Raw genomic sequence first — 43,915 nt, 5'->3', positions numbered from 1 at the left:
GTGACACTATCCCCAACGTCACCGCTGACACATCACCATCAATGTCGCTGACCAGTCACCGACGATGTCGCGCTACACCAAACCGTCATCCCGGGCTTGACCCGGGATCCCGCTTCCTTGGTTCACAGGAAGCGCAGAAGAAAAGTGGGGCCCCGGGTCAAGCCCGGGGCGACGGTAGGTTTGGAGAATGTCTGGTGTGTGCTCAGAACAGGTCCAACTGGCCGTTGGGGCTGGGCTTTCTGAACTGCGCGCAGTCCAGATCGATGTGGGCCCTGCCGATGCCGTGCTTGCGACAGGCGACGCGGAAGCGGGTCCGGATGAGGTCGGCCCAGATGCCATTCGGCTTCATGCGGGTGAAGAACTGCGCGTCGTTGTCCTTGCCGCCGCGAACCGACTGGACGATCCCCATGACTTTCGATGCGCGATCCGGGAAGTGCGTGTCGAGCCATTCGCGGAACAGCGGGGCGACTTCGTGTGGAAGGCGCAGCATGATCCAACTGGCCGACCGCACGCCACGGTCTGCGGCGGCCTCAAGGATGCCTTCCATGAACTGGTCGGTGATCGAAGGAATGACCGGGGCGACCGAAACATGGGTGGGGATGCCGGCGGCAACAAGCTTTCCAAGGGCTTCCAATCGCTTGGCAGGACTGCTTGCACGCGGTTCGAGAAGGCCGGACAGGCGCGGGTCGAGGCTGGTGACCGAAATGCCGACCGCGGTCAGATTGCTGCGGGCGAGTTCGGCCAGCAGGTCCAGATCATCCAGTACGCGCGCGGACTTTGTGGTGATGGTGACCGGGTGGCGCAATTCGAGGCAGAGTTCGAGAACCTGGCGGGTGATGCGGTAACGGCTTTCGATCGGCTGGTAGGGATCGGTATTTGTGCCCATGGCAATGGGAGCGGGCATGTAGCCGGGTTTGGCCAGGGTTTCACGCAGCAGCTTTGCCGCATCGGGCTTGGCAAAGAGCTTCGTTTCGAAATCGAGGCCGGGCGAGAGATCGTGCCAGGCGTGGGTGGGCCGAGCGTAGCAGTACACGCAGCCATGCTCGCACCCCCTGTAGGCGTTTACCGAACGATCAAAGGGGATGTCGGGCGAGCGGTTAAAGGTGAGGATCGAGCGGGAATGTTCTTCGGTGACCGTCGTGCGCAGCTTGGGACCGGGACCGTCGATATCCTCGCGAGCGTCGAGCCAGTCGCCGTCAACCTCGCGCGTGGCGAGGCCGAAGCGTGTCGGGACATTTGCGGATTGTGCGCCTCTGCCATGGACTGCCATGGCTGGATTGGAACATAAGTGGAACGAAAATGCAATAGCGATTGGAAAGACTTACTTTTCCAGCAGCCTCGGCATCAGTTCGACAAAGTTGCAGGGCCGGTTGCGGCTGTCGAGCTGTTCGTCGAGGATGCCGTCCCAGCCGTCCTTCACCGCGCCATTCGAGCCGGGCAGGGCGAAGATATAGGTGCCGCGCGCGACGACGGCGCAGGCGCGTGACTGAATCGTGCTGGTGCCGATGGTCTTGTAGGACAGCCAGCGGAACAGTTCGCCAAAGCCCGGGATGTCGCGCGTCTTGACGCGGTCGAGCGCTTCGGGCGTCACGTCGCGGCCGGTGAGACCGGTGCCGCCGGTGATGACGACGGCATCGACGGTGCGATCGTCGATCCAGTTGTTGAGGCGGCTGGCGATGCGGTCGGCATCGTCCTTTTCCATGGCGCGGGCAGCGAGCTTGTGGCCCTTGGCCTTGATGCGTTCGGCGAGGATATCGCCCGAGGTATCCTCGGCCGGGCCGCGAGTGTCGGAAACGGTCAGCAGGGCAATGTTGATCGGCTTGAATTCGCGCGAAGTATCAATTGCCACGCGATGCGATCCTCACATTATCTGCGCCTGAAAGGCCGGGGAACTTGGGCCACATGCCCTGGACAAGGCCCATGCGGCTTTCCGACGGGCCGCCGGCCTGCTTTTCGTACATCCAGTAATTGCGCATGACGATGGAAACGTAGCCGCGCGTTTCCCAGTAGGGGATCGATTCCATCCACAGCAGCGGATCGCTGCCGCCGCGGATTTCCGTGTTCCAGCGGCTGATCGGAAGGGGGCCGGCATTGTAGGCGGCCATGACCTTGGGCAGGAGGCCCTGCGTCGCATCGGAATCGCGCAACTGCTGGAGGTACTGCTGGCCGAAGGCAAGGTTGACGTCAGGCAGGTCGAGCTGGCGATCGCGCCCGGCCATTGCCGGCTCTACGCGGGCCATGTCCTTGGCCGTGCCGGGGCGGACCTGCATCAGACCCTTGGCCCCGGCCGGGCTGGTGACGGCCGTGCGGAAGTTCGATTCCTGCAGCGAATGGGCAAAGAGCAGCGCGGGATCGACCTTCCAGCCCGTGGCCGGCGTCCACTTCGGCGCAGGGAAGCGCGCGGATTCATCGGGACGGGCCCCTGCCGGGGCATTGTAGGCCATCCACAGCTGGGTGGAGGGGAGGCCCAGATCGCGGGCAAGGCGCGAGAGCGGGGCATATTGCCCGGGCGCGCCGATGCGGGCCTGATGGCGCAGGACTTCGTCGGCAAGGCCGTCTTCGCCGATTTCGGCAAGCTGCACGGCGGTGCGGATGTTCGGAACGTCGCGAAGCTGCTGCCAGTCATTCTGCGAGAAGTCCGGCGCCACCGGCGGCGTGCTTTCGCGCATGCCCAGCGCTTCGGACGCCATCATGCCATAGAGCGTTTCGCGGAACCGGGCAGCGTTGCGCAGAGAGGCCGACACTTTTTCCGGCTTGCGGCAGCGCAGCCAGGCGCGGCTGGCCCAGTAGTGTGCGGCGGACGCCAGTTCGTCGTTCTGGGCTGATCCTGCGGTCTTTTCAAAGGCGTCAGCGGCGGCGAGGCAGTCGCTCAGGCGCCAGCTGGCAAGGCCTGCGGTCCAGTAGGCTTCCGCGACCCACGGGCCGGTGCCTTCGGCGGCGGTGAGCGAAAGAGCGCGGGCGGTGGCGTCGTCGTTCTCGATATAGAAGGCCCAGCCGACCTTCTGCCGCCATTCGGCGCGAGCAGCGGGCGAGAGCGTGGCATCGACCCCATCGAGCAGGACGCGGGCACCGACGGGATCGTCAAACTTGATGCGGTCCTGAATCGCGGCAGCGACGCCGGCCGGCATCGTACCGTCATCGATCGGGCGCGGCTTGATGCGCTTGGAGACGGTGGGAAGGCTGACAAGACGCTGTGCCTGCGGCAGGGCGGGCATGCCGGTGGCGCCGCGCTTCAGGGCGAGGCGACCGAGCTGCTCCGCCCACGGCAAGTCCGGAGCCTTGGTCAGCACTTCAGTGATCGGGGCGAGCTCTGCCTTGGGCGAGGTTGCGGCCAGCATGTACTGGGCGCGGGCTACCGTATGCAGAGGCCCATCGGTCCGCTGGGCGAACAGCGTCTGCACCTGCGTCCAATCCTCGCGCTCGATCGCGGAGAACAGGCTCTTGTAATAGGAGCGATCGTCGGCGCTCAGCAGCGAGGGGACGGCGGTGCGATCGGCGCGGCCACGGAAATAGTCGACCGCGGCGCTGTTGGCGTGAGCCGGGACAGCCGAAAGCCCAAGCGACGAGGCCGCGAGCGCGAGCAGCGTGAACGTCTTGGCGCGAGCCAGCTTCAAATCGTTTCGGTCCCCGTCCATTCGAGCCAGCGGCTCCACAGACCTGCCTTGAGGGCAGGGCGCTGCAGCATGGCTTCGAGATCCCACGCCGGCAGCGCGGGAAGTGGTGGCCCTTCTTGATTAATTGCCCGTAAACTTTGAGCCAAATTCGGCGGGTCGTTGCCGAGAAGCGCCGAAATGCCTGATGCGCCCAGGATCAGCAGTCGTTTCGGAGCGGCAAGAGTGATGTGGTGGAGGAGAACTTCGCCGAGGCCCGACTCCTTGTGGAGGTGCCAATCGGGCATCGGCACGTGGGCTGGAAGGGCAGAGGCGATGTAGGTTCGGGACCGGTCAAGGCCGAACGCGGCCAGCATGGCATCGAGCAATCGGCCTGCACGCCCGGAGAGAAGGGTATCGCCATCGTCTGCCGAGGGCATCGGCACCAGGATCATCAGGTCCGCACCTTGCGCGCCGACCGGAGGCAGGCGATGCAACCCGGCGGGCGCGAGGGCGGGTTCGGCCAACCACCAAGGGGCGAAGGCTTCAAAGGTCTGCGGCCAATCAGCCTTGGCGCTAACCTTGGCCACCTTGGGCGAATCATCGCGCTCTGCCGTGAGTTCGCGCAGCGGCTTCATCGGGGCCGGTGGTGCAGCTTCCCTTGGCTTGCGCGCTTCGGACAGCCAGTCTTGAGGATCGTCAACGAAGGCATGGTCTACGCCCGCATCGCGCCACCAATCGAGCGCGGCCGTAACGGCATCGCGCCACTGATGATTTTCTGCGTTAGCGATATCGGGCAACCTGTCTTTCCTTCCAGTCCAATTTGCGGTCTTGACCTTGCCTGTGCCCTCTTTCAAGGCACATTCGAAATTCAATCGTGCGTTTAGCAGCAGTCGGGAGATATCGGGGCATGAGCGAACGGGAATCGATGCCGTATGACGTCGTCATCGTTGGCGGAGGGCCTGCGGGCCTGGCTGCTTCGATCCGGCTTAAGCAGGTGAACCCGGAAATTTCGGTCTGCATCCTGGAAAAGGGTTCGGAAATCGGCGCGCACATCCTTTCGGGCGCGGTGGTAGACCCGAAAGCGCTCGACGAACTGCTTCCGCAATGGCGCGAACAGGGCTGCCCGATGGCCGAAGTGCCGGTGACCGACAATTGGCACTGGGTGCTGTCGAAGAAGGGCAAGGTCTCGATCCCGCACTGGCCGATGCCGCCGTTCATGTCGAACGATGGCAATTATACCGGCAGCCTTGGCAACCTGTGCCGCTGGCTTTCGGAACAGGCGATGGAACTGGGCGTCGAGATCTTCCCCGGCTTCCCCGCGGCGGAGATCCTGTTCGACGAGAATGGCGCGGTCATGGGCGTCGCGACCGGCGACATGGGCATTGCCAAGGACGGTTCGAAGAAGCCCGATTATCAGCCGGGCATGGAACTGCACGCCAAGTACACGCTGTTTGCCGAAGGCGCGCGCGGGCACCTGACCAAGCGGCTCAAGGCGCATTTCGACCTCGAGCGCGATTGCGAGCCGCAGGTCTATGGCATCGGCATCAAGGAGCTCTGGGACATCGATCCCGAGAAGCACGTTCCGGGCCGGGTGATCCACACGCAGGGCTGGCCGCTTTCGGAATCGAATTCGTGGGGCGGCGGGTTCCTCTACCACCAGGCCAACAACCAGGTGGCATTGGGCTTCGTTACCGCGCTCGATTACGCCAATCCCTATGTCTATCCGTTCGAGGAATTCCAGCGCTGGAAGCAGCACCCGGAAATCCGCGCGATCCTGGAAGGCGGACGCCGCGTGTCTTACGGCGCGCGTGCGATCAATGAAGGCGGCTGGCAATCGGTGCCGCGCCTGTCGTTCCCGGGTGGCGCGCTGATCGGCTGCTCGGCCGGCTTCGTCAACGTGCCGCGCATCAAGGGCAGCCACACCGCGATGAAGAGCGGGATGCTGGCCGCGGAGTCCATCGCGGCGGCGATGGCAGCTGGCCGCGAGAAGGACGACATGGTCGAGTACGATGCGGCCGTGCGCGAAAGCTGGATCGCCAAGGAGTTGAAGAAGGTCCAGAACGCGCAGCCGCTGGTGGCCAAGTTCGGCGGCGAGCTGGGTACGGTGCTGGCTGGCGCGGACATGTGGCTGCGCACGATCGGCGGCTTTGGCATCTGGAAGCCGATGAAGCACCACCGCGACAGCGAGGCGACGCAGCGCGCCGACCTGTACAAGCCGATCGCGTACCCCAAGCCTGATGGCGTCATCACCTTCGACCGCCTGACCAGCGTCTCGTTCTCGTACACCAATCACGAGGAAGACCAGCCGAGCCACCTCGTGCTGAAAGACCCGACGGTGCCGACGCGGATCAACCTGCCGCTCTATGCGGGCCCCGAGCAGCGCTACTGCCCGGCGGGCGTCTATGAGTACGTCGGCGTGGAGGAAGGCAACCCGCGCCTGCAGATCAACGCCCAGAACTGCGTCCACTGCAAGACTTGCGACATCAAGGACATGACCCAGAACATCGAATGGGTCACGCCTGAGGGCGGCGGCGGGCCGAACTATCCGAATATGTGAGGTTGAGTTCCTCCCCGGCACGGGGAGGGCACACTGACTCTGGTCAGCATACATGAAGTCATGAGCTTGCGAACATCGCATCGACATTGGTAAACCGAGGCTGGAGGCGCCTGTTTATGGCCTACTCGCTGTTGGTGATGCTGTTTTCAGCTGCGCTTGCTTGGATGCTTGATTTGTATGGCAGGATGCCTTGGGGAAATGTCCGCCCTTCGAAGACTGACTTGAAGCATGTCTCGACGGCAAGCCCGGTGACCAAGCTTTCATTGAAATATCGAACCGCCTCGAGATGGGGAGGTATCGTTGGTTTCTGGTCAATTTTTATTTCAGTTTGGCTTTTTGGATCCACAATGAACGTCTGGGGGTGGTTGAGCTTGGGACTCCTCGGGGCGGTTTCCGTTGCAGAGGCGGTTTTTTCGCATTGGTGGCTTATCTCTTGCCGCACCCTTAGGCCAAAGAGATGAAAGAAACCGCTTACGCCAAGATCAACCTTGCGCTGCATGTGCGGCGGCGCAGGGAGGATGGGTATCATGAGCTTGAGACGCTGTTTGCCTTCGTGGATGCGGGGGATGTGCTGAGCGCTTCGTCTGCGCAGGCGGATTCGCTGCGCGTTGTCGGCGAGTTTGGAGGCGCTTTGGACGATCCGTTTGGCAACATCGTGGCCAAAGCCTTGCAATCCCTGCCGCATGGGCCGGGCTGGGCGGTGACGCTGGAGAAGAATCTGCCGGTGGCGGCCGGGCTGGGTGGCGGATCAGCCGATGCCGGGGCGATATTCCGGATGGTTCGGGACAGCCATGGTTTGCCGGAGGACTGGCATGCGCGGGCGGCGAAGCTGGGGGCGGACGTGCCGGCTTGCGTCGAGAGCGTGGCGTGCATCGGACGCGGAACCGGAACCGAACTGGAGCCGATTGCCAACGATCTGGCGGGGACGCCTGTGCTGCTGGTCAATCCGCGCATTCCCCTTGCCACCGCGCCGGTGTTCAAGGCCTGGGATGGCGTTGATCGCGGGCCGATGGAAGGTGACAACCTCAGGGAAATGGCGCTTGCGGGCCGCAATGATCTGGAAGCTCCGGCACTGACGCTCGTGTCAGAAATTGGCGATGTGCTGAGAGCCCTGGAACAGACGGGCGCGTGGTTGACGCGTATGTCAGGATCAGGCGCGACGTGCTTTGCGCTCTATGATAGGCCTGAGCTGCGCGATGCCGCCAAGGCGGCGATGCCGGCGGGGTGGTGGACCTTGGCGGGGGCCCTGCGATGAGCGAGGCCTTTGCCATCCTTGGTCAGCCGCGCTTCGGGGGCATTCTGGTGGTGTCGGATCATGCTTCCAACCGCGTGCCTGATAACATCGACCTTGGCATCGCTCCCGAACTGCTGAACCAGCATATCGCGGTGGACATCGGCGTAGCCGAAGTCGGCTCGTTGATGGCTCAGCGGCCCGGCATTGCGGCGTTTCAGGGCGGGGTGAGCCGTCTGGTCTGCGATTTCAACCGTGACGAGCATCTGCCGACCGTGGTGCCGATTGCCAGCGATGGCCATGCGATCCCCGGCAACGCGCTCGATCATGCAGGCCATGAGGCGCGGCTGGCGCGGTTCTTCCGGCCCTATCACGATGCGCTGGCCGACCTTCTGGCCGATGTGCCGCAAGCGCTGATCCTGTCCTTGCACAGCTTCACGCCGCAACTCGCCTCGAGCGATGAGCCTCGGCCCTGGCACGTGGGCGTGCTCTACAACGAGGATGATCGCGCAGCGCGGATCGCCATTCCAATGCTTGAGGCCGAAGGGCTCTGCGTCGGGGATCAGCTGCCCTATTCGGGCAGGCTGCTTAATGCGACAATGAACCGCCATGCCGAGGCGGATGGAAGGCCCTACCTGGGCATCGAGGTGCGGCAAGACCTGATCAGCGATGCTAAGGGCCAAGCTGAATGGGCCGAGCGGCTGGCGCGGATTGCCAATCAGGTTGCGGTCGCAATCAGTTAGGTTTTCTGCCACTTTTGGCTGACATAGTTGTAATTAATACTTTCGACAGCGGCTGATTCCGTGGGCTAGGGAACGATCCCAAGTCGCTCGTAAAAACTGATTCCCTGTCCGGAGTTCGCACAATGCCCCCCTATCGTTCACGCACCACCACCCATGGCCGCAACATGGCGGGCGCGCGCGGACTTTGGCGCGCAACGGGCATGAAGGACGAGGACTTCGGCAAACCGATCATCGCGGTGGTCAATTCGTTCACGCAGTTCGTGCCGGGCCATGTCCACCTCAAGGACCTCGGCCAGATGGTGGCGCGCGAGATCGAGGCGGCTGGCGGCGTTGCCAAGGAATTCAATACCATCGCGGTCGATGACGGGATCGCCATGGGCCACGACGGCATGCTCTATTCATTGCCGAGCCGTGACCTGATCGCCGACAGCGTGGAATACATGGTCAACGCCCATTGCGCCGACGCGATGGTCTGCATTTCCAACTGCGACAAGATCACGCCAGGCATGCTGATGGCGGCAATGCGGATCAACATTCCGGTCGTGTTCGTCTCGGGCGGGCCGATGGAAGCGGGCAAGGTAATCCTCAAGGGGAAGGAGCACGCGCTCGATCTGGTCGACGCTATGGTGGCCGCGGCCGACGACACGATGACCGACGAGGAAGTGACTGCGATCGAGCGGTCGGCCTGCCCGACCTGCGGTTCGTGCTCGGGCATGTTCACGGCCAATTCGATGAACTGCCTGACCGAGGCGCTGGGTCTTTCGCTGCCGGGCAATGGCTCGACGCTGGCTACCCACGCTGATCGCAAGCGCCTGTTCCTCGAAGCGGGGCGCCTCGCCGTGGACCTGTGCAAGCGCTACTACGAGGAGGACGATGCCAGCGTCCTGCCGCGCTCGATTGCCAGTTTCGATGCGTTCGAGAATGCGGTTTGCCTCGATATCGCGATGGGCGGTTCGACCAACACGGTGCTGCACCTGCTGGCGGCGGCGCACGAAGCGGGCGTGAACTTCACGATGTCGGACATCGATCGGCTGAGCCGTCGGGTGCCGTGCCTGTCGAAGGTCGCGCCGGCCAAGAACGACGTGCATATGGAGGACGTCCACCGGGCGGGTGGCATCTACGCCATTCTTGGAGAGCTGGATCGTGCGGGCCTGATCCACACGCACCTGCCGACCGTGCACAGCCGCACGCTGGCCGAAGCGCTGGATCGCTGGGACATCAAGCGCACCAATTCGCCAAGCGTGCAGGAATTCTTCAAGGCGGCGCCGGGCGGCGTGCCGACGCAGGTGGCGTTCTCGCAGGACCGTCGCTGGAAGGAACTGGACCTTGACCGCGAGACCGGCGTGATCCGTTCGGCCGAACACGCCTTCAGCAAGGACGGCGGGCTTGCCGTGCTCTATGGCAACATCGCGCGCGATGGCTGCATCGTGAAGACGGCGGGCGTTGACGAGAAGATCCACAAGTTCTCGGGGCCGGCCAAGGTCTATGAAAGCCAGGACGCGGCGGTGACGGCGATCCTGACCGGGCAGGTCGTGGCAGGGGACGTGGTGGTGATCCGCTATGAAGGGCCGAAGGGCGGCCCGGGCATGCAGGAAATGCTCTATCCCACCAGCTACCTCAAGTCGAAGGGGCTGGGCGCGGCGTGCGCACTGCTGACCGACGGGCGCTTTTCGGGCGGGACTTCGGGCCTTTCCATCGGCCATGCCTCGCCGGAAGCGGCCGAGGGTGGCGAGATCGGGTTGGTCCAGAACGGCGACATGATCGAGATCGACATCCCAAACCGCACCATCCATCTGGCGGTGAGCGACGAGGAATTGTCGCACCGTCGTGCGGCCCAGGACGCCAAGGGCTGGAAGCCGGCGCAGGAGCGGCCGCGCCAGATCTCGACGGCGCTCAAGGCCTATGCCGCGATGACCACCAGCGCGGCGCGCGGTGCGGTGCGCGACCTCAAGCAGCTGGGCATCGACTGATGCGCAAGGGGCTGCCAGCGCTGCTGATCTGCGGGGTGCTGGCTGCCTGCTCAAAGGCCGAGGACGCGCCGAAGGGGCGGGTGATCGATTGCGCAGTGGGCGGATCGGCGAAGTTCCTGCCGGAATGCTTTGTCGAGGACTCGCGCGTGGGTGGCAAGCGCTTCCTGACCGTGCGGCACAAGGCCGGGGGTTTTCGCCGGTTTGAGATGGTGAACGACGGGCGCGGCGTGGTATCGGCTGACGGGGCCGACGAGGCGACGGCGCAGTGGTCGTCGCAAGGCGTGCTCGAAGTTTCGGTCGCGGGAGACCGCTATCGCTTTCCGGCAAGGATGAAGGACGATGCCCCGCAGCCGTGAGCCTGTGCTTTCGCAAGTACTCACAGTGGCGCAGATGCGCGCCGCAGAGGAGGACCTGATTGCGGCGGGCTCGACTGTCGATGCGCTGATGCAACTGGCCGGGCGCGGGGCGGGCGAGTGGGTACGCCGGATCGCGGGCGGCGGTTCGGTTACCGTGCTGTGCGGGCCGGGCAACAACGGCGGCGATGGCTGGGTCATCGCCGAATACCTTCGCGAACATGGCAATGCCGTGCAGGTCGTGCAGGCGCGCGAGCCGGTGACGGATGCGGCGCGCAATGCCAAGGCCCTGTATCGCGGGGCGGTCGTTTCGGCGGGAAGTGTGACGGCGGGGGACGTGTTCGTCGACTGCCTGTTCGGAAGCGGGCTGACGCGCGCCTTGCCGGATGATCTTCTTGCCCTGCTGTGCGATTTGGCGGCGCTGCATCGCCATCGCATTGCGATTGATCTGCCGAGCGGAATCGAAAGTGACAGCGGCGCCGCGCTGAATGAGGGCTTGCCGGAGTGGTCGTTGACAGTGGCGCTGGGGGCGTGGAAGCATGCCCACTTTGCCATGCCTGCCTGTTCGAAGATGGGCGCGGTCAGGCTGGTTGATATCGGCGTGGCGGCACTGCCGGGCGCGGCGCGGGTCCTGGCGAAACCGAAGCTGGAGGCACCTGCAGCCGATGCGCACAAGTACCGGCGCGGGATGCTCGGGATCGTCGCCGGAGAGATGCCAGGCGCAGCCTTGCTGGCGGCGACGGCCGCGCTGCGGGCAGGGGCGGGATACGTGAAGCTTGCAGCGCAGGCAGCGCCCTTGGTGGTCCCGCCGGAGTTGGTGGTGACCGGCGACGCTGCGGGAATGCTGGCCGACGCGCGGACCTCGGCGCTACTGGTAGGGCCGGGTCTGGGCCGGTCTGATGAAGCGTCGCGCCTGCTCGCTGCTGCGCTCCATGCTGGCCGACCGACAGTGGTGGATGCCGATGCGCTGGTCTTGTTGCGACCGGCGATGTTGTCTGGTGCACAATGCATTCTGACCCCGCACGAGGGCGAGATGAGCGCGCTGGAGCGGGCTTTCGGGCTGTCAGGGGCTGGCTTGCGGCGAGATCGCGCGCTCGCTCTGGCTGAGGTTTCAGGCGCGGTCGTGGTGCTGAAAGGGCCGGATACGCTGATTGCCGCGCCCGGTGGCGAGACTGTTCTGGCACCGCGCGCTTCATCGTGGCTTTCGGTGGCAGGGACGGGCGACGTCCTGGCGGGAGCCATCGCCAGCCGCCTTGCCACGCATTGTCAGGACTTGGAGCAAGCCTTGCGCGCCGCCGAAGAAGGCCTATGGCTCCACGGCGAAGCGGCGCGGCTGTGCGGGCCTGCGTTCACGGCCGGAGAACTGGCCCATGCCGTGCGGGCAGCGCTGAAGGCCTGCCACGGAGGTGGCTACGAAGGAACTTCTTGAATGAGCGAGTCAGATCTGATCGTGCGTGTTGCCGCGAAGGGGGAAGGCGCAACGGCAGACGGCAGATACGCGGCGCTGGCGGCTCCCGGCGATGTGCTGCAGGCTGATGGTTCGCTGGTGCACGGTCCCAACCACGTCGATCCGCCGTGTCGGCACTTTCCCGCCTGCGGCGGTTGCCAGTTGCAGCACCTGTCCGAGAATGCGCTGGCCGAATACGTGCACGATCGCGTCGTAGGTGCGGCAAAGGGACAGGGGATCGCGGACGTGGTAGCCACGGCGGCGCACATCTCCCCGCCACGTTCGCGCAGAAGGGCGACCTTGCATGCGCAGGCGATCGGCAAGCGCGTGGTCATCGGGTTTCGCGAGCAGGGTTCGCACAAGATCGTCGACATGCGCGAGTGCCATGTTCTGGCGGCTGAACTGTTTGCACTGGTAGCCCCCTTGCGCGCCCTGCTCGAGCAATGGGGCGACCGCAAGCTGGCGGTCGATGTCGAGCTGGCGCTGGCCGATCAGGGTGTGTCCGTCGGCTTGAAGGGGCTGACTGCCGAAGGTCTGGCGAAGACCGAAGCCTTGCTCGACTTTGCGCGGGCCAACAGCCTGGCGCGGCTGACGATGGATTCTGGCTATGGCGCCGAGGGCGTGTGGGAGCCGGAGCCGGTAACGGTCACCCTTGGCGGGACGCCGGTTTCGTTGCCGCCCGGAGCTTTCCTGCAGGCGACTGCCGATGGCGAGGCAGCGCTTGTGGGTGCGGCGCGCGAATGGCTGGCCGGGGCACCCACGGTGGCGGATCTGTTTTCAGGGCTTGGCACCTTCGCCTTTGCCCTTGCGGGTCCGAAGACAAAGGTGCTGGCAGCCGAAGCGGCGCGCGATGCGCATCTTGCCTGCCAGGCGGCGGCGCGAATGAACGGTCGACCGGTCCATCCGCTGCACCGGGACCTGTTCCGCAATCCGCTGCGGGTGGAAGAACTGGATCGCTTTGCTTCAGTCGTGCTCGATCCACCACGGGCGGGCGCGCAGGAGCAGGTGGAGCAGATCGCCCTGAGCAAGGTTGCGCGCGTGGTCTATATCAGCTGCAACCCCGCGAGCTGGGCGCGGGATGCGATCAAGCTGATCGCGGGCGGTTACAGGCTGGCGGAGCTGCGGCCGGTGGGCCAGTTCCGCTGGTCGACGCACGTGGAGCTCGCCAGCCTGTTCGTCCGCGATTGAATCAGGCGGCGAAGATGATCTTCGCGGCGTGGTAGATCAGCGCCATGAGCGCGATGCTCGACAGCGAGAACAGGATGAAGCGGACCATGACCTTGTTCACGGTCGCCTGCACAAGTGAGTGGACGACGCGCAAGGCTACATAGGCCCATGCCACGGTCGCGCTGGTGCCGTTGCCGGCCCCTGCGACAGCGATGACGAGGCAGACCGCGTAGAACAGCGTCGGCGCTTCGTGCAGGTGGTTGTAGTTGTGGGCCTTCCATTGGACGCTGGCGGGAAGCAGATCGTCGAGCGTCCTGGTGGGGTCCTTGGCGAGACTGTCTGGATCGAGCTTTGCCGCATTCATGGCCGGAATGCGGGTGACGTACATCCACAGCCACATGACCATGGTCCACGCCATCAGTGCAACGGCAGGTTGCAGGATATGGGCAATCTTCATTGGCATTCTCCCCCTTTTTTATGGCTTATCCGTGGCCCATGGTCGCTCCCAGCGCGCGCAGGGCCAGCCCGATCAGGCACAGCGTTGACAAAAGGAACAGGCTGAAGCGCACAGGCACGCGGTTGACGGTTGCCTGCCAGATCGAGTGGACGATGCGCAGGACAACGTAGCCCCATGCCAGCATGACATCGAGCGAGGCCGACCCCATGATCGCAAGGATCATCACGGTGGCGTAGAACAGCGTCGGCTGTTCCATGAGGTGGCTGTAGTTGTGCGCCTTCCAGTTGATCTCGTCGGGCAGCACGCCTTCGAGGTCCTGTCCGCGCCCGCCGGGCTTGGCTTTGCCGAGGCCACCCTTTTGCTTGAGGGCTGGCAGCCGCGTTCCGGCCATCCAGAACAGCATGACAATCGACCACAGCACAAGCACCGCGGCGGGCGTGAGGATTTGCGCCTGCATTTTCAGATCTCCCCCGAGAATTGCCGGGAGAGTGCGAGGTGCGAGTTAGATTGTCAAATGCAACTTATCCGTGGTGCGCAATCACTTGGGCAAAGGCGGCCGGGTCGACGTTGCCGCCCGAGAGAAGAACGGCGGTACGGCCATCTGCGGCCACCTTGCCGGCGAGCAACGCGGCGAGGCCTGCTGCTCCGCCCGGCTCGACGACCAGCCTCAGCTTGCTGAAGGCATAGCGCTGGGCGGCGCGCACTTCCGCTTCGGTTACGCTCAAGCCCCTGAGGCCCCGCGCGGAGAGGACGGCGAAGTTGATGGGGAAGGTGGCGGGCGTCTGCAGCGCGTCGCACGCTGTGGGAGGGGCGTCGCGAGGGACGCGCTGGATCGCGCCACTGACGAGGCTCCGGGCGACATCGTCCCAGCCTTCGGGTTCGACGGGCACGATCTCGGCGTCGGGCAGGGCAAGGGCGAGACCGGCAGCAAGGCCGCCGCCGCCGCAGGGCGTGACGACGCGGGTCGGGCCACCATCGGCGAAACATTCCATCTGCGCGGCCAGTTCGATTCCGGCGCTGCCCTGACCTTCGATCACCCATGGATCGCCAAAGGCATGGACAAGCGTTGCCCCGCTTTGCGCAACAAGTGTAGCGGCCACGGCATCGCGATCCTCGCCGCCGGGCCGATCATAGAGCACGACGTCTGCGCCAAGCTCGCGCGTGGCGGCGAGTTTCACTTGCGGCGCGTCATTGGGCATCACGATCCGGGCCGCAATGCCGAGCCGGCGGGCGGCCCAGGCCACGCCTTGCGCGTGGTTGCCGCTCGATACGGCGATGACGCCGCGGCTGCGCTCGTCATCGGTCAGGTCAGACAGCCGGTGCCACGCGCCGCGAATCTTGAAGGCGCCGACGGGCTGGAGGCATTCGGCCTTGCACCACACGGTTCCGCCATTCGGCAGTTCAAGCGGAAGCAGCGGCGTTTGCGGCAGAAGCTGCGCCATCTTTTCCGCGGCGCAGATTAGGCCTGCGCGGGTGGGAGCGCGCTGATCTGACGAAGCATTCGGGTTAGGACTTGGGTTTGTCATGGCTCTACTCTAAAGGGCCTGCCCATGAATGTCCTGCGCGTTCGATCGAGAGGTCCGGAACGCGACGGGACAAATGGCATTTGGAGCAATCATGGCAAAAGTTCTCGTCATCGGCGCAGGCGGCGTCGGCTCGGTCGCGGTCCACAAGATGGCGATGAATTCCGATATCTTCACCGGCATTGCGCTGGCGAGCCGCACCAAGTCCAAGTGTGATGCCATTGCCGCTTCGGTGAAGGAGCGCACCGGCGTTACCATCGACACCTACCAGATCGACGCGGATGACGTTACCGCAACCACGGCGCTGATCAACGAGGTCAAGCCCGTCCTCGTCGTCAACCTGGCTCTGCCGTACCAGGATCTCAACATCATGGACGCCTGCCTTGCGGCCGGCGTCAACTACATGGACACCGCGAACTACGAACCGATCGACGAGGCCAAGTTCGAGTATTCGTGGCAGTGGGCCTATCAGGACAAGTTCAAGGAAGCGGGCCTGATGGCGCTGCTGGGATCGGGCTTCGATCCGGGCGTGACCAGCGTTTTCGCCACCTGGTTGAAGAAGCACAAGCTCGACACGATCCGCACGCTCGACATCCTCGATTGCAACGGCGGCGATCATGGCCAGCACTTTGCCACCAACTTCAATCCGGAAATCAACATCCGCGAAGTGACCGCGCCTGCGCGGCACTACCTCAACGGCGAGTGGGTGGAGACGCCGGCGCTGACCATCCGCCAGCAGTTCGACTTCGAGGAAGTCGGCCCGAAGAACATGTACCTGATGTACCACGAGGAACTCGAAAGCCTCGCGCATCACCTGCCCGAGATCGAGCGCATCCGCTTCTGGATGACGTTCGGCGATGCCTATATCACGCACCTGACCGTGCTGCAGAACGTGGGCATGACCCGGATCGATCCGGTGATCTACGAGGGCAAGGAAATCATCCCGCTGCAGTTCCTCAAGGCGGTTCTGCCCGAACCGGCTTCGCTCGGCCCCACGACCAAGGGCAAGACCAACATCGGCGATATCGCCACGGGCCTGAAGGATGGAGAAGAGAAGACCTTCTACATCTACAACATCTGCGACCACGAGGACGCCTATCGCGAGACCGGCAACCAGGCGGTGAGCTACACCACCGGCGTGCCCGCGATGATCGGCGCGGCGATGATGGTGCAGGGCATCTGGTCGGGCGCCGGCGTGTTCAACATGGAACAGTTCGACCCTGATCCCTACATGGACATGCTCAACAAGCACGGGCTACCGTGGCAGGTGAAGGAACTGGCGGGTCCGCTGGCGTTCTGATCTTTCTGCGTCCCCGCGAAGGTGGGGGCGTTCCACGTCTGATGCCGTTTTGGACGGAATGGGGCCCCCGCCTGCGCGGGGGTCCATTGTTTTGAAGTGAGGCTTAGCATGGAAACCAGAGCGGGCGATCCGGGGGCTTTTGCGCAGTTTGACCTGAACCGGGTGGATAGCCCGGCATTCGTGGTCGATGCAGCGAAGTTGCGGGCCAATCTGGCGGTGCTGGCCGACGTGCGGGACCGCGCCGGGATCAAGGTGCTGGCGGCGCTCAAGGCGTTTTCGATGTGGAAGGTGGCGCCGATCGTCGGGGAGTATCTCGACGGCGTGTGCACGTCCGGCCTGTGGGAAGCCAAGCTGGCGGCCGAGCACTATTCGGGCGAGATCGCGACGTACTGCGCGGCCTACAAAGCTGAGGATCTGCCCGAGATCCTGCGGCTATCGGATCATGTGATCTTCAATTCGCCCGGCCAGCATGCGCGCTTTGCGGGCGAGATCGCGGCAGCGCAGGCTGTCGGAGACAAGTTCGACATCGGCCTGAGGATCAATCCACTGCACGCCGAGGGCGAGGTGCCGCGTTATGACCCTTGCGCGCCGCATTCGCGTCTGGGCTTCCCGGTGGATCAGTTGTTGCCAAAACACCTGGAAGGCGTATCGGGCCTGCATTTCCACACGCTGTGCGAGCAGGATTTCGAGCCATTGAAGCGCACATGGGAGGCGCTGGAGGCACGGATTGCGCCGTACTTCGGGCAGCTCAAGTGGCTGAACTTCGGCGGCGGCCACCACATCACCCGCGCCGATTACCAGCGTGAGGACCTGATCGCATTCCTGCGTGAGGTGAAGGCGCGCACGGGTTGCGAGATCTATCTGGAGCCGGGCGAGGCCGTGGCGCTGGATGCGGGAATTCTGGTCGGCACCGTACTCGACACGCACTGGAACGGGATGCAGCTTGGGATTACCGACATTTCGGCGACCTGCCACATGCCCGACGTGATCGAGGCACCTTATCGTCCGGCAATGCTGGGCGAACTGCCCATCGACGAGTACGAGGATGGCGGGGAGGGAGGCGCTCCGGTGCGTCTTGGCGGGCCTTCGTGCCTCGCGGGTGATGTGATCGGCGATTACCGCAAGCCCGGGTTGGCGCAGCCGGGCACGCGCTTTGCGTTTCTCGATCAGGCGCATTACTCGATGGTCAAGACCACGACCTTCAACGGCGTGCCACTGCCGTCGATCTGGCTGTGGGACAGCAAGAGCGATGCGCTCGAGAAGGTGCGCGGCTTCACTTACGAGGACTTCCGCGACCGTCTTTCCTGAGGCATGCTGCCTGCTGACAACAATGTTGGCGGGAGAAGGCAATGGCGGGCGATTTGCTCGATGGTGTGACGAGCGATCCGGTGCGCATGGCCTGGATGCAAGGTTCGCCGCCGCCTGCTGACAAGATCCTGCTCGCCTCGCGCGCGGACCACATGCGGTTTCCGATGATCCGCTGGTCCTATTCCAACATGCGCCAGTTCGTGCCCTCGCGACGTGTGGCCGCGGGGGACGAGAGCAAGGCGCTTGAGCGGGCAATCGACGAAGGACTGGGGCAGATTCGTTTCGTACCGCTGAATGCGGATGAGCCGATGTCGCTGGAACAGTCGCTGACGCAGGCCTTCACCGATGGCATTCTGGTCCTGCACCGCGGCAAGGTGGTGTTCGAGCGCTGGTTCGGCGTGACCGGGCCGGAGACGAGGCATATCGCCTTTTCGGTAACCAAGAGCTTCGTCGGAACGCTTGCCGAGATGCTGGTCGAGGAGGGCAGGCTTGATCCTGCGGCGCTGGCGTCGGATTACCTGCCGGAACTGACCGGGAGCGGGTTTGGCGATGCGACGGTGCGCCAGGTGCTGGACATGACCACCGCGCTCGATTTCTCCGAGGATTATGCCGATCCCAACTCTGGCATCGGGGCCTACAGTGCGGCTCTTGGGCTGACGCCGAGGCCGGTGGACTATGCCGGGCCGATTGATCTTGCGTCGTACCTGCCCCGCATCGGCAAGGCGGGTCAGCACGGGACAGGCTTCACCTATCGCACGCCCAATACCGAAGTGCTGGCGTGGATGATTGCGCGGATCGAGCGGAAGCACTTTGCCGAGGTGCTGTCGGAGCGGATCTGGCGGCCGCTGGGCATGCGGGGCGATGCCGACCTCATCGTGGACCAGGCGGGAACGGCCTTTGCCGGTGGCGGGCTGAACCTGAGGCTGGAGGACCTGGCGCGGTTTGGCGAGGCGATGCGCCTTGGCGGGCTGGGGGTCATTCCCGAAGCCGTGGTGCAGCGGGCGACGCATGGCGGAGAGCCGGCGCATTTCGACCGCAACCGCTATCCGCAACTGCCGGGTTGGAGCTATGGCAGCCAGTGGTGGATCAGCAACAACAACCGCGGCTGCTTCTCCGCGCGGGGCATCCACGGGCAGACTCTGTGGGTCGATCCTGCAGCGGAAATGACGGTGGCACGATTCGCATCGCACCCCACAGCTGCCAATGGCGCCAACGATCCGCTGTCACTCCCGGCATGGGCTGCACTGGCCGAAGCATTAAGTTCCTGATTTTTCGCGATCTGTCTGGATTTGTTTCATTTTCCTGACAGGACTTTTGGGCAGCGTTATTTTCACTTGAGATTCATGCGCAGGGCCTTATTTACCCCCCTCTCGCTGCCCCATGGGGACTTCCAAACCGCAAGGCAGCTTCGTTCAACGTTCCGTTTGGGGGTCCCTTGAGTTGCACATCCATCCTGACGCACTGGCTGTAGTTCGCGCCTCCGCGCCTGAACAACCCGCCATTTTGAACCGTCCGCACGCCGCCGCGCGCGCTGCCCGCTTCTTCGTCGAGAAGTTTCCGGGCAAGTCGCTGTATGCGGTGAAGGCGAATCCGTCGGCCGATCTGATCCGCATCCTGTGGGATTCGGGCGTAACGCACTATGACGTCGCCTCGATCGCGGAAGTGCGCCTGGTGCGCGAGACGCTGCCCGAGGCAGTGCTGTGCTTCATGCATCCCGTGAAGGCTCCGGCTGCGATCCGCGAAGCCTATCACACCTATGGCGTGCGAGTGTTCAGCCTCGATTCGATCGAGGAGCTGGAGAAGATCAAGGCTGCGACGGCAGACTCGGAGGGCAACGTGCCCGAAGACCTGACGCTGTGCGTGCGCCTGCGCGTTTCGTCGGAATACTCGGAGCTGAGCCTCGCCTCGAAGTTCGGCTGCGATCTGGCCAATGCGGCAGAACTGCTCCAGGCGACCCGCCAGGTGGCGGACTCGCTGGGCGTGTGCTTCCATGTCGGCAGCCAGTCGATGAGCCCGCATGCCTATGTGCAGGCGTTGGAGCGTGTGCGTGCCGCGATCGTCGATGCTTCGGTCCTTGTCGACATCATCGACGTGGGCGGTGGCTTCCCCTCGATCTACCCGGGCATGGAACCGCCGCCGCTCGAAGACTACTTCGGCGTGATCGACCGTACCTATGAATCGCTGCCGGTTTCCTACTCGGCCGAACTGTGGTGCGAGCCGGGCCGTGCGCTGTGCGCGGAATACAACTCGATGATCGTGCGCGTCGAACGTCGCCGCGGCGCCGAGCTGTACATCAACGATGGCGCTTATGGCGCGCTGTTCGACGCGGCCCATGTCGGTTGGCGCTTCCCGGTGCGCGTGCTGCGCGACGAGGTGGCGAACGATGTCGACACCGAGATCGAGCTGGAGCCGTTCAGCTTCTATGGCCCGACCTGCGACGACATGGACCACATGGAAGGTCCGTTCGAACTGCCGGTGGACATGAAGGTTGGCGATTACATCGAGATCGGCATGCTCGGCGCCTATGGCGCGGCAATGAAGACCGCGTTCAACGGCTTCGGCGCCACGGAAGTGTTCGAAGTGACTGACGAGCCGATGTCGAGCCAGTATCGGGGCGATCGTCGCGATCCGCGCGTTTCGGACAACGTGGTCTCCCTGCGCTGATTGCCGGCGCGATTGAGCAAACAACGAAGGCCCCGCCGCGAGGTGGGGCCTTTCTCGTTACGGCTGTGCGAAGACGGCGCGATAGATGACTGCCGCGGCAACCAGCCACAGTACCATGACAGCGATGAGCCCGCCGGTTGAGCGTGGCTTGCCGACTGCGCTGGCACGTTCGCGCAGGTCCTGCATGAGCGGTGCGGGGATCATCCTGACGGCAAGCGCGATGCCAAGCGGCACGAGGATCACGTCGTCAAGATAGCCGAGGATCGGGATGAAATCGGGGATGAGGTCAATAGGGGACAGGGCATAGGCGGCGATTATGGCGGCGGCGACTTTAGCTGCAACCGGCACGCGCGGATCGCGCGCGGCAAGCCACAGGGCCACCACATCACACTTGATGCGCCGGGCCCATGCCTTGAGATCCTGGAGTGCCTTTACTGCCACCAGCTCGAAGTAGGAGCGCGGGCCGCGGTTACAAGCTTCAGTCGAAGCCGACGAACCGGGCGGCTTCCTCCACGCTCTTGCGTTTGCTGACGACTGCATTGGCGGGGAATTCAGGATCGGGCCAGCCCAGCGCGACCGCTTTCATGATGACCTGATCGTCAGGGATGCCGGCATGTTCGCGCACGACCGGGGATTGCATGATGCCTTGCGAGTTGATGACGCAGCCGAGGCCGCGCGACCATGCCGCGTTGACGAGTGCGGTGGTTACGGCGCCGCAGTCAAACGCAGTATCGTCGCTGCCGGATAGCTCACGGTCATACGTGACGATAACGCAGACCGGTGCGTCGAACTGGCGGAAGCCGCGCACCACCCAGTCCTGGCGCGCGGGCGCATCGTCGCGGGCAATGCCCATGGCGCCGAACAGCTGCTTGGCAACTTCGACCTGCCGGTCACGATGAACGCCGGCGAAGGGATTGCCCTTGCGGAACTCGCGGCTGTCAGGCTCGCCTGCGAGGATGCGCTCGGTATTGCCCTGGCGAATTTGGTTGAGCGGTTCGCCAGTGACGACATGGAAGTGCCAAGGCTGGGTGTTCATCGAACTGGGAGCGCGCATCGCCAGCGCAAGGATTTCCTCGATCAACACGCGCGGCACCGGCTTGTCGAGATAGCCGCGGATCGACCGGCGACCAAGGACCACTTCGTCGTAGGACAGAACCGACATGCACTCTCCCGGTCTTTAATTGATCGGTTAAGGTTAGCGCCGGGGGCAGGAAAGGCAAGCCCAACGAAAAAGCCCTCCCGGTTGGGGAGGGCTTTTTGACTTGCAGAAGCGCAAAGATCAGGCCGCCTTCTGGATTTCCATTTCCATGCGCTGCCAGATCTCCACCAGCGCCTCGGTCAGCTCGTCCATCATCGCCTCGGTGTGCGAAGGGCCGGGGGTGAAGCGCAGGCGCTCCGTGCCGCGGGGGACGGTGGGGAAGTTGATCGGCTGGACGTAGACGCCGTATTCGGCGAGCAGGATGTCGCTGATCTTCTTGGCACGGACCGGATCGCCGACCATCAGCGGCACGATATGCGTGGTCGATGGCATGACCGGAAGGCCCGCGTCGGCAAAAGCCTTCTTCAGATAAGCTGCAGCGGCCTGCTGTCCTTCGCGTTCCTCGCTCGACGCCTTGAGGTGGCGGACCGAGGCGAGGACGCCTGCGACCAGCACCGGGGAAAGCGAGGTGGTGAAGATGAAGCCGGGGGCATAGGAGCGGATCACATCGATGATCTTGCGATCAGCCGCAATGTAGCCGCCCATGACGCCGAAGGCCTTGCCCAGCGTACCCTCGATGATGTCGATGCGGTGGGCAGCTTCGTCACGATCGGTGATGCCGCCGCCGCGCGGACCGTACATGCCGACAGCGTGGACCTCATCGATGTAGGTCAGTGCGTTGTACTTCTCGGCAAGGTCGCAGATCGCGTGGATCGGGGCGACGTCACCGTCCATCGAATAGACCGATTCGAAAGCGATCAGCTTGGGCAGGGCGGGGTCCGTCTCTGCCAGAAGCTGTTCGAGATGCTCGACGTCGTTGTGACGGAACACCTTCTTTTCCGCGCCCGAATTGCGGATGCCCGCGATCATCGAAGCGTGGTTCAGCTCGTCCGAGAAGATCACGCAGCCGGGCAGGATCTTGGCCAACGTGGATAGCGTAGCGTCGTTCGAGACGTAGCCCGAGGTGAACAGCAGCGCGCCTTCCTTGCCGTGCAGGTCGGCCAGCTCTTCCTCAAGCTGGATGTGGTAGTGCGTGTTGCCACCGATGTTGCGCGTGCCGCCCGAGCCGGCGCCGACATTGTGCAGCGCCTCTTCCATCGCCTCGATCACCTTGGGGTGCTGGCCCATGGCGAGGTAATCGTTCGAGCACCACACGGTGATCGGCTTCGGGCCATTGTGTCCGGCAAAGCAGCGCGCATTGGGATAGGCGCCCTTGTTGCGCAGGATGTCGATGAAGACGCGGTAGCGACCTTCGGAGTGCAGACGCTCGATCGCAGAATCAAAAACCTGATCGTAATTCACCCCGCCGCTCCTTCCTGCAACGAAAGCGCATCCGCGCTCCCGAGGCCCGATCCCGTTGGGCCACCGGCGAATGGGCGGCTTCTACGCCTGTTCAAAACGCATTGCCAGCCTCATTTGGCATAACTGCCCGAAAGTCGGAGCTATTTGGTTGTCCTGGCCTTACGTAGTTCCGGCGCAAGCGTGATCCCATACTCCGGCCCCTTGGCCATCACCCATTCGGCGTCGTGGGAAGGGACGATCACGAGGCCTTCATGTTCTTTCTTCAGAGCCTTCAACCCCTTCAGCCAGCCCATGACGGAGGAGCGGTCCTCAGGCACCAGCCAGTCCGCCAGGAGGCGCGAACGCGGCGTTGGAATCTCGACATTGGCGGCGAGCGACGCGGTGTCTCCGGCGAAAATGTACTCCCGGCCCGAGGCGAGACGCACGTAGATCATTTCCGAGGCCGGAGTGTGCCCCGGGGTCTGGATCAGCACCACGCCCGGGGCAACTGCCTCGATCGCGGCGAACTTGCGCGGGGCGTGGAGCAGCCGGGCATTCTCGCGCCAGAGTGCGTTGATATTGCCCATCATACCTTCGGAAATGACAGCTTTTCCTTCGATGCTCTTGAAGCGGGGGTGATCGAGGAATCCACCCACATGATCGATGTGCGCATGCGTGAACAGGATCATCGCGGCACGATCCATCCACCCGTTCACCAACTGCTGTGCCCGGGGCCTGTATACCTCGAAGCCCATGCTGCGGGCGTCGTCTTCCGAGATGCCCGGATCGATCACGATGCCGCCTTCGCGAGTCTCTATCCGCCATGCCGTGATGGCGCTGGTGATCTGTCGCAGGCCCGTGCCGGCAGCCAGCGCGGCACCGGGAACATCGCGCATTGCCACTGTGGCAAAGGTGATGGCCGTGGGCTTGTCGCCCTTCATGGCATCGGCCGCCTTGCGCAGTGCACCAAGGTCAATCCTGCGTGCCGGCACTTGCGGTCCCGCGTTTACCAGAAGCCAGTAATAGGCAAAGCCGAGAACTGCCAGCAGCACGATCATGAACTTGGAAATCTTGCCCAAGGCCTGTCCTCCCGGTCGTGCCTGCGTCAAAACGTCTCTATCCGATCAAGCCCGTGCCGCGCCAGAGCCCGACGCAGGGCCGCCACGTCTTCGCCATCGCGGGTGAACAGGGCAAGATCCGGCCCGGCGCGATGCCATGACTGGCCCTGCGTCAGGTAGGCAATGCGGCGGGCGATGCCATCCGAACCGTCCACGAATTGAACGCCAGGCCCGAAGGCCTCGGCAAGTTCATCCTGCACCAGTGGAAAATGCGTGCAGGCCAGCACGAGGGTATCGATCCGGTCGCCGCCGGGCTTCTCTTTAAGCGCTTGTGCGGCGCGGCGGTAGATGGCCGGATCGACCGTCTCGCCGCGCAGCTTGGCCTCCGCTGCAGCGACCAGTTCGGGCGCGCCATGGCGCAGGAGCAGCTTGTCGCTGGCAAACTCTGCCTCCAGTCGATCGACATAGGCCTGCCGGATCGTGGCAGCCGTGCCGAGCAGGCCGATGACGCCGGTTTTGGTCATGGCCGCAGCGGGCTTGATCGCCGGCACGGTGCCGACGATGGGCACTTCCAGCACCTCGCGCACGGCGGCCAGCGCAATGGTCGAAGCGGTGTTGCAAGCGATGCACACCAGCCTCGGGCGGAGGCGCTCGGTCAGCCTGCCGAGCAGCCCGGAGACCCGCGCCGCGATCTGGGCCTCGGTCTTGTCGCCATAGGGCAGACCGGCATTGTCTGCGACGTAGATCACCGGCGCATCGGGCAGGACGCTCCGCACCTTTTTCAGCACGGAAAGCCCGCCCACGCCCGAATCGAACAGGAGCAGCGGCGCGGCGGCATCGGGTTGGGGAGAAGCGGTCATCTGGCGGGCTTGTATCGGGAATGGCGATAAAATGGAAAGTGGCCTCTTTCGCTTTTGTGGAGGGACAGGATATGAGCGGGGCGTGGAAACGCTCATGCCCCTGCTCGTCGGCTATCTGCTTGGCTCCGTGCCTTTCGGCCTCGTCCTCACGCGATTGACCGGGGGTGGCGATCTGCGCGCCATCGGTTCAGGGAACATCGGGGCGACGAACGTGCTGCGCACCGGCAAGAAGGGCGTCGCCGCAGCAACGCTCCTGCTCGACATGGGCAAGGGGCTGGCGGCGGTGCTGCTGGCTCGCCATCTCTGGCCGGGAAGCGAGCCGCTGGCAGCGCTTGCCGCCGTGCTCGGCCATTGCTTCCCGGTCTGGTTGAAGTTCAAGGGCGGCAAGGGCGTGGCGACGATGATGGGCGTGTCGCTGGGGCTCGCCTGGCCGATCGGCCTTGCTTATGCAGTGGTCTGGCTCGGCGTGCTGTTCGCCAGCCGCATTTCGTCGCTGGGCGGGATGAGCGCCGCTTTGGCTGCTCCGGCTGCAGCGCTGCTTCTGGGCTACACCGCGTACGCTCCCGTCCTGGCGCTGCTGGCGCTGCTTGTCCTGTTTTTGCACCGCGAGAACATTGCCCGCCTCCGCGCCGGGACCGAGCCCAGGGTCGGCAGCAAGAAGTGAGCGCGGCGGCTGAAGCTACCCTCTCTCGCGACGAGGCCTTCGCCCGCATCCGCCTGCTGCGTTCGCCCAATATCGGACCGGTCAGCTACACCCAGTTGCTGCGCCGCTTCGGCACGGCCAGCGCCGCACTAGAAGCTTTGCCTGATCTGGCAGCGCGGGGCGGGGCGCCCTACCGTCCGGCTGCCATCGCCCGTGTTGAGCGCGAGATCGCTTCGGTGCGCAAGGCCGGAGCCCGCTACCTGTTCCATGACGGGCCGGATTATCCCGTTCTGTTGGCCGAGCTCGAAAGCCCCCCGCCAATCCTGACGGTCCGGGGAGACGTGGCGCTGCTGCAGCGGCCTTCGGTTGCCGTGGTCGGGGCGCGCAATGCCTCGGCCGCCGCGGTGAAGCTATCGCGCGACTTTGCCACTGCTCTGGCCGGCCAAGGGTACGCCGTGATCTCCGGGCTGGCGCGCGGGATCGATGCGGCAGCCCATCGCGGCGCGCTGGCAGGCATGGAGCATGGCGGCGGTACGGTCGGCGTGATCGCCAGCGGGATCGACATCAGCTATCCGCCCGAGAACGCCGAGCTGCAGGAACAGGTGGCCTGTGAGGGGCTGCTCATCGCGGAAATGCCGCCGGGCACCGAACCGCTCGCCCGCCACTTTCCGCATCGCAATCGCGTCATCGCCGGGCTGGCCACCGGGACACTGGTGGTGGAAGCCGCGCCGAAATCCGGATCGTTGATCACGGCGCGACTGGCGGCAGAGGCGGGGCGCGAGGTCATGGCCATTCCCGGATCACCGCTGGACAGCCGTTCGCACGGCTGCAACCAGCTGATCCGGGAAGGGGCAATTCTGGTGCAAAGGCCTGAAGATGTGGTGGAACTGCTGGTCGGCTTCAACGGTCAGCCGCGTTCGAGCTTCCGTGAGAAGGCTCCGGCCTACGAGGCTGCACTCGAAGACGAGGCTGCGGATATTGCCAGCCTGCTGACGCTGGCTCCGGTAGCGGTGGACGAACTGATCCGCCAGAGCGGCGCGAGTGCAGGCGCGGTGCAAATGGCATTGCTCGAACTGGAACTGGCGGGCAGGTTGCAGCGGCATGCCGCAGGGCGCGTTTCGCTCGTCGGTTGAACAAGGGGGCATCAGGCAGAATGAACGGACAGGCGAAGGTTTCGGCCGGTGAGGTGTTCGGCGCGATGGGCGATCTGGCAAGGCGCCATGTCGGGATTCTTGCGCTCGCCACCGGCTTCATGACCGTGATCCAAGCGATCGTGGATCTTGCTCTGGGCGATGGCGCGGGTGCCTTGTTCGGGACGATCAGCGTCGGCGTCATCAACTTTTTTGTGACCTACCACGTCACCGAACAGGTCCTGCGCGGGGAAGGGCTGATGACCGTATGGAGCCGTTCCTATGGAGCAATGTTCGGAGCAAACATCCTGACCACTCTAGGCGTGGCGCTTGGATTTGTCCTGCTTATCGTGCCCGGCCTGTATCTGCTGGCCCGCTGGTCGATGGTCGCGCCGATTATCGTGGCGGAAGGTCTTTCGGCCAGCCAGGCGATGTCGCGCAGCTGGGATGCCACGCGCAACAGCGTATGGTCGCTTGCAGCAGTCTACCTGGTCTATTTCCTGATGTTCGTGGCCCTGTTCATGGTGATCGGCATAGGCGTGGCGGCAGGTGTCGCCACAGGAGCGGATGCCGAAAGCAGCCTTGGTACCACGATCGCCGCCGGTGCCGGTGCCAGCGTGATGGGTATGATCGCCGTTCTCATCAGCGTTGCCGTCTACCGCATCCATGTCGGCAATGGCGGGCAGTACGAGGATGTGTTTGCCTGATTGCAGGTCTCGCTACGGTGCATCGTCGCGCTTGACGAACCGCGACGCTCATCCCCACCCTCGCGCGTACGTACACGTAAGGACTGCTTTTCATCGCCATGCAGCTTGTCATTGTTGAATCCCCGGCCAAGGCCAAGACCATCGAGAAGTACCTCGGCCCCGGCTTCAAGGTTCTCGCCTCCTACGGTCATATCCGCGATCTTCCGGTAAAGGATGGTTCTGTCCGTCCCGACGAAGACTTTGCGATGGACTGGGAACTCTACGGGGACAAGCAGTCCCGTGTGAAAGCCATCACCGATGCGGCCAAGGACGCCGATCGCCTTATCCTGGCGACCGACCCTGATCGTGAAGGCGAGGCAATTTCCTGGCATGTCAGGGAGTTGCTGAAGAAACGTAAGGCACTTCCGAAGGAAGTGGAGCGAGTCACCTTCAACGCGATCACCAAGCAGACGGTGACCGATGCGATGAAGCGTCCGCGCGAGCTCGACCAGGACCTGATCGATGCCTACCTCGCCCGCCGTGCGCTCGATTACCTGTTCGGCTTCACGCTTTCGCCGGTGCTGTGGCGCAAGCTGCCCGGCGCGAAGTCGGCCGGGCGCGTGCAGTCGGTGGCCCTGCGCCTCATCGTCGAGCGCGAGCGCGAGATCGAGGTTTTCAAGGCGCAGGAATACTGGTCGGTCATTGCCCGGCTCGAGCAGGGCGGGACGGAATTTGCCGCACGGCTCGTCAAGTTCGATGGCCAGAAGCTCGACAAGCTGACGTTGGGTGACGAAGGGGCCGCGATGAAGGCCAAGGCCGTGGTCGAGGCTGGCACGTTCCGCGTCGAGGACGTCGAGACAAAGCCCACGCGCCGCAACCCCTATCCGCCGTTCACCACTTCGACGTTGCAGCAGGAAGCCGCGCGCAAGCTTGGCTTCTCGGCCAGCCACACCATGCGTGTGGCGCAGACGCTGTATGAAGCGGGCGCGATCACCTACATGCGTACCGATGGCGTGCAGATGGACCCGAGCGCCATTTCGGCGGCGCGCAAGGCGATCTCGGACCGGTATGACGGGCATTACCTTCCCGAAAAACCCCGTCATTACGAGACGAAGGCGAAGAATGCTCAGGAAGCGCATGAAGCCATCCGGCCAACCGACTTTTCGAAGGATCGCTATGGTTCGGGCGACGAGGCGCGCCTTTACGACCTGATCTACAAGCGGGCGATGGCGAGCCAGATGGCATCTGCCAATATTGAACGGACCAGCGTGACGCTGCGCGACGGGACCGGCAAGCACGAGCTGCGCGCGACGGGGCAGGTGGTGAAGTTCCCCGGCTTCCTTGCCGTCTACGAAGAAGGCCGCGACCAGAAGGCCGATGGCGATGACGAGGATGGGAGCCTGCTGCCTTCGCTCAACAAGGGCGACACGCCGGCCAAGCGCGGTGTCGATGCAACGCAGCACTTTACCCAGCCGCCGCCGCGCTATTCGGAAGCAAGCCTGGTGAAGCGCCTAGAGGAACTCGGCATTGGCCGACCGTCGACATATGCTGCGACGCTGCAGGTGCTCAAGGACCGGAACTATGTTCGGACCGAGAAAAACCGTTTCTTTGCAGAGGAGTCAGGCCGACTTTTGACATCGTTTCTTGAGCGCTTCTTCACCCGCTACGTGGCTTACGAGTTCACTGCGGGCATGGAAGAGGAGCTTGACGATGTGTCGGGCGGGCGTGCCGAATGGAAGAAGGTGCTTGCCGAGTTCTGGCGCGACTTCAAGCCCAAGTCCGACGAGGTGATGGAGAAGAAGCCAAGCGAGGTGACGGCCGAGCTGGACGAATTCCTTTCCGACTACCTCTTCCCGCCGCGCGAGGACGGCAGCGATCCGCGGCTTTGTCCCAAGTGCGAGGCGGGACGCCTTTCGCTGCGCGGTGGACGTTACGGGGCGTTCGTCGCTTGCTCGAACTATCCGGAGTGCAAGTACACCCGCAAGTTTGCGCAGCCCGGCGGATCAGACGGTGACGGTGGCGAGGACGGCGTTCTGGGCAAGGATCCTGAGACCGGACTTGAAGTCGTGCGCAAGGCTGGCCGCTTCGGTCCCTACATCCAGTTGGGCGAGGGCAAGGAGGCCAAGCGTGCGTCGATCCCCAAGGACATCGGCGAACTCGATCTGGAGTGGGCGCTCAAGCTGCTGTCTCTGCCGCGTGAGGTGGGCAAGCATCCTGAAAGCGGCAATCCGATCACGGCGAGCATTGGCCGCTACGGGCCCTATCTCGCACATGACGGCAAGTACGCGAGGCTGAAGTCAACAAGCGAGGTGTTCGAGACCGGAATGAATGCTGCCGTCATGCATCTCGCTGCGGCAGCAGCGGGCGCGGGTGCGCGTGGGGGCCGGACGGCAGCCGAACCGCTCAAGGTTTTTGGTGCACACCCGACGTCTGGCGGTGAGATCAAGCTGATGGCGGGGCGCTATGGTCCCTATGTTACCGATGGCACCACCAATGCGACTTTGCCGAAGGACAAGCAGCCCGAAGCCCTGACGCTGGAAGAGGCGATCACCCTGATCGACGAGCGGGCTGCCAAGGGCCCGGCCAAGGGCAAGAAGGGCGCGAAGAAGGCCCCGGCCAAGAAGGCGGCCCCAAAGAAGGACGCGCCGAAAAAGGAAGCGGCCAAGAAGCCAGCGGCAAAGAAAGCGCCGGCGAAGAAGGTTGCGAAAAGCGCCGAGTAAGGTTTCTACCGGTCGCGCTTAACGGCGCGGCCGGTAGAGCCAGTATTCCTTGTTGCCCAGAGGTACACGGGCATAGCGTTCATACTTGCGGGCGAGTTCCGTCTGTATCATGCGCCGCGTGTCCATGTTTGGCAGGTAAAGCTTCTTGTTCAGGCCGCGCATCACGATCACGCCGGGCTTGCTGGCCAGGATTTGCGCGAGTTCGGCGGAAGGATCGACCCCGATTGCCGGGGCTTCGACATAAGTATTGAGGTGGTTGGGGAAGATCCACCGTGTCGGCAGGCAGGTGTTGGTCGTCCGATAGAACGCCATCTCGCCTTCGTAGATATATAGGCAGCCCGCGTGCAGTTCCTGGGCGATTGCCGCGTTCATCGCCTGGTACTGCCTGGAAGTTCCGTGCTGATTAAGCTGATAGAGCATCACCACCACGCCAGCGATTGCGCCAAATCCGAGCAGCAGGCGGCCATACCACCGCTCACCTGGCGTCGCACGCGCCAAGGCCGGAGCGCCCAGGACCGCAAGCGGCATGAGCACGGGCGATACGTAATGGTCGTACCACGTGCCGAAAGCGAGAAACCCGGTGCAGGCTGCCATACCCCAGAGAGCGAGCACGCGGTGGCTGACCAGGTTGGCCCCGGCCAACGTATCGAACATCCTGGGTGCTCTGAAGATCGCCAGCCAGAACGGCGTCAGGACCACGACTTCCTTGAGCAGGCGCCAGTACGAGACCCAGCCATCCGAGCCGCGATCGAAGATCGAGACGAAATTTGCATAGATGAAGGCATCGAGCTGTCCGATTCCGGCATACCAGGCCATCGCGGCAAGCGTCGGCAAGAGTGCGACGCCAATCCAGAGCAGGCCGGTTGCAGCCAGGCGCTTGAACGACCAGACATCGGCAAAGCCGCGCGCCAGCAGGATCAGGCCGAACGCGGCACCTTCGAATATCACCGTGTACTTGATCTGGATGGCAAGCCCCAGCAGCAGCATGACGAGGCAGCCCCGCCAGATCAGCGGGGGGTGCTCAGGGCGCTTGACGCTGTCGACCACACCCCATGCCGCCATGGCGACGAGCAGGTTGTAGAAGACCGGCGCCTGTCCCATGCCGGCATTGAAGATCGGCATGAACAGGACGTAGGCGGCACCAGCCTGCCACGCGGCCCTTGGAGAGGCAATTTCGCGCGCCAACCGGGTCAGGACCATGGCCGTCAGCGTGAAGCTGATGCCTGCGCCGACCTGATAGGCAATCACAGGATCGAACGGTAGCGAAGCCAGCGCTTCGTAAAGCAGGAAGAGGCCGATCGGCTTGCGGTCCCAGATGTCGACATAGGGCACCGCCCCATCGCGCATGCGTTCCGCGACGAACAGGTAGAACTGCTCGTCGATATGGACCACCGGATTGCCGAAGAGAAAACTGCGCGTGACCATGAAGATCAGGGCGAACCCGGCGGCCTCTAGCAGCCAGGCGGGCAATACCTTGGGCCTGCGCAAGTTCCTGATGGCGGATGGGAAAGACCGGCCGGGCAGCGCGCCTACTGTGGCCGCTGCCAAAACGCCGCCAGTTTCGTTCATGCTCGCACTCCGTCCACCATTGCACCCGGGACGTTAACGGGCGAGCTGCCCGTTCCCTTCGCGCGGGCGACGCTAGGGGGCAAACGTCAATTGTCGATGTCAATTCCGTGCTGCAGTGCAACAAAGCCAGAGAACGGCGACAAACTGCCCTGTGCGGCCGACGAACCGTTAGTAACGATCGCCGGTCAGCGCAGAAACCGGGCCAGACCCTCAGCTGCGGCCTCATGACCGGCGCGGTTGGGATGGATCGGGATGCCGTCCCCCGACGGCGCATTGAGGCCGTTGCTCCAGGGATTGGCCGAGCAGGGTGCGTGATCTTTCGACATCGCAGAGAAACGGAAGAGTTCGGCGCCTTCCTCACGCGCGACCTTGGCAGTCAGCTTGGCGAGACGCTTCGCCGCGTGGCGACTCTGGTTCATCCGCTCGACACTGATCGGAAGGGAGGCGCATGTACCCCTGGGAGGCAGGACAGTGATGTAGTCGACGAAGACAACGCGTGCTTCCGGAGCCCGCTGGCGCACTTCGCGGACGATGCGGCGCATGCGCTCCTCGTCGGCCTTCCACACGTCCTCGCCGATGTCGCGCCACTTCTGGCAGCGCGCATCCGGTGTCGGCATCTGCTCGCACGCTGCGGCAAAGATGTTGCCGACGAAGTTCACGTCGTTGCCGCCGATGGTTACAGAGACAAGCCGGACATCGGCGGTAACGCTCTCGATCTGCGCCGGTATTTCCTTCCATGGGCCGAGGACGTGTTCGGTTGTTGCGCCGCTGCAAGTGGCGTCAACCAGCGAAAGCTTCAGCTTTGCCGCCAGCAGGTTGGGATAGTTCAGGGTTCCCCGGCCACAGCGATCCGGCGTGCCGGGCGTGTTGGGGCCAACGCCCGGGCCGGCCGCGAAAGAACTGCCCAGCGCCACATACCGCGCGCCTTCCGGAAGCGGGGCGGGTCCGGCAAGGGCTGGGGTGGCAACAAGCGCAAGCGCTGCAAGAGCAAGCCGCATCACTTTACCCATTCGAGACCGATTTCCTCGTAGATTTCCTTGGCGTCGGCCCAACGCTCGTCGACCTTCACATGAAGGAAGAGATGCACCTTGGTGTCCAGCAGTTGCGCCAGTTCCTTGCGCGCCGCTTCACCGATTGCCTTGATCTTCGCTCCGCCCTTGCCCAGCACGATCGCGCGCTGGGTTTCGCGGGCGATCACGATCTGCTGGTGGATCTCTACCGAGCCATCCTTTCGCTGGATATACTTCTCCGGCCGCACGGTGCTGTCATAGGGCAGCTCGTCGTGAAGCTGGCGATAGAGCTGCTCGCGGGTGATCTCTGCAGCCATCAGGCGTTCGCTGGCATCCGACACCTGGTCTTCGGGATAATGCCACGCGCCCTCGGGCATGAGTGCGGCAAGGCGCTGCTTGAGTTCGGGAACGCCATCGCCGGTGAGCGCGGACACGAAGAACACCTCGTCGAACTCGGCTTCCTGGGTCAGTGCCTCGGCCATGACCAGCAGCGGTTCCTTTGGCGTGGAGTCCACCTTGTTCAGCACCAGGAGCTTGCGTTCCGGTCGCCCTTTGAGTGTTTCGAGAATGGGTTCGAGATAGTCGCGCTTCTTCTTGCGCGCGTCGACCAGCAGCAGGATCGCGTCGGCTTCCTGTGCGCCGTCCCATGCCGCGCTGACCATTGCGCGGTCGAGGCGGCGACGTGGTTCGAACAGGCCGGGCGTATCGGCCAGGATGATCTGCGCCTTGTCCTCGCCGATATCCTCCAGCGCAATGCCCATGAGGCGCGCGCGCGTGGTCTGCGCCTTGGGTGATACGATCGCCACTTTCTGGCCGACGAGCGCGTTGACGAGGGTCGACTTGCCGGCGTTGGGTGCGCCGAGGACGGCCACGAGGCCACATTTTTCGGTCATTATTCCAGTTCTTCAGAAGAGTTGCGGCCATCTTAGGCCAAATGGGCGCGCGCCGCTAGATTTAGCCGAAATCCTGCATGAAGGCGCGGGCGGCGGAGGTTTCGGCCTCCTGCTTGCTGCTGCCGGTGGCGCTGGCCGTGCCGACGCCCTTCACTTCGACCGAGACCGTGAACCGGGCCGCATGATCGGGTCCTTCGCGCGCGACCAGAGTGTAGACCGGGGGCTTGCGGCGGTTGCCTGCTGCCCATTCCTGCAGAGCAGCCTTGGGATGCTTGCGCTGGCCGGTCCCTGTGGCCATCGGCTTGTCCCACACCCTGCGCACGAAAGCGCGTGCGGCATCGAACCCGCGTTCGACGAAGAGAGCGCCGATCAGCGCTTCCATCACGTCGCCCAGGATGTTGTCGCTCTGCGTCCCGCCATCATCGCGCGCCTGCTTGCCGAGCCGGATGTGGCTGGGGAGGGCAATATGGCGTGCAACATCGGCGCAGGTTTCGCGGCTGACCAGGGCGTTGAGCCGCTGCGAGAGCTTGCCTTCGGCGGCATCGCTCTTTTCATGCAGCCACTCGGCAATGGCAAGGCCCAGCACCCTGTCGCCAAGAAACTCCAAGCGCTGGTAGTCGCGTGCCTCGCCCATCGAGCCATGGGTGAGGGCTTCGGTCCACAGATCGACGCGTGTCGGTGCCCCCCCGGTAAGGTCCGTAAGGTAGCCCAGCGTTTCAGGCGGCAGCGCGCTCAGAACGTGCCCCCGATGCGGTTCCAGCGCGCCGCGGTGAACCAGGTCCAGGGCAGGAACCAGTTGGCGCTGCCATCGGTGGACCACATCATCACCGTCGCGCGGCCAACGAGGTTCTCCTGAGGGACAAGGCCGATGCCGCCGCCTTCCATTGCCGGGAAGCGGCTGTCCATCGAGTTGTCGCGGTTGTCGCCCATCATGAACAACTGGCCCTCTGGCACCACGACCGGCACGGTGTTGTCGGCATCACGCTGGCCAAGGTCGAGCACGTTGTAGCTCTTACCGTTCGGCAGCGTCTCGCGGAATTGCGGGTAATGGCAGGTCTGGCTGCCATCAGCTTCGGTCACGACAAATTCGGCCGAGAGGCAATCGGTGTTGGGGCTGACGGGGATGACGAAATCCTCGACCTTCACCTTGGGCACGGCCTGTCCGTTCAGGTGCAGCACGCCGTTGATCATCTGTACGGTATCGCCGGGCAGGCCGATCACGCGCTTGATGTAGTCGACATCATTGCCGGGAGGCGCCTTGAAGATGGCAACATCGCCACGTTCTGGCTGGCTGGCGAAAATGCGCTTGGGCAGCAGGGGCACGCTGAACGGCAGCGAGTAGCTGCTGTAGCCGTAGGGCCATTTGGCGGCGAGGAGATAGTCACCATTCTCGAGCCGCGGCAACATCGATTCCGACGGGATGTTGAACGGCGAGAAGATAAAGCTGCGGAAGATCGCGACGACGATCACCAGCTTGATCAGGAAGACAGGGAAGCTGTCCTCCTTCTTTTCCTTCTTCGGTTTCGCCGGTGCAGGTGCGGGCGCGGCCGGCTCTACCGGAGTGGGGCTGCTGGCTTCGGGCGTGTCGTTCATCGTCGCGGTCATGTTGCCAGCAAGGCCCTTCGTCAAGTGTGTTGTTTGTATAATACAGCGGCGAAATACGTCTGCGCAGCTTGCGCGGCGATGAACAGCGCGCTTGGCGCGGCGTCCCCGAGAGGGCATTAGGGCCATTACGCAGTTGCGAAAGGATGAGGTTGGACATGTCGGCAGGCGACGCACAGCAATTTTGGACGGCACTGGAGAAGTTGCCGCGGCCAACCCTGAAGACTCTGTTTTCCGACGCCGCGCGGCTAACACGCTATTCGACCACGCTGGATCTGCCCGGCGGCCCGGTGATCTTCGACTGGTCCAAGACGCACATTTCGCCGGAAGTCGAAGCCTTGTTCGGCTCGGTTGCAGCCGCGATGGACCTTGAGGGGCAGCGCGATGCTCTGATTGCGGGCGAAAAGATCAACAACACCGAAGGCCGCGCTGCCGAGCACACCGCGCAACGCGGGGTCGGCAAGGACACCAGTGTCGAGGAGGCCGAGGCGTTGCATGCCCGGATGCGGATGCTCGTCGAAGCCATCCACGAAGGCGCGCTGGGCGAAGTGAAGAGCCTGATCCACATCGGCATCGGGGGATCGGCGCTTGGGCCGGCGCTGGCAATCGATGCTCTGACCCGCGAAGGGGCGAAGGTTGCCGTTCATGTCGTTTCCAACATCGACGGCTGTGCGCTTGAGGCTGCGATCAAGGCCTGCGATCCCGAGACGACGCTGATTGCCGTGGCCTCCAAGACTTTCACGACGACCGAGACCATGACCAATGCGCATTCGGCGCTGGAGTGGTTGCGTGAGGGCGGTGTCGCCGATCCCTACGGACGCGTGATTGCGCTCACTGCATCTCCCGAAAAGGCAGTCGAATGGGGCGTGGATGAAACCCGCGTACTGCCGTTTTCGGAAACGGTGGGCGGACGGTATTCGCTGTGGTCATCGATCGGCTTCCCGGTGGCCATGGCACTCGGCTGGGAAGGCTTTGCCGAGTTCCTCGATGGCGCTGCAGCGATCGACCGGCACTTCATCGACGCCGACCTTGCCGAGAACATCGTGGTGCGCGCGGCCTTCGCCGACCTTTATTACACGCAGGTTCGAGGCTGCCAGACGCGCGCGGTATTCGCCTATGACGAGCGGCTGAAGCTGCTGCCCGACTATCTCCAGCAACTCGAAATGGAATCGAACGGCAAGAGCGTGCTCGCCGATGGCTCTCCTCTGACCCGCGCCAGCGCGCCGGTAACGTGGGGCGGCGTCGGCACTGATGCGCAGCATGCGGTGTTTCAGCTGCTCCATCAGGGCACGCACTTGATCCCGGTGGACTTCCTTGCCGTGAAAACGCCTGGTCACGATCTTGACCCGGCCCACCATGAGATTCTCCTGTCGAACTGCTTTGCGCAAGGGGCAGCGCTGATGGCGGGCAAGGCGTCTGACGACGGTGCCCGTGCCTATCCCGGCGACCGGCCTTCGGCGACGATCCTGTGCGATGACCTGAACCCTGCCACGCTGGGCGCGCTGATCGCGTTCCACGAGCACCGCACGTTCGTTTCGGCCGCAATGCTGGGAATCAACCCGTTCGACCAGTTCGGCGTCGAGCTGGGCAAGGCGATTGCAAAGCAGATCGAGGCTGGCGGCGGCGCTGGCTTCGATCCGTCGACGGAAGCACTTCTCTCCGCTGCAGGAATTGGCGGCTGATAGTTTGCAAGGCTAACAATATCGCCTAAATGCCTCTGGTCTTGGCCGAGACCAGAGGCCATATGCGCTTCACCAACAGGAGTGCATATGGCTGAGCAGGTTTCCGGGCAGGACTTCGACTACGATCTCTTCGTGATTGGTGCAGGATCGGGCGGTGTGCGCGCCAGCCGCATTGCCGCGAGCCATGGCGCGCGGGTGGCGGTGGCTGAGGAATACCGCGTCGGCGGCACCTGCGTGATCCGCGGCTGCGTGCCCAAGAAGCTGCTGGTCTATGGATCGCATTTCGCCGAGGAACTGCAGGACGCGGCCAACTACGGCTGGACAGTCGAGAAGATGACGTTCGACTGGCCGACGTTACGTGACGCCGTGCTCCGGGATGTCGACCGGCTCAACACGGCCTACACCAACACGCTGGAGACCAACAAGGTCGAACGCTTCCTTGAGCGCGCAGAGGTGGCGGGGCCGCACAGCGTGCGGCTGGCGTCGGGCAGGGAAATCAGCGCGAAGTACATCCTGATCGCAACCGGCGCCTGGCCGGTGATGCCCGAATTTCCGGGTAGCGAGCACTGCATTACCTCGAACGAGGTTTTCCATCTCGAGAAGTTACCCAAGCGCGTCGTAATCTCTGGCGCTGGCTATATCGCGATGGAATTCGCCGGGATTTTCAATGCGCTGGGCTGTCACGTAACGGTGGTCAATCGCAGCGAGACGATCCTGCGCGGGTACGATGAATCCCTCCGGGACCGCCTGCTCCAGATAACCATGGCCCGCGGGATCGAATACAAATTCAATTGCCCGTTCGATCGGGTGGAGAAGCGGGACGATGGATCGTTCGACGTCTATGTCGGCAAGCAACCCGATCCGATCCACGCCGACGTGGTGCTGGTGGCGACCGGCCGTCGGCCCAAGACCGATGGCCTTGGCCTGGAAAACGCCGGAATTACATTGGGTTCGACGGGCGAGATTCCGGTCGACGATCATGGCAGGACGGCGTGCGACAGCATCTATGCCGTGGGTGACGTAACGAACCGCGTGCAGCTTACGCCTATCGCGATCCGCGAGGGCCAGGCCTTTGCCGACCGCGTGTTCGGCGGCAAGGACACTTCGGTGAGCTATGATGCCATCCCCAGCGCGGTGTTTTCGCAGCCGCCGCTGGCGGGCGTGGGCCTGACAGAAAGTCAGGCACGTCAAGCATTTGGCAGCAATATCAAGGTCTACTCGTCCGACTTCCGCCCGATGAAGAACATCTTCGGGCATCGGCCTGAGCGCGGGCTTTACAAGATGATCGTCGATGCCTCGACCGAGAAGGTGCTGGGCATTCACATGATCGGGCCGGACAGCCCGGAGATCCTTCAGGCGGCGGCGATTGCGGTGAAGGCGGGGCTGACTAAGGCTGACTTTGATGCGACGGTGGCTTTGCACCCGTCAATGGCGGAAGAGCTTGTTCTGATGCGATAATCCGGAGAATTGCCCGTTTTCCAACTCTCGCAGGCAAACGGGCAACTCCCCCCTGACTCTCCCGCAACGCTGCCGAACGCAGGGCCTTCTGCCGCAGGCTGAACCGTAGCGATTTGCAACCGGACGCCCCCGCGCTATCCTCTCCTCAGATCGATCGGTGGGGAGAGCGGGAAAATGGCGGGCACGGTCCTCGTATCGGGTGGCAGCGGCTACATCGCCGGGTTCCTCATCCGCCAGCTTCTGGCCGAGGGGTGGACAGTCCACGCCACGGTCCGTTCCCTGTCACGCGAGGCGCAATTGCGGCCGCTCCTTGGCGGGACCGCCGAGACGTTGCGGCTCTTCGCCGCGGACCTCACGGCCGATGCCGGGTGGGCCGAGGCGATGGCCAGGTGCAGCCACGTGGCGCATGTCGCCTCGCCGTTCCGGGCCGATGCGCCACGACATGAGGACGAGCTGATCATCCCGGCGCGCGAGGGGGTGTTGCGTGCGTTACGTTACGCACGGGACGCCGGGGTGACGCGGTTCGTGCAGACCTCGTCCGTAGCCGCGATTGCCTATGGCCATGGCAAGGGGGTGTTCGAGTTCACCGAGCGGGACTGGACCAACCTGGATGGGGCGGATGTCTACGCGTACGTGAAGTCCAAGACCATTGCTGAACGCGCGGCGCGGGACTGGGTGGCCTCGGAAGGCGGGGGAATGGAGTTCGTCTCGGTCAATCCGGCGGCCGTGCTGGGGCCGGTGTGGTCCGGCGACTTCTCGCCATCGATCGAGGTCGTGCGGCAACTGCTGTCGGGCGCCCTGCCGGGGTGCCCGGACTTGGGTTTCGGGATCGTCGATGTGCGTGACGTTGCGGACCTTCATGTGCGGGCATTGACCGCGCCGGGAATCGCGGGCGAGCGTTTCATTGCCTCGGGGCCGTTCCTGAAGATTGTCGACGTGGCCACGGTGCTCAAGGCGAACCTGGGGCCGCAGGCGCGCAAGGTGCCGACGCGCAAGCTGCCCGACTGGCTGGTGCGGACGGTTGCGCTGTTCAACCCGGTGATCCGTCAAGTAACGGGCGAGCTTGGCAATGTGCGTGGCGCAAGTTCGGACCATGCCAAGTCGCGGCTGGGCTGGACCATGCGGCCGGTGGAGGACTCCATTCTCGATTGCGCTCGCAGCTTGATCGAGCGGGGTGTGGTGAAGGTCTAGATCCCGGCGAACCACTGGTAGCCGGAATGGTCCTCCCAGTAGCCGCCTCCGCCACCGTGGATGCCGGCAAGAGTTTCGACCGCTTCGATCCGCATGACGTACTTGGCGTGCTTGTAGCCGAGCGCCCGTTCGACGCGCAGGCGGATCGGGGCGCCGTGGCCGACCGGAAGGGGCTGGCGGTTCATCGTGTGGGCGAGGATCGTCTGCGGGTGCATGGCGTCGATCAGGTCGATGCTCTCATAGTAGGGAATTCCTGAGAAGTCATCTGCACAATGGAAGACAATGTATTGAGCAGTTGAGGAAATCTGCGCGTGACGCAGCAGCAGGCCGAGCGGCACGCCAGTCCATTCGCCGATCGCGCTCCATCCCTCGACGCAATCGTGCCGGGTGATCTGGGTACGCTGCGGTGCGGCTTTCAATTGGGCGAGAGTGAGGCTGAACGGGCGGGCGACCTTGCCGCCGATTTCCAGCTTCCAGTCGGCGAAGTTGCTGGCCATGTGGGCCTGATATTCCGCTGAAGCGGGCAAGCGATTGCCGTTCATGCGGAACCTGGGCGAGAGATCGGCGCGGGTGAATTCCGGCGCGAGGGCATTGCGGTCCGTCACCAGACGCTGGCCGGAGAGAGTGGCTTTCTCGCCTAATGTCAGGACCTTGCGGACGGTCGGGGACGCGGTGATCTTCTCGCACCCGGCCAGAAGCAGGCCGCTGGCACCGACGATGGCGTTGCGCCGCGTGACAAGGGTCATGGACGTTCCTTTCGCGGCGCGGGGAGCCGATACCATCCGGTGACGATCGAGCGAAGTTCGTTGAATGGACCGGCCAGCAAAACCATGAGAAGATGGATGAGGATGAACGCCAAAAAGCCTGTCGCACATAGGAAATGTATCGATCGCGCCGACTGCCTGCCGCCGAAGATATCGAGCAACCACGGGAAGGCAGCATTCAGCGTGGGCGACATGGTCATTCCAGTGAGCACGACCAGCGGGATCAGCACGAAGATGACGCCAAGGTAAGCGATCTTCTGCAAGGGGTTGTAGGCTTTGGCCGCTTCGCCGGTGGGAAAGCGCAGGCGGGCATGCTCCTTGATGTCGTGCCACAGATGCGCGAGCTTGCGCTCTTCAGGTTTCAGGGCAAGATCGCGCGACAAGTGCTTTGAAAACAAGGCATAAATGACGAAGAGGGTAAGAGATATTACCAGCACCCATGCGAAGAAGAAGTGCCATTGGCGACCTTCGGCCAAGCTGTAGTAATTGGGGATCGTGACGAGAGGCGGAAAAGCCCGGGTCGAGTGTTCCGTCCATCCCAGGAAGCCGGTCGTATCGAACTGGAGGCTGCCGAGGCGCAGGAAGCCTTGCTGGCCTTGTCGCCCGATCTCCAGCCATGGCGTTTCGAAGGTGGCGCCATACTTGCCCCAGTAGAGGCGGGGGTGAGCGTTGAAGATCGTCGCTCCGCTCATCAGCATGGCGAAGATCGTGACCGCGTTGGTCCAGTGCCAGATCCTGACCGGCAACCGCGTGCGATAAACCAGAGGCTGCGACTGCGCCGCGGGGCTTGGGTCCTGTGACGTAACGATTGCTGGCGCGGCATCCACGGCGGGGTTCCTGCTCCTGTCCTGTGGTCAGAGTGCCACATTCAGCAGCGCGGAAAAAGCCTCTGGAACGACGCGCGTGGAAACGGTGCGGCTAGGCCGGATGGCGCGCCGCCAGCGCGATCAGATCAGCGCGGCTGAAGCGGCGCTGGCTGGCGCGGGCGATGCAGGAGCGCGGGACGGGGCGGAGCGCGGACCAAGCGGCCTTGCCGATGAAGCCGAGCTTGCGAGCGTTAGTAACGACAGTGCGATGGTCCCAGGCATGGTCGCCGCGTTTGGCGACTTCGCGTGCGATCTCGCCATAGATGCCGGCGGCGGCGAGGATGGCCCAGCGCTGGCGGCCCTTGAGGCGGGCGGCGCCAATACGCGCCGAGCATTCGTGAACTTCCGCCGTCTCGCACATCCGCGCGACGAGCCGGGTGAGCGCGGGGCGGTAGTGCGGCTTCATCTGTTCGCCCGGCGGGATATCGAGCTCGGAAAGCCAGTCTAGCGGGATGTAGCAGCGGTCGGCGGCGTCGTCCTCCTCGATGTCGCGGGCGATGTTGGCGAGCTGGAAGGCAAGGCCGAGATCGCAGGCGCGGTCGAGCGTGTCTTCGTCATCCGGCGAGACGCCCATGACCACGGCCATCATCACGCCGACGGCTCCCGCCACGTGCCAGCAGTAGCGCATCAGGTCGGCCTCGCTGTGAGGCTGCCATTCGGCGGCATCGAGTGCAAAGCCATCGATCACGGCGCGGGCCATCTCGATCGTCAGGCCGGTTTCCCGGGCGACCAGGCCGAGGGCGTCGAAAGCAGGATCGCCGGTTTCGCGGCCGGCGAAGGCGAGCGCGGTCTTCTCGCGAACCAGCGCAAGACGCTCGGCTGCGCCTTCCTGAAGGCCGAGTGCGCCGCCATGGTCCTGCGCATCGACGATATCGTCGCAGCGACGACACCAGGCGTAGAGCAGCCAGACGCGCTCGCGCGTCTCGCGATCGAACAGGTGACTGGCGGCAGCGAAGCTTTTCGAGCCCTTCAGGATCGACTTGCGGGCGTTACTAACGAGAGACTTGCGATCCTGCATCACTCAGAGGTCTTTGGCCTTCATCGCGAAGATCGGCCTGTGCGGAACGTGGGCTTCCATGCGGGCCAGCAGGATATCGAGGTCAGGCTCTGCGATGATGATTCCGGCGTGGGCTTCGCGGATGAAGCCGACTTCGATCATGTGGCGGTTGAAGGCGAGCAGGTGGTCGTAGAAGCCATAGGCGTTGAGCAGGCCGACGGGCTTTGCGTGGTAGCCCAGCTGCGCCCAGCTGACCGCTTCCCACAGCTCATCCATCGTGCCGACGCCGCCGGGAATGGTGAGAAAGCCGTCCGACAGGTCGGTAAAGGCCTTCTTGCGTTCATGCATGCCGGGGACGACGTGCAGTTCTGTACAGTCGTGATTGGCGACTTCGCCGCCGACGAGAGCTTCCGGGATCACGCCGATCACTTCGCCGCCGGCGTCAAGTGCGCCGTAAGCCACTGCGCCCATCAGGCCGAGCTTGCCGCCCCCATAGACGACGCCGATGCCGCGCCGGGCGAGTTCGGCGCCGATCTGGCGGGCGAGTGTTACGTAACGAGTGTCGGCAGGTGAGGCAGAGCCGCAATAGACGGCGAGACGTTTGATCGAGGTGCGGCCGGTCAAGCAAGATCCTCCAGCATCAGTTTCGCGGTGGCCTTGGCCGAGCCCACCACTCCGGGAATCCCGGCGCCCGGATGGGTTCCCGCGCCAACCAGATACATGTTGGAAATGGCATCGTCACGGTTGTGAGCGCGGAACCATGCGCTTTGCGTGAGCAGCGGTTCGAGACTGAACGCGCTGCCAAGATGGGCGGACAGGTCGGTCTTGAAGTCCGACGGCGCGTAGTGAAACTTCGTTACGATACGCGAATGGATGTCCGGGATGAGGCGGCGGCCGACTTCATCGAGGATTCGCTTTTCGAGGATCGGGCCGATCTCGTCCCAATCGACTGGAAGCTTGCCCATGTTGGCCACGGGAACGAGCGCGTAGAAGGTGCTCATCCCTTCAGGCGCGACAGAGGGGTCGGTCACGGTCGGGTGGTGGAGGTAGATCGAGAAATCTTCCGGAAGGACGCCGTGCTTGTAGATGTCGTCAAGCAAGCCCTTGTAGCGCGGGCCGAACAGGATCATGTGGTGCGGAATGCCGGGCCAGGTGCCTTCGACACCGAAGTGGACGACGAACAAGCTCGGCGAGAATTTCTTTTTGGTCAAAGCCTTTGCACGACGTTGTGCATGTGGATTGTCAGGCATCAGATCGCGGTAGGAATGGACGATGTCGCCGTTGGAGGCGACGGCATCGAACTTTGCCGACCAGCCGCTCTTTGTGGTGACGCCAGTGACGCGCGTGCCCAGCGTCTCGATGTGGGTGACCGGATCGCTCATGCGCACTTCGCCGCCAAGGCGCTGGAAGTGGGTGAGCATGCCCTGGATCAGCTTGTTGGTGCCGCCCTTGGCCCACCACACGCCGCCGTCCTTCTCCAGCTTGTGGATCAGGGCATAGATCGAACTGGTGTTCATCGGGTTGCCGCCGACGAGCAGGGTGTGGAAGCTGAACGCCTCGCGCAGGCGTTCGTCCTTTACGTAGGACGACACCATCGAATAGACCGAGCGCCAGGCCTGATAGCGGGCAAGCGCGGGCGCGGCCTTGAGCATGGACGCAAAATCAAGGAACGGGACCGAGCCCAGTTTCACGTAGCCTTCCTCGAACACGCCTGCGGAGTATTGCAGGAACTCGTCGTATCCGGCGACGTCGGCCGGATTGAGCTTGGCGATCTCGGCGCGGAGGTGGGTCTCGTCGTTCGAGTAATCGAAGTTGGTGCCGTCGGGCCAGTTGAGGCGATAGAACGGCATCACCGGCATGAGCTCGACGTCATCGGCCATGCGGTGGCCCTTCAGGGCCCAGAGTTCTTGCAGGCAGGCAGGATCGGTGACGACAGTGGGGCCGGCGTCGAAGGTGAAGCCGTCCTTCTCCCAGTGGTAGGCGCGGCCGCCGGG

41 protein-coding genes (1 of these 41 cut by a window edge) are annotated in these 43,915 nt (G+C 63.8%); 19 read left to right on the top strand and 22 right to left on the bottom strand.

The genetic code is table 11. The features are described from left to right. Positions 1 to 202: 202 nt before the first annotated feature. The 4 genes from AC1Q5P_RS02010 to AC1Q5P_RS01995 are packed head-to-tail and all read right to left on the bottom strand — an operon-like array spanning position 203 to position 4,390. Positions 203 to 1,270: a PA0069 family radical SAM protein gene (locus tag AC1Q5P_RS02010; RefSeq protein ID WP_492517990.1), complete on the bottom strand. Its 1,068-nt coding sequence runs from the start codon at positions 1,268 to 1,270 to the stop codon at positions 203 to 205. Positions 1,271 to 1,321: 51 nt separating this feature from the next. Further along, complete coding sequence (gene moaB, locus AC1Q5P_RS02005) at positions 1,322 to 1,849, bottom strand: molybdenum cofactor biosynthesis protein B (RefSeq protein ID WP_039332003.1); 528 nt, start codon at positions 1,847 to 1,849, stop codon at positions 1,322 to 1,324. Beyond that, a complete protein-coding gene (locus tag AC1Q5P_RS02000; protein ID WP_492517989.1) occupies positions 1,839 to 3,635 on the bottom strand; it encodes a lytic transglycosylase domain-containing protein in 1,797 nt (598 codons plus the stop codon). The genes moaB and AC1Q5P_RS02000 overlap by 11 nt, the downstream gene beginning before the upstream one ends. Continuing rightward, positions 3,611 to 4,390 carry a uracil-DNA glycosylase family protein gene (locus AC1Q5P_RS01995; RefSeq protein WP_492477900.1) on the bottom strand — a complete coding sequence of 260 codons (780 nt, stop codon included), beginning with the start codon at positions 4,388 to 4,390 and terminating at the stop codon, positions 3,611 to 3,613. Before AC1Q5P_RS01995 ends, AC1Q5P_RS02000 begins: the two co-directional genes overlap by 25 nt. 110 nt (positions 4,391 to 4,500) lie before the next feature. On the opposite strand from AC1Q5P_RS01995, the gene AC1Q5P_RS01990 reads away from it, so the two are divergent. From AC1Q5P_RS01990 to AC1Q5P_RS01955, 8 genes are all read left to right on the top strand, one after another. Beyond that, on the top strand, positions 4,501 to 6,150 hold the full coding sequence (locus tag AC1Q5P_RS01990; RefSeq protein WP_039332007.1) for an electron transfer flavoprotein-ubiquinone oxidoreductase: 1,650 nt from the start codon (positions 4,501 to 4,503) through the stop codon (positions 6,148 to 6,150). Between the two features lie 116 nt (positions 6,151 to 6,266). After that, on the top strand, positions 6,267 to 6,611 hold the full coding sequence (locus tag AC1Q5P_RS01985; protein ID WP_492517988.1) for a hypothetical protein: 345 nt from the start codon (positions 6,267 to 6,269) through the stop codon (positions 6,609 to 6,611). Beyond that, the gene (locus AC1Q5P_RS01980) at positions 6,608 to 7,405 is read left to right on the top strand and encodes a 4-(cytidine 5'-diphospho)-2-C-methyl-D-erythritol kinase (protein WP_492517987.1); all 798 of its coding nucleotides are present in this window, start codon (positions 6,608 to 6,610) and stop codon (positions 7,403 to 7,405) included. Before AC1Q5P_RS01985 ends, AC1Q5P_RS01980 begins: the two co-directional genes overlap by 4 nt. Then, positions 7,402 to 8,124, top strand: a complete 723-nt coding sequence (locus tag AC1Q5P_RS01975) for an N-formylglutamate amidohydrolase (RefSeq protein ID WP_492517986.1) — start codon at positions 7,402 to 7,404, stop codon at positions 8,122 to 8,124. The genes AC1Q5P_RS01980 and AC1Q5P_RS01975 overlap by 4 nt, the downstream gene beginning before the upstream one ends. Positions 8,125 to 8,246: 122 nt before the next feature. Then, entirely contained in the window at positions 8,247 to 10,094 is a 1,848-nt protein-coding gene (gene ilvD / locus AC1Q5P_RS01970) for a dihydroxy-acid dehydratase (RefSeq protein WP_039332011.1), read from the top strand. Then, positions 10,094 to 10,450 carry a hypothetical protein gene (locus AC1Q5P_RS01965; protein ID WP_492517985.1) on the top strand — a complete coding sequence of 119 codons (357 nt, stop codon included), beginning with the start codon at positions 10,094 to 10,096 and terminating at the stop codon, positions 10,448 to 10,450. Before ilvD ends, AC1Q5P_RS01965 begins: the two co-directional genes overlap by 1 nt. Further along, the gene (locus tag AC1Q5P_RS01960; RefSeq protein ID WP_492517984.1) at positions 10,434 to 11,876 is read left to right on the top strand and encodes an NAD(P)H-hydrate dehydratase; all 1,443 of its coding nucleotides are present in this window, start codon (positions 10,434 to 10,436) and stop codon (positions 11,874 to 11,876) included. Before AC1Q5P_RS01965 ends, AC1Q5P_RS01960 begins: the two co-directional genes overlap by 17 nt. Continuing rightward, a complete protein-coding gene (locus tag AC1Q5P_RS01955; RefSeq protein ID WP_492517983.1) occupies positions 11,877 to 13,082 on the top strand; it encodes a class I SAM-dependent RNA methyltransferase in 1,206 nt (401 codons plus the stop codon). Between the two features lies 1 nt (position 13,083). On the opposite strand, the gene AC1Q5P_RS01950 is transcribed toward AC1Q5P_RS01955, so the two are convergent. The 3 genes from AC1Q5P_RS01950 to AC1Q5P_RS01940 all read right to left on the bottom strand — a co-directional run bounded on the left by AC1Q5P_RS01950 (position 13,084) and on the right by AC1Q5P_RS01940 (position 15,044). Then, positions 13,084 to 13,518, bottom strand: a complete 435-nt coding sequence (locus AC1Q5P_RS01950) for an MAPEG family protein (protein WP_492517982.1) — start codon at positions 13,516 to 13,518, stop codon at positions 13,084 to 13,086. A 25-nt stretch (positions 13,519 to 13,543) separates the two neighbouring features. Beyond that, on the bottom strand, positions 13,544 to 13,975 hold the full coding sequence (locus AC1Q5P_RS01945; RefSeq protein WP_039332022.1) for an MAPEG family protein: 432 nt from the start codon (positions 13,973 to 13,975) through the stop codon (positions 13,544 to 13,546). Between the two features lie 64 nt (positions 13,976 to 14,039). Continuing rightward, complete coding sequence (locus AC1Q5P_RS01940; RefSeq protein ID WP_492517981.1) at positions 14,040 to 15,044, bottom strand: threonine ammonia-lyase; 1,005 nt, start codon at positions 15,042 to 15,044, stop codon at positions 14,040 to 14,042. A 91-nt stretch (positions 15,045 to 15,135) separates the two neighbouring features. On the opposite strand from AC1Q5P_RS01940, the gene AC1Q5P_RS01935 reads away from it, so the two are divergent. The 4 genes from AC1Q5P_RS01935 (at position 15,136) to AC1Q5P_RS01920 (ending at position 20,313) form a co-directional block, all read left to right on the top strand. After that, the gene (locus AC1Q5P_RS01935) at positions 15,136 to 16,341 is read left to right on the top strand and encodes a saccharopine dehydrogenase family protein (protein ID WP_492517980.1); all 1,206 of its coding nucleotides are present in this window, start codon (positions 15,136 to 15,138) and stop codon (positions 16,339 to 16,341) included. A gap of 108 nt (positions 16,342 to 16,449) precedes the next feature. Then, positions 16,450 to 17,649, top strand: a complete 1,200-nt coding sequence (locus tag AC1Q5P_RS01930; RefSeq protein WP_492517979.1) for a carboxynorspermidine decarboxylase — start codon at positions 16,450 to 16,452, stop codon at positions 17,647 to 17,649. 41 nt (positions 17,650 to 17,690) lie between these two features. Beyond that, positions 17,691 to 18,917: a serine hydrolase domain-containing protein gene (locus AC1Q5P_RS01925; RefSeq protein ID WP_492517978.1), complete on the top strand. Its 1,227-nt coding sequence runs from the start codon at positions 17,691 to 17,693 to the stop codon at positions 18,915 to 18,917. A 172-nt stretch (positions 18,918 to 19,089) separates the two neighbouring features. Continuing rightward, a complete protein-coding gene (locus AC1Q5P_RS01920) occupies positions 19,090 to 20,313 on the top strand; it encodes a type III PLP-dependent enzyme (RefSeq protein ID WP_062342033.1) in 1,224 nt (407 codons plus the stop codon). Between the two features lie 57 nt (positions 20,314 to 20,370). Here AC1Q5P_RS01920 and AC1Q5P_RS01915 read toward each other — a convergent pair whose 3' ends face one another. From AC1Q5P_RS01915 to murI, 5 genes are all read right to left on the bottom strand, one after another. Beyond that, positions 20,371 to 20,754 (bottom strand): YkvA family protein, encoded by a 384-nt coding sequence (locus AC1Q5P_RS01915; RefSeq protein ID WP_039332029.1) that lies wholly within the window; start codon positions 20,752 to 20,754, stop codon positions 20,371 to 20,373. 37 nt (positions 20,755 to 20,791) lie between these two features. Beyond that, positions 20,792 to 21,475: a nitroreductase gene (locus AC1Q5P_RS01910; RefSeq protein ID WP_492517977.1), complete on the bottom strand. Its 684-nt coding sequence runs from the start codon at positions 21,473 to 21,475 to the stop codon at positions 20,792 to 20,794. 117 nt (positions 21,476 to 21,592) lie between these two features. Beyond that, positions 21,593 to 22,813 (bottom strand): 5-aminolevulinate synthase, encoded by a 1,221-nt coding sequence (gene hemA, locus AC1Q5P_RS01905; protein WP_039332033.1) that lies wholly within the window; start codon positions 22,811 to 22,813, stop codon positions 21,593 to 21,595. A 140-nt stretch (positions 22,814 to 22,953) separates the two neighbouring features. Beyond that, positions 22,954 to 23,871: an MBL fold metallo-hydrolase gene (locus AC1Q5P_RS01900; RefSeq protein ID WP_492517976.1), complete on the bottom strand. Its 918-nt coding sequence runs from the start codon at positions 23,869 to 23,871 to the stop codon at positions 22,954 to 22,956. Between the two features lie 26 nt (positions 23,872 to 23,897). Then, positions 23,898 to 24,710, bottom strand: a complete 813-nt coding sequence (murI, locus tag AC1Q5P_RS01895; RefSeq protein ID WP_492517975.1) for a glutamate racemase — start codon at positions 24,708 to 24,710, stop codon at positions 23,898 to 23,900. 94 nt (positions 24,711 to 24,804) lie between these two features. On the opposite strand from murI, the gene plsY reads away from it, so the two are divergent. From plsY to topA, 4 genes are all read left to right on the top strand, one after another. Then, complete coding sequence (gene plsY, locus AC1Q5P_RS01890) at positions 24,805 to 25,374, top strand: glycerol-3-phosphate 1-O-acyltransferase PlsY (protein WP_193828395.1); 570 nt, start codon at positions 24,805 to 24,807, stop codon at positions 25,372 to 25,374. Next, positions 25,371 to 26,486, top strand: coding sequence for a DNA-processing protein DprA (dprA, locus tag AC1Q5P_RS01885; RefSeq protein ID WP_492517974.1), 1,116 nt, complete (start codon positions 25,371 to 25,373; stop codon positions 26,484 to 26,486). Before plsY ends, dprA begins: the two co-directional genes overlap by 4 nt. A 20-nt stretch (positions 26,487 to 26,506) precedes the next feature. Beyond that, positions 26,507 to 27,190, top strand: a complete 684-nt coding sequence (locus tag AC1Q5P_RS01880) for a glycerophosphoryl diester phosphodiesterase membrane domain-containing protein (protein WP_492517973.1) — start codon at positions 26,507 to 26,509, stop codon at positions 27,188 to 27,190. A gap of 98 nt (positions 27,191 to 27,288) precedes the next feature. Continuing rightward, entirely contained in the window at positions 27,289 to 29,889 is a 2,601-nt protein-coding gene (gene topA, locus AC1Q5P_RS01875) for a type I DNA topoisomerase (protein WP_193826701.1), read from the top strand. Between the two features lie 18 nt (positions 29,890 to 29,907). Here the strand turns inward: topA and AC1Q5P_RS01870 are convergent, their stop codons facing one another. From AC1Q5P_RS01870 to lepB, 5 genes are all read right to left on the bottom strand, one after another. Further along, positions 29,908 to 31,458, bottom strand: a complete 1,551-nt coding sequence (locus AC1Q5P_RS01870; protein WP_492517972.1) for an ArnT family glycosyltransferase — start codon at positions 31,456 to 31,458, stop codon at positions 29,908 to 29,910. 185 nt (positions 31,459 to 31,643) lie between these two features. After that, a complete protein-coding gene (locus AC1Q5P_RS01865; RefSeq protein WP_492517971.1) occupies positions 31,644 to 32,468 on the bottom strand; it encodes an SGNH/GDSL hydrolase family protein in 825 nt (274 codons plus the stop codon). Continuing rightward, entirely contained in the window at positions 32,456 to 33,361 is a 906-nt protein-coding gene (era, locus tag AC1Q5P_RS01860; RefSeq protein ID WP_039332043.1) for a GTPase Era, read from the bottom strand. The genes AC1Q5P_RS01865 and era overlap by 13 nt, the downstream gene beginning before the upstream one ends. Before the next feature lie 61 nt (positions 33,362 to 33,422). Then, entirely contained in the window at positions 33,423 to 34,121 is a 699-nt protein-coding gene (gene rnc / locus AC1Q5P_RS01855) for a ribonuclease III (protein WP_039332361.1), read from the bottom strand. Next, positions 34,094 to 34,954, bottom strand: a complete 861-nt coding sequence (gene lepB / locus AC1Q5P_RS01850; protein WP_039332364.1) for a signal peptidase I — start codon at positions 34,952 to 34,954, stop codon at positions 34,094 to 34,096. Before lepB ends, rnc begins: the two co-directional genes overlap by 28 nt. Before the next feature lie 167 nt (positions 34,955 to 35,121). Between lepB and pgi the strand changes: the two genes are divergently transcribed. The 3 genes from pgi (at position 35,122) to AC1Q5P_RS01835 (ending at position 39,294) form a co-directional block, all read left to right on the top strand. Further along, positions 35,122 to 36,645, top strand: coding sequence for a glucose-6-phosphate isomerase (pgi, locus tag AC1Q5P_RS01845; RefSeq protein WP_052242016.1), 1,524 nt, complete (start codon positions 35,122 to 35,124; stop codon positions 36,643 to 36,645). Positions 36,646 to 36,732: 87 nt separating this feature from the next. Then, positions 36,733 to 38,103 carry a glutathione-disulfide reductase gene (gorA, locus tag AC1Q5P_RS01840; RefSeq protein WP_193826696.1) on the top strand — a complete coding sequence of 457 codons (1,371 nt, stop codon included), beginning with the start codon at positions 36,733 to 36,735 and terminating at the stop codon, positions 38,101 to 38,103. A gap of 174 nt (positions 38,104 to 38,277) precedes the next feature. After that, positions 38,278 to 39,294, top strand: coding sequence for an NAD-dependent epimerase/dehydratase family protein (locus AC1Q5P_RS01835; RefSeq protein ID WP_492517970.1), 1,017 nt, complete (start codon positions 38,278 to 38,280; stop codon positions 39,292 to 39,294). Here AC1Q5P_RS01835 and AC1Q5P_RS01830 read toward each other — a convergent pair. From AC1Q5P_RS01830 to AC1Q5P_RS01810, 5 genes are all read right to left on the bottom strand, one after another. After that, entirely contained in the window at positions 39,291 to 40,040 is a 750-nt protein-coding gene (locus AC1Q5P_RS01830) for a molybdopterin-binding protein (RefSeq protein WP_492517969.1), read from the bottom strand. The two genes, AC1Q5P_RS01835 and AC1Q5P_RS01830, sit on opposite strands and share 4 nt — an antisense overlap. After that, positions 40,037 to 40,885, bottom strand: a complete 849-nt coding sequence (locus AC1Q5P_RS01825; RefSeq protein ID WP_492517968.1) for a cytochrome b/b6 domain-containing protein — start codon at positions 40,883 to 40,885, stop codon at positions 40,037 to 40,039. The genes AC1Q5P_RS01830 and AC1Q5P_RS01825 overlap by 4 nt, the downstream gene beginning before the upstream one ends. Before the next feature lie 91 nt (positions 40,886 to 40,976). Continuing rightward, complete coding sequence (locus tag AC1Q5P_RS01820; RefSeq protein ID WP_492517967.1) at positions 40,977 to 41,942, bottom strand: phytoene/squalene synthase family protein; 966 nt, start codon at positions 41,940 to 41,942, stop codon at positions 40,977 to 40,979. Between the two features lie 3 nt (positions 41,943 to 41,945). Further along, the gene (locus tag AC1Q5P_RS01815) at positions 41,946 to 42,527 is read right to left on the bottom strand and encodes an LOG family protein (RefSeq protein WP_492518002.1); all 582 of its coding nucleotides are present in this window, start codon (positions 42,525 to 42,527) and stop codon (positions 41,946 to 41,948) included. 14 nt (positions 42,528 to 42,541) lie between these two features. Next, on the bottom strand, positions 42,542 to 43,915 hold the 3' portion of the coding sequence (locus tag AC1Q5P_RS01810; RefSeq protein ID WP_039332053.1) for a phytoene desaturase. 105 nt of this gene lie beyond the right edge of the window; only the last 1,374 of its 1,479 coding nucleotides appear in the window; its start codon lies beyond the right edge, outside the window; it ends in the stop codon at positions 42,542 to 42,544.

It is taken from the genome of Novosphingobium sp. GW835-FHT14H07 (genome assembly GCF_058793515.1).
The sequence above is the reverse complement of the archived record's forward strand: the minus strand, read 5'-3'. Positions and strand labels throughout refer to the sequence as shown.

Bases quoted from the DNA above. Each gene is read 5' to 3' on its own strand.
- AC1Q5P_RS02010 (WP_492517990.1), bottom strand. From the start codon at position 1,270: ATGGCAGTCCATGGCAGAGGCGCACAATCCGCAAATGTCCCGACACGC.
- AC1Q5P_RS02000 (WP_492517989.1), bottom strand. From the start codon at position 3,635: ATGGACGGGGACCGAAACGATTTGAAGCTGGCTCGCGCCAAGACGTTC.
- AC1Q5P_RS01990 (WP_039332007.1), top strand. From the start codon at position 4,501: ATGAGCGAACGGGAATCGATGCCGTATGACGTCGTCATCGTTGGCGGA.
- AC1Q5P_RS01985 (WP_492517988.1), top strand. From the start codon at position 6,267: ATGGCCTACTCGCTGTTGGTGATGCTGTTTTCAGCTGCGCTTGCTTGG.
- AC1Q5P_RS01980 (WP_492517987.1), top strand. From the start codon at position 6,608: ATGAAAGAAACCGCTTACGCCAAGATCAACCTTGCGCTGCATGTGCGG.
- AC1Q5P_RS01975 (WP_492517986.1), top strand. From the start codon at position 7,402: ATGAGCGAGGCCTTTGCCATCCTTGGTCAGCCGCGCTTCGGGGGCATT.
- ilvD (WP_039332011.1), top strand. From the start codon at position 8,247: ATGCCCCCCTATCGTTCACGCACCACCACCCATGGCCGCAACATGGCG.
- AC1Q5P_RS01965 (WP_492517985.1), top strand. From the start codon at position 10,094: ATGCGCAAGGGGCTGCCAGCGCTGCTGATCTGCGGGGTGCTGGCTGCC.
- AC1Q5P_RS01960 (WP_492517984.1), top strand. From the start codon at position 10,434: ATGCCCCGCAGCCGTGAGCCTGTGCTTTCGCAAGTACTCACAGTGGCG.
- AC1Q5P_RS01955 (WP_492517983.1), top strand. From the start codon at position 11,877: ATGAGCGAGTCAGATCTGATCGTGCGTGTTGCCGCGAAGGGGGAAGGC.
- AC1Q5P_RS01950 (WP_492517982.1), bottom strand. From the start codon at position 13,518: ATGAAGATTGCCCATATCCTGCAACCTGCCGTTGCACTGATGGCGTGG.
- AC1Q5P_RS01945 (WP_039332022.1), bottom strand. From the start codon at position 13,975: ATGCAGGCGCAAATCCTCACGCCCGCCGCGGTGCTTGTGCTGTGGTCG.
- AC1Q5P_RS01940 (WP_492517981.1), bottom strand. From the start codon at position 15,044: ATGACAAACCCAAGTCCTAACCCGAATGCTTCGTCAGATCAGCGCGCT.
- AC1Q5P_RS01935 (WP_492517980.1), top strand. From the start codon at position 15,136: ATGGCAAAAGTTCTCGTCATCGGCGCAGGCGGCGTCGGCTCGGTCGCG.
- AC1Q5P_RS01930 (WP_492517979.1), top strand. From the start codon at position 16,450: ATGGAAACCAGAGCGGGCGATCCGGGGGCTTTTGCGCAGTTTGACCTG.
- AC1Q5P_RS01925 (WP_492517978.1), top strand. From the start codon at position 17,691: ATGGCGGGCGATTTGCTCGATGGTGTGACGAGCGATCCGGTGCGCATG.
- AC1Q5P_RS01910 (WP_492517977.1), bottom strand. From the start codon at position 21,475: ATGTCGGTTCTGTCCTACGACGAAGTGGTCCTTGGTCGCCGGTCGATC.
- murI (WP_492517975.1), bottom strand. From the start codon at position 24,710: ATGACCGCTTCTCCCCAACCCGATGCCGCCGCGCCGCTGCTCCTGTTC.
- plsY (WP_193828395.1), top strand. From the start codon at position 24,805: ATGCCCCTGCTCGTCGGCTATCTGCTTGGCTCCGTGCCTTTCGGCCTC.
- AC1Q5P_RS01880 (WP_492517973.1), top strand. From the start codon at position 26,507: ATGAACGGACAGGCGAAGGTTTCGGCCGGTGAGGTGTTCGGCGCGATG.
- topA (WP_193826701.1), top strand. From the start codon at position 27,289: ATGCAGCTTGTCATTGTTGAATCCCCGGCCAAGGCCAAGACCATCGAG.
- AC1Q5P_RS01870 (WP_492517972.1), bottom strand. From the start codon at position 31,458: ATGAACGAAACTGGCGGCGTTTTGGCAGCGGCCACAGTAGGCGCGCTG.
- AC1Q5P_RS01865 (WP_492517971.1), bottom strand. From the start codon at position 32,468: ATGGGTAAAGTGATGCGGCTTGCTCTTGCAGCGCTTGCGCTTGTTGCC.
- era (WP_039332043.1), bottom strand. From the start codon at position 33,361: ATGACCGAAAAATGTGGCCTCGTGGCCGTCCTCGGCGCACCCAACGCC.
- lepB (WP_039332364.1), bottom strand. From the start codon at position 34,954: ATGAACGACACGCCCGAAGCCAGCAGCCCCACTCCGGTAGAGCCGGCC.
- pgi (WP_052242016.1), top strand. From the start codon at position 35,122: ATGTCGGCAGGCGACGCACAGCAATTTTGGACGGCACTGGAGAAGTTG.
- gorA (WP_193826696.1), top strand. From the start codon at position 36,733: ATGGCTGAGCAGGTTTCCGGGCAGGACTTCGACTACGATCTCTTCGTG.
- AC1Q5P_RS01835 (WP_492517970.1), top strand. From the start codon at position 38,278: ATGGCGGGCACGGTCCTCGTATCGGGTGGCAGCGGCTACATCGCCGGG.
- AC1Q5P_RS01830 (WP_492517969.1), bottom strand. From the start codon at position 40,040: ATGACCCTTGTCACGCGGCGCAACGCCATCGTCGGTGCCAGCGGCCTG.
- AC1Q5P_RS01820 (WP_492517967.1), bottom strand. From the start codon at position 41,942: ATGCAGGATCGCAAGTCTCTCGTTAGTAACGCCCGCAAGTCGATCCTG.